This window comes from Mesorhizobium sp. AR02, assembly GCF_024746835.1.
Lineage (GTDB): Bacteria > Pseudomonadota > Alphaproteobacteria > Rhizobiales > Rhizobiaceae > Mesorhizobium.
The window spans coordinates 219,848-276,370 of the sequence record NZ_CP080533.1 but is presented as its reverse complement, the minus strand read 5'-3'; the positions used below and the strand labels follow the sequence as shown (position 1 = coordinate 276,370).

54 protein-coding genes and 3 pseudogenes (1 of these 57 running past the window's edge) are annotated in these 56,523 nt (G+C 59.0%); 35 read left to right on the top strand and 22 right to left on the bottom strand.

All coding sequences use genetic code 11. The features are described from left to right. Positions 1-326: 326 nt before the first annotated feature. Complete coding sequence (locus DBIPINDM_RS42770) at positions 327-512, bottom strand: hypothetical protein (protein WP_258589640.1); 186 nt, start codon at positions 510-512, stop codon at positions 327-329. Positions 513-809: 297 nt separating this feature from the next. Further along, a complete protein-coding gene (locus DBIPINDM_RS42765) occupies positions 810-998 on the bottom strand; it encodes a DUF3606 domain-containing protein (RefSeq protein ID WP_258589639.1) in 189 nt (62 codons plus the stop codon). Positions 999-1,464: 466 nt separating this feature from the next. On the opposite strand from DBIPINDM_RS42765, the gene DBIPINDM_RS42760 reads away from it, so the two are divergent. From DBIPINDM_RS42760 to tnpB (DBIPINDM_RS42745), 4 genes are all read left to right on the top strand, one after another. Further along, on the top strand, positions 1,465-2,742 hold the full coding sequence (locus DBIPINDM_RS42760; protein ID WP_258589638.1) for an SAM-dependent methyltransferase: 1,278 nt from the start codon (positions 1,465-1,467) through the stop codon (positions 2,740-2,742). A 954-nt stretch (positions 2,743-3,696) separates the two neighbouring features. Then, positions 3,697-4,926 (top strand): OmpA family protein, encoded by a 1,230-nt coding sequence (locus DBIPINDM_RS42755; RefSeq protein WP_318036966.1) that lies wholly within the window; start codon positions 3,697-3,699, stop codon positions 4,924-4,926. 858 nt (positions 4,927-5,784) lie between these two features. Next, positions 5,785-6,204, top strand: a complete 420-nt coding sequence (tnpA, locus tag DBIPINDM_RS42750; protein ID WP_258589636.1) for an IS66-like element accessory protein TnpA — start codon at positions 5,785-5,787, stop codon at positions 6,202-6,204. Next, complete coding sequence (gene tnpB, locus DBIPINDM_RS42745) at positions 6,201-6,410, top strand: IS66 family insertion sequence element accessory protein TnpB (RefSeq protein WP_416361818.1); 210 nt, start codon at positions 6,201-6,203, stop codon at positions 6,408-6,410. The genes tnpA (DBIPINDM_RS42750) and tnpB (DBIPINDM_RS42745) overlap by 4 nt, the downstream gene beginning before the upstream one ends. Positions 6,411-6,416: 6 nt before the next feature. Here tnpB (DBIPINDM_RS42745) and DBIPINDM_RS42740 read toward each other — a convergent pair whose 3' ends face one another. The 3 genes from DBIPINDM_RS42740 to DBIPINDM_RS43825 form a co-directional block, all read right to left on the bottom strand. Beyond that, positions 6,417-8,534: a recombinase family protein gene (locus DBIPINDM_RS42740; protein WP_258580930.1), complete on the bottom strand. Its 2,118-nt coding sequence runs from the start codon at positions 8,532-8,534 to the stop codon at positions 6,417-6,419. A 304-nt stretch (positions 8,535-8,838) separates the two neighbouring features. Next, positions 8,839-9,261, bottom strand: coding sequence for a helix-turn-helix domain-containing protein (locus DBIPINDM_RS42735; RefSeq protein ID WP_258580931.1), 423 nt, complete (start codon positions 9,259-9,261; stop codon positions 8,839-8,841). Between the two features lie 160 nt (positions 9,262-9,421). Then, positions 9,422-9,754: a DUF5372 family protein gene (locus DBIPINDM_RS43825; protein WP_416361686.1), complete on the bottom strand. Its 333-nt coding sequence runs from the start codon at positions 9,752-9,754 to the stop codon at positions 9,422-9,424. Between the two features lie 20 nt (positions 9,755-9,774). Between DBIPINDM_RS43825 and tnpB (DBIPINDM_RS42730) the strand changes: the two genes are divergently transcribed. The 5 genes from tnpB (DBIPINDM_RS42730) to DBIPINDM_RS42710 all read left to right on the top strand — a co-directional run bounded on the left by tnpB (DBIPINDM_RS42730) (position 9,775) and on the right by DBIPINDM_RS42710 (position 13,290). After that, entirely contained in the window at positions 9,775-9,948 is a 174-nt protein-coding gene (gene tnpB / locus DBIPINDM_RS42730; protein WP_258589635.1) for a transposase, read from the top strand. A gap of 45 nt (positions 9,949-9,993) precedes the next feature. Next, the gene (gene tnpC / locus DBIPINDM_RS42725) at positions 9,994-11,631 is read left to right on the top strand and encodes an IS66 family transposase (RefSeq protein ID WP_416361817.1); all 1,638 of its coding nucleotides are present in this window, start codon (positions 9,994-9,996) and stop codon (positions 11,629-11,631) included. A 25-nt stretch (positions 11,632-11,656) separates the two neighbouring features. After that, entirely contained in the window at positions 11,657-11,932 is a 276-nt protein-coding gene (locus DBIPINDM_RS42720) for a hypothetical protein (RefSeq protein ID WP_258589634.1), read from the top strand. A 297-nt stretch (positions 11,933-12,229) separates the two neighbouring features. After that, entirely contained in the window at positions 12,230-12,706 is a 477-nt protein-coding gene (locus DBIPINDM_RS42715; RefSeq protein ID WP_258589633.1) for an Hsp20 family protein, read from the top strand. Positions 12,707-13,071: 365 nt separating this feature from the next. Continuing rightward, the gene (locus DBIPINDM_RS42710) at positions 13,072-13,290 is read left to right on the top strand and encodes a hypothetical protein (RefSeq protein WP_258589632.1); all 219 of its coding nucleotides are present in this window, start codon (positions 13,072-13,074) and stop codon (positions 13,288-13,290) included. Positions 13,291-13,765: 475 nt separating this feature from the next. Here the strand turns inward: DBIPINDM_RS42710 and DBIPINDM_RS42705 are convergent, their stop codons facing one another. The 3 genes and pseudogenes from DBIPINDM_RS42705 to DBIPINDM_RS42695 form a co-directional block, all read right to left on the bottom strand. After that, the gene (locus tag DBIPINDM_RS42705; protein WP_258589631.1) at positions 13,766-14,404 is read right to left on the bottom strand and encodes an outer membrane lipoprotein carrier protein LolA; all 639 of its coding nucleotides are present in this window, start codon (positions 14,402-14,404) and stop codon (positions 13,766-13,768) included. Between the two features lie 57 nt (positions 14,405-14,461). Then, the gene (locus tag DBIPINDM_RS42700) at positions 14,462-14,725 is read right to left on the bottom strand and encodes a YMGG-like glycine zipper-containing protein (RefSeq protein WP_258589630.1); all 264 of its coding nucleotides are present in this window, start codon (positions 14,723-14,725) and stop codon (positions 14,462-14,464) included. 176 nt (positions 14,726-14,901) lie between these two features. After that, positions 14,902-15,123: pseudogene (locus DBIPINDM_RS42695) on the bottom strand (GlsB/YeaQ/YmgE family stress response membrane protein); the annotation flags it as partial. 338 nt (positions 15,124-15,461) lie between these two features. On the opposite strand from DBIPINDM_RS42695, the gene DBIPINDM_RS42690 reads away from it, so the two are divergent. Continuing rightward, on the top strand, positions 15,462-16,331 hold the full coding sequence (locus tag DBIPINDM_RS42690; protein WP_258589629.1) for a PRC-barrel domain-containing protein: 870 nt from the start codon (positions 15,462-15,464) through the stop codon (positions 16,329-16,331). 517 nt (positions 16,332-16,848) lie between these two features. Here DBIPINDM_RS42690 and DBIPINDM_RS42685 read toward each other — a convergent pair. Continuing rightward, positions 16,849-18,642, bottom strand: a complete 1,794-nt coding sequence (locus DBIPINDM_RS42685) for a PAS domain S-box protein (RefSeq protein ID WP_258589628.1) — start codon at positions 18,640-18,642, stop codon at positions 16,849-16,851. 197 nt (positions 18,643-18,839) lie between these two features. Between DBIPINDM_RS42685 and DBIPINDM_RS42680 the strand changes: the two genes are divergently transcribed. Then, on the top strand, positions 18,840-19,184 hold the full coding sequence (locus tag DBIPINDM_RS42680) for a hypothetical protein (protein ID WP_258589627.1): 345 nt from the start codon (positions 18,840-18,842) through the stop codon (positions 19,182-19,184). 145 nt (positions 19,185-19,329) lie between these two features. Here the strand turns inward: DBIPINDM_RS42680 and DBIPINDM_RS43820 are convergent, their stop codons facing one another. From DBIPINDM_RS43820 to DBIPINDM_RS42665, 3 genes are all read right to left on the bottom strand, one after another. Beyond that, a complete protein-coding gene (locus tag DBIPINDM_RS43820) occupies positions 19,330-19,521 on the bottom strand; it encodes a hypothetical protein (protein WP_416361816.1) in 192 nt (63 codons plus the stop codon). 324 nt (positions 19,522-19,845) lie between these two features. Next, a complete protein-coding gene (locus tag DBIPINDM_RS43815; RefSeq protein WP_416361815.1) occupies positions 19,846-20,253 on the bottom strand; it encodes a PRC-barrel domain-containing protein in 408 nt (135 codons plus the stop codon). A gap of 471 nt (positions 20,254-20,724) precedes the next feature. After that, positions 20,725-21,696, bottom strand: coding sequence for a magnesium transporter CorA family protein (locus DBIPINDM_RS42665; protein ID WP_258589626.1), 972 nt, complete (start codon positions 21,694-21,696; stop codon positions 20,725-20,727). A gap of 310 nt (positions 21,697-22,006) precedes the next feature. Here DBIPINDM_RS42665 and DBIPINDM_RS42660 point away from each other — a divergent pair, with 310 nt between their 5' ends. Beyond that, positions 22,007-22,291, top strand: a complete 285-nt coding sequence (locus tag DBIPINDM_RS42660; protein ID WP_258589890.1) for a hypothetical protein — start codon at positions 22,007-22,009, stop codon at positions 22,289-22,291. Positions 22,292-22,642: 351 nt separating this feature from the next. Here the strand turns inward: DBIPINDM_RS42660 and DBIPINDM_RS42655 are convergent, their stop codons facing one another. Continuing rightward, entirely contained in the window at positions 22,643-23,254 is a 612-nt protein-coding gene (locus DBIPINDM_RS42655; protein ID WP_258589625.1) for a DUF2062 domain-containing protein, read from the bottom strand. A 177-nt stretch (positions 23,255-23,431) separates the two neighbouring features. On the opposite strand from DBIPINDM_RS42655, the gene DBIPINDM_RS42650 reads away from it, so the two are divergent. The 3 genes from DBIPINDM_RS42650 (at position 23,432) to DBIPINDM_RS42640 (ending at position 27,127) form a co-directional block, all read left to right on the top strand. After that, positions 23,432-23,998 carry an ABC-type transport auxiliary lipoprotein family protein gene (locus DBIPINDM_RS42650; protein WP_258589624.1) on the top strand — a complete coding sequence of 189 codons (567 nt, stop codon included), beginning with the start codon at positions 23,432-23,434 and terminating at the stop codon, positions 23,996-23,998. A gap of 845 nt (positions 23,999-24,843) precedes the next feature. Further along, the gene (locus DBIPINDM_RS42645; RefSeq protein WP_258589623.1) at positions 24,844-25,902 is read left to right on the top strand and encodes a YihY/virulence factor BrkB family protein; all 1,059 of its coding nucleotides are present in this window, start codon (positions 24,844-24,846) and stop codon (positions 25,900-25,902) included. Positions 25,903-26,887: 985 nt separating this feature from the next. Then, a complete protein-coding gene (locus DBIPINDM_RS42640; protein WP_416361814.1) occupies positions 26,888-27,127 on the top strand; it encodes a hypothetical protein in 240 nt (79 codons plus the stop codon). Between the two features lie 900 nt (positions 27,128-28,027). Here DBIPINDM_RS42640 and DBIPINDM_RS42630 read toward each other — a convergent pair. Then, a complete protein-coding gene (locus tag DBIPINDM_RS42630) occupies positions 28,028-28,348 on the bottom strand; it encodes a hypothetical protein (RefSeq protein ID WP_258589622.1) in 321 nt (106 codons plus the stop codon). 135 nt (positions 28,349-28,483) lie between these two features. Further along, positions 28,484-28,693 (bottom strand): hypothetical protein, encoded by a 210-nt coding sequence (locus DBIPINDM_RS42625; RefSeq protein ID WP_258589621.1) that lies wholly within the window; start codon positions 28,691-28,693, stop codon positions 28,484-28,486. An 85-nt stretch (positions 28,694-28,778) separates the two neighbouring features. Here DBIPINDM_RS42625 and DBIPINDM_RS42620 point away from each other — a divergent pair, with 85 nt between their 5' ends. From DBIPINDM_RS42620 to DBIPINDM_RS42610, 3 genes and pseudogenes are all read left to right on the top strand, one after another. Then, on the top strand, positions 28,779-29,306 hold the full coding sequence (locus DBIPINDM_RS42620; RefSeq protein WP_258589620.1) for an inorganic diphosphatase: 528 nt from the start codon (positions 28,779-28,781) through the stop codon (positions 29,304-29,306). A 505-nt stretch (positions 29,307-29,811) separates the two neighbouring features. After that, positions 29,812-30,096 carry a hypothetical protein gene (locus DBIPINDM_RS42615; RefSeq protein ID WP_258589619.1) on the top strand — a complete coding sequence of 95 codons (285 nt, stop codon included), beginning with the start codon at positions 29,812-29,814 and terminating at the stop codon, positions 30,094-30,096. Positions 30,097-30,466: 370 nt separating this feature from the next. Next, positions 30,467-31,500 (top strand): annotated as a pseudogene (locus tag DBIPINDM_RS42610) (PAS domain-containing protein). 43 nt (positions 31,501-31,543) lie between these two features. Here DBIPINDM_RS42610 and DBIPINDM_RS42605 read toward each other — a convergent pair. Both DBIPINDM_RS42605 and DBIPINDM_RS42600 read right to left on the bottom strand, forming a co-directional pair. Next, the gene (locus tag DBIPINDM_RS42605; protein ID WP_258589618.1) at positions 31,544-33,568 is read right to left on the bottom strand and encodes a sensor histidine kinase; all 2,025 of its coding nucleotides are present in this window, start codon (positions 33,566-33,568) and stop codon (positions 31,544-31,546) included. Positions 33,569-33,888: 320 nt separating this feature from the next. Next, positions 33,889-34,710 carry a phospholipase D-like domain-containing protein gene (locus DBIPINDM_RS42600; RefSeq protein WP_258589617.1) on the bottom strand — a complete coding sequence of 274 codons (822 nt, stop codon included), beginning with the start codon at positions 34,708-34,710 and terminating at the stop codon, positions 33,889-33,891. A 330-nt stretch (positions 34,711-35,040) separates the two neighbouring features. Between DBIPINDM_RS42600 and DBIPINDM_RS42595 the strand changes: the two genes are divergently transcribed. The 3 genes from DBIPINDM_RS42595 (at position 35,041) to DBIPINDM_RS42585 (ending at position 37,018) form a co-directional block, all read left to right on the top strand. Further along, the gene (locus DBIPINDM_RS42595) at positions 35,041-35,340 is read left to right on the top strand and encodes a DUF1236 domain-containing protein (protein ID WP_258589616.1); all 300 of its coding nucleotides are present in this window, start codon (positions 35,041-35,043) and stop codon (positions 35,338-35,340) included. A 240-nt stretch (positions 35,341-35,580) separates the two neighbouring features. Then, positions 35,581-35,844 carry a YMGG-like glycine zipper-containing protein gene (locus DBIPINDM_RS42590; RefSeq protein WP_258589615.1) on the top strand — a complete coding sequence of 88 codons (264 nt, stop codon included), beginning with the start codon at positions 35,581-35,583 and terminating at the stop codon, positions 35,842-35,844. A gap of 925 nt (positions 35,845-36,769) precedes the next feature. After that, positions 36,770-37,018, top strand: a complete 249-nt coding sequence (locus tag DBIPINDM_RS42585) for a hypothetical protein (RefSeq protein ID WP_258589614.1) — start codon at positions 36,770-36,772, stop codon at positions 37,016-37,018. A 361-nt stretch (positions 37,019-37,379) separates the two neighbouring features. Here DBIPINDM_RS42585 and DBIPINDM_RS42580 read toward each other — a convergent pair whose 3' ends face one another. Beyond that, positions 37,380-37,748 carry a hypothetical protein gene (locus DBIPINDM_RS42580; protein ID WP_258589613.1) on the bottom strand — a complete coding sequence of 123 codons (369 nt, stop codon included), beginning with the start codon at positions 37,746-37,748 and terminating at the stop codon, positions 37,380-37,382. A gap of 41 nt (positions 37,749-37,789) precedes the next feature. Here DBIPINDM_RS42580 and DBIPINDM_RS42575 point away from each other — a divergent pair, with 41 nt between their 5' ends. After that, the gene (locus tag DBIPINDM_RS42575; protein ID WP_258589612.1) at positions 37,790-37,996 is read left to right on the top strand and encodes a DUF2188 domain-containing protein; all 207 of its coding nucleotides are present in this window, start codon (positions 37,790-37,792) and stop codon (positions 37,994-37,996) included. 244 nt (positions 37,997-38,240) lie between these two features. Beyond that, positions 38,241-38,675 carry a DUF982 domain-containing protein gene (locus DBIPINDM_RS42570; protein ID WP_258589611.1) on the top strand — a complete coding sequence of 145 codons (435 nt, stop codon included), beginning with the start codon at positions 38,241-38,243 and terminating at the stop codon, positions 38,673-38,675. Positions 38,676-39,008: 333 nt separating this feature from the next. On the opposite strand, the gene DBIPINDM_RS42565 is transcribed toward DBIPINDM_RS42570, so the two are convergent. Then, on the bottom strand, positions 39,009-39,317 hold the full coding sequence (locus tag DBIPINDM_RS42565) for a hypothetical protein (protein ID WP_258589610.1): 309 nt from the start codon (positions 39,315-39,317) through the stop codon (positions 39,009-39,011). A gap of 155 nt (positions 39,318-39,472) precedes the next feature. On the opposite strand from DBIPINDM_RS42565, the gene DBIPINDM_RS43810 reads away from it, so the two are divergent. The 5 genes from DBIPINDM_RS43810 (at position 39,473) to DBIPINDM_RS42545 (ending at position 49,987) form a co-directional block, all read left to right on the top strand. Then, a complete protein-coding gene (locus DBIPINDM_RS43810) occupies positions 39,473-39,799 on the top strand; it encodes a divalent metal cation transporter (protein WP_416361813.1) in 327 nt (108 codons plus the stop codon). Beyond that, positions 39,766-40,299: a divalent metal cation transporter gene (locus tag DBIPINDM_RS42560; protein WP_416361812.1), complete on the top strand. Its 534-nt coding sequence runs from the start codon at positions 39,766-39,768 to the stop codon at positions 40,297-40,299. Before DBIPINDM_RS43810 ends, DBIPINDM_RS42560 begins: the two co-directional genes overlap by 34 nt. Before the next feature lie 251 nt (positions 40,300-40,550). Further along, positions 40,551-46,262, top strand: a complete 5,712-nt coding sequence (locus DBIPINDM_RS42555; protein WP_258589888.1) for a HAMP domain-containing protein — start codon at positions 40,551-40,553, stop codon at positions 46,260-46,262. A gap of 10 nt (positions 46,263-46,272) precedes the next feature. Further along, complete coding sequence (locus DBIPINDM_RS42550; RefSeq protein WP_416361811.1) at positions 46,273-48,348, top strand: response regulator; 2,076 nt, start codon at positions 46,273-46,275, stop codon at positions 48,346-48,348. A 1,459-nt stretch (positions 48,349-49,807) separates the two neighbouring features. Next, complete coding sequence (locus tag DBIPINDM_RS42545; protein ID WP_258589608.1) at positions 49,808-49,987, top strand: hypothetical protein; 180 nt, start codon at positions 49,808-49,810, stop codon at positions 49,985-49,987. Positions 49,988-50,013: 26 nt separating this feature from the next. On the opposite strand, the gene DBIPINDM_RS42540 is transcribed toward DBIPINDM_RS42545, so the two are convergent. From DBIPINDM_RS42540 to DBIPINDM_RS42530, 3 genes and pseudogenes are all read right to left on the bottom strand, one after another. Next, positions 50,014-50,235, bottom strand: a complete 222-nt coding sequence (locus tag DBIPINDM_RS42540) for a hypothetical protein (RefSeq protein WP_258589607.1) — start codon at positions 50,233-50,235, stop codon at positions 50,014-50,016. 137 nt (positions 50,236-50,372) lie between these two features. Continuing rightward, positions 50,373-50,495 carry a hypothetical protein gene (locus DBIPINDM_RS42535; protein ID WP_258589606.1) on the bottom strand — a complete coding sequence of 41 codons (123 nt, stop codon included), beginning with the start codon at positions 50,493-50,495 and terminating at the stop codon, positions 50,373-50,375. A gap of 177 nt (positions 50,496-50,672) precedes the next feature. Beyond that, a pseudogene (locus tag DBIPINDM_RS42530) lies at positions 50,673-51,490 on the bottom strand (ATP-dependent DNA ligase). Between the two features lie 109 nt (positions 51,491-51,599). Here DBIPINDM_RS42530 and DBIPINDM_RS42525 point away from each other — a divergent pair. From DBIPINDM_RS42525 to DBIPINDM_RS42495, 7 genes are all read left to right on the top strand, one after another. Further along, positions 51,600-51,890 (top strand): DUF982 domain-containing protein, encoded by a 291-nt coding sequence (locus DBIPINDM_RS42525; RefSeq protein ID WP_258589605.1) that lies wholly within the window; start codon positions 51,600-51,602, stop codon positions 51,888-51,890. Further along, on the top strand, positions 51,887-52,099 hold the full coding sequence (locus DBIPINDM_RS42520; protein WP_258589604.1) for a hypothetical protein: 213 nt from the start codon (positions 51,887-51,889) through the stop codon (positions 52,097-52,099). Before DBIPINDM_RS42525 ends, DBIPINDM_RS42520 begins: the two co-directional genes overlap by 4 nt. An 89-nt stretch (positions 52,100-52,188) precedes the next feature. Then, on the top strand, positions 52,189-52,467 hold the full coding sequence (locus DBIPINDM_RS42515) for a hypothetical protein (RefSeq protein ID WP_258589603.1): 279 nt from the start codon (positions 52,189-52,191) through the stop codon (positions 52,465-52,467). 511 nt (positions 52,468-52,978) lie between these two features. Then, the gene (tnpA, locus tag DBIPINDM_RS42510; RefSeq protein ID WP_258589602.1) at positions 52,979-53,425 is read left to right on the top strand and encodes an IS66-like element accessory protein TnpA; all 447 of its coding nucleotides are present in this window, start codon (positions 52,979-52,981) and stop codon (positions 53,423-53,425) included. After that, on the top strand, positions 53,422-53,778 hold the full coding sequence (gene tnpB / locus DBIPINDM_RS42505; RefSeq protein WP_258589601.1) for an IS66 family insertion sequence element accessory protein TnpB: 357 nt from the start codon (positions 53,422-53,424) through the stop codon (positions 53,776-53,778). Before tnpA (DBIPINDM_RS42510) ends, tnpB (DBIPINDM_RS42505) begins: the two co-directional genes overlap by 4 nt. Positions 53,779-53,887: 109 nt before the next feature. Next, entirely contained in the window at positions 53,888-55,366 is a 1,479-nt protein-coding gene (tnpC, locus tag DBIPINDM_RS42500) for an IS66 family transposase (protein ID WP_258589887.1), read from the top strand. A gap of 1,070 nt (positions 55,367-56,436) precedes the next feature. Further along, a protein-coding gene (locus tag DBIPINDM_RS42495; protein ID WP_258589600.1) for a hypothetical protein crosses the window boundary here: on the top strand, positions 56,437-56,523 show its 5' portion. Its footprint extends 192 nt past the window's final position; only the first 87 of its 279 coding nucleotides appear in the window; its start codon is at positions 56,437-56,439; its stop codon lies off the right edge, out of view.

Sequence of the window (56,523 nt, the reverse complement as noted above, 5' to 3'; positions counted from 1 at the left end):
AGGACGCGAAACGACGTGATGGGGACTGGAGCATGCAAACCCGCATGGGATCAAATCCCACACGGAGCTCGAACAAAAAGCCAGTGCCGATATTTACCACCAACGCTACTTCGCCGGCAAGCGCCTCCCGCACAAGTAGCGAGGAAGCCGCCGCGAACTCGAAACGCACGGCCCCCGCAGGACGCGACGCGCTTGACAGGACCTCTAACGCTTTGCCACCGTTTCACGCAGCGGCTCGTTGCGGGTCGGCCGCCGATATCTTCTCACCAACTTGACCGTGCTAGTATCGACCGTGAGGCGCCCCAGCACCTGCACTGTGACCCTATTTAGACCTCGTCGACGTGCACAACTTCCCCTTCGAACCTTATCCTGTCGCCAGGCTTCGCTCCGGGATCGACGGTCGAATAGGGGTGCAGAGCCGTCGGAATATGCAGCGACACGCGATCCTCGATGCGCTCGCCAACCGTGGCGATAATCGCCACCTTGTCACCGATACTGATTTCCCGTGCCATGCACAGAATTCTGGAGCAGCGCAGCTGTTCGTCAAGGGATTGCTAATATATGAGGCGGCGATCTGACTAACGCCCGGCCTCGCTGGCTGCCGCCCTGCCGCCTTCAGCTTCTGGATCGTCGCGACAATCGCCGTCGAGCCAGACTGTGCCCTAGCGTCTCATGCAATATGACCTAGCGACGGTCGCGCATGTCTACCGACTTGCCACAGGTTCGGCAGTAGTAGAAATGCCTCCTCTCGTCGGCAAGGTCGCCGTGGTGCTTCCCTTCAATTGGAGGCCCGATATTTGGAACGTCATTCATCGGCTGCCGCGGGCCTTTGCCTCGCGCTCCACAGGCTCACGCTCATTGCCATGCTTTTCTTGGAGGTCCCGAACCTCGGGAATCGCGAGGCCAAATTTGCTGGCGAGGTAGCCCACCTCGTATTCCTCATCCCCCGGCACGCGGTCGCGGTCATGAATATCTCGTTTGGTCTTGTCGTCGCCCATCTCGTTCCTTCTTGCATCCGATGATGCCCAACGCGCATGCCACGCGTTTGTTGCACGCACTCTAACGGTGCGTATTGGCGCAGATAACGACCCTCGGTACCTGCTTCACGATTGGGTCCGCCAACTCGGTCGGAGCCCGCGCTCTCGGCCAGAGGCGCTGGCTTTTTCAGATTTGCGGTCGGGCGGCTGGTCGTCGTTTCCAGTACAGTTGAAAGGACACGCGGCGGAGGACTACCTTTGAATGACCGAGAAGGTTCCTTTTCTGGTCGATTTGGAAAATGCCGCCGCCATGCGGATCAGGGATTGGCGCGCCTTAAGTGCGGCTTAGCCGTTGCCATGGCACACGCGCGTTCCGTCGGGACTTGCTGAGTCTGGCTGAGACTCTAGATTATGGACTGCCTTTTGATGGACGTCACACTTTCGGAGGCATCGTGTTAGCATCGTAGCATTGCGACAGGACGAGGAAATGCCAAAGGACGCCGCCGACAGAGCCGCACGCATCGTCCGGACGGTGATTGAGACTCTGAAGCCGGGTTTTGCGGTCAGGCTATGGACCGGTGAGCGGATCGGTCCCGCCACCGGCCCCGTGCTCACCATCAACGATCAGGACATCGTCTGGCAGATGGTCCGCCAGCCCTCTTTCTCGACGCTGATTGAGATGTGGATTTCCAAGACCGTCGACGTCGAAGACGGGACCCTGTTCGATTTCTATGCCTTGCCGTCGCAAGGCAAGCTGCGGACGAAGCTCAAGTCATTGCCGAAACTGGCGATCCTGCGCGATCTGCCGGCCGTGCTGTTTTCGAGAAAACAGATGACGGCGCGGACCGATCTTTCCGGGCGCAATCCCTTCGTCAGCGGTTCGAGCCAGGAGGCGATCCAGCACCACTACGACATTTCGAACGCCTTCTACCGGCTCTTCCTCGACGAACGCATGGTCTACAGCTGCGGCTACTTCAAGGATTTCGCCAACAGCATCGACCAAGCGCAAGTCGACAAGCTCGATCACATCTGCCGCAAGCTCAGGCTGAAGCCCGGCGAAAGGTTGCTCGACATAGGTTGCGGCTGGGGCGCGATGCTCATCCATTCCGCGAAAAATTATGGCGTTGTCGGCCATGGCGTCTCGTTGTCGGAGGCGCAGACCAAACTCGCCCGCGAGCGCATTCGAGCCGAAGGACTGGAGGATCGCATCACCATCGAGATAAAATCCTATGCCGACGTCTCCGGCTCGTTCGACAAGATATCGTCGATCGGCATGTTCGAGCATCTCGGGCTTGCCAATCACGCCACCTATTTCTCGACCATTCATCGTCTGCTCAAGCCCGGCGGCATCTACCTGCACCATGCCATCACCCGGCGCAGCAAGGGAGATATGAAAAAGACCCTACGCAAGGGCCCGGAATTCAAAGCGCTGATCAAATACATCTTCCCTGGCGGCGAACTCGACACGATCGGGATGACGCTCGGCAATCTCGAGGCGCATGGCTTCCTCGTCTACGATGTCGAGAATTTGCGCGAGCACTATGCACGCACCTGCCGGCTTTGGGCCGAGCGTCTGGACGCACGGTTCAACGAAGCGATTGCCGAGGTTGGAGAGGCCAAGGCACGCCTCTGGCTGCTCTATCTCGCCGGCTGCTCGATTACTTTCGAGCGCGCCTCGGCACAGATTTTCCAGACCGTCGTCACCAAGCGCGCGCGGGGTCCAAGTGGCCTGCCGCCGACGCGGGCCGACATTTATGGACGGTGAGCCGGGCAGTCTCAGCGATCTTGATCACGACCAGGTAGCGACCAGCCTCAGAGCCGGTGGAGGCGCATTTGCGCACCACTTGCTTGCAGCCGCGCATGCCTTCGGATTCGAGATTGCTCGTTATTATGCCAAAGCGGGATTGCGCTAGAAGGGTTCAGGTGGGCTTACGCGGATGGCGGCCCGGCCGGTATCGCTAATCACCAGATAAAAATAGCAACAATTAGTGCCAATGAGAGGGAGTAGCGAATGATCCGCCTGTCGTGTCTGCTGACAAGCGCGCCATTCGATCTTGACGGGGAACCAATGTGGCAGTGCCCAGTTTGGATAGCGACGGGACACGACACGGAGAATCAAATGACACGCCGACCAAAGATTTTGGCCAGCACCGCACTCGGGTTGCTCATCGCCTCAGCGCCGTTGGGGGCCACGCTCAGCAGCGCAGCATTCGGCGCGGCACGGTTCGTCGCATCCGCACCGCCGATTCTTATCAAGTTGAAATGTAAGGAGGGCGAGTCCGCCGAAGCCTGCGCGCTAAGGCAACAGGCTCCGTCCGAAAACGCTGCTCCACTTCCAGCGACCGAACCACAGCCTACTCCTAAACCGCAGGCTCAGCCAAAAGAGGCAGCTCCGGCGTCTGAGGCAGCTCCCGTTCCAGAATCCACGCCACCGGCTGAACCGTCCACGAAGAAACAGCCCGCTCCAACGGCCGAGCCTGCGCCGGCGCCGCCAGCCGAGCCTGCGCCCAACAGGGCTCCCGATAAATCGGCTCCAGGTAAGCAAGTCCAGCCGCCCGCAGACAAGGCGCCTTTGCCCACCCCGGCTCCCCAGGCGCCCGCTCCGACCGATCAGCCTGCGCCTGCCCAGGGCGAACAGCCGGCGGAACCTACGAGCAAGTCAGAAAAGAAACCTGCCACCTCGCAGCCTGCCGCCGAGGCGCCTGCATCAAAGCAGCCCGTGACAAAAGCCCAACCTTCAACCGAGCAGCCCCCCGCCAGCGGAAAACCGGCCGTTGGTGAGCCGGCGGCGCCCGCCCAAGGCGAAAAGCCGGTCCAGGGCGAGGCACCGACTGATCCGAACGCCGCACCGATCCTTGACAGTCAGAAGGATGCGAAACGCCCTGGCAAGGACGGCAAACAGCCTGCCCAGCAAGGCGGCAGTGACCAGGGTGCCGCTCCCGCGCCCGCCGCAGTTGCCAAAGGGCCACCACCTGCCGACGACAAGGCAGCGCAGGAGGCGATCAAGCCGGAAAAGATCGTTCCGGTTACCGACGAAAAAGGCAAACGCCTTGACAAGGCGCCTGACGTCCAGGCTAAGGAGCGCCCGCAAGGTGCCGATGTAAAGACGGAAGGCGATCGCCTGATCATCCAGTTCAACAACCAAACTATTGTTGAAAGCAACGAAACTCCACGTTTGGACCGGGGCGCCAAGGATGTCTACTATGAGGAGTTGCCGCGCGGCCGTACGCGCGAAACCATCGTGCGCGACAACGGCAACCAGATCGTCACCATCCGCAACAGCAATGGCGACGTCATCCAACGTTCGCGCATCACGCCCGATGGTCGCGAATACGTGTTAAGCTATGTTGACGAGCACTACTATCAGGACGTGCACGACTGGCGCGATCCTGGAGATGACTTGCCGCCCATGCAGCTGACCATCCCCAGCGACCAATACATACTGGACTCAGAGTCGGTCCAGGATCAGGGAGACTATTATACCTTCCTCGAACAGCCGCCGGTGGAAAAGGTCCAACGGCTCTACTCGGTCGTCGAGGTCAAGCGTTCGGCCCGTGTTCGCGATATCGCACGTCGTGTCGATCTAGATACGTTGAATTTCGAATCCGGTTCGGCTTCGATCTCGGACAGCGAAGTCAAGAAACTGCAAGGGGTGGCGGACGCAATGAACAGGTTGCTGAAGAAGAACCCGGCAGAAACGTTCCTAATTGAAGGCCACACTGATGCTGTCGGTAGCGAGAACGCTAACCTGGCCTTGTCCGACAGGCGAGCCGAGGCAGTCGCCGAGGCCTTGACCAGCGCCTTCGGCATCCCGCCGGAGAACCTGACGACCCAGGGCTACGGCAAACGCTATCTCAAAGTGAACACGACGGGACCGGAACGGCAGAACCGCCGCGTCGCTATTCGCCGTATCACGCCGCTTGTGGCGCCCGTCGCCAGCGCCAACTGACCAAGACATCTCGCGATTCGGTAAAGCTCGCCGAATCGCGAGACACTTGCCAGCCAAGGGACCAATGGCCGGCCTGCTCCGATGACGGAAGATGCTTGTCTTTCAAACCCCGACGGGGCTTTTGAAGACTTCATTTACCGTGCAGCCGTTAGCATCTCGTTTGCGGCTAAAGTAGCAGTTCCGCATTTTCAGGCAACACCGCCCGTCGCTCTTAGTCCACCTAAGAGCGACGGGTACCTGCCTCAGGCACAAGCCGCCGGCTCTTATCAAAATGCCGGGCCTGGGTGGCCGCCCGCGCGCTGGTGGTTGAAGCGGCATTTGAACTTTCCCCCAGAATGTGCCCGCCTGGCTGCGTGGTGCGCGCGGAGCTTGGTCGTCCGGAGTTCATTAAGCATGGACACCGCCCGCAAAGCTGGCAAAGGGCAGAGTTGTTGACGAGAAAAGCAGCGTCATGTCCGTCTGAAAAACGGCAGGCCGCCCGAGCCGAAACGTCGCCGCGATCAGGCGGACCACCTGCGTTAAGTACCTATCGGCTGCGAGAACTGTAGAACTCGAGCGCTCATTGAAATGGCGCAGGTCCGGCCAGATTGGCCGGACCTGATACCATTACCTTCTGCAGATTCGAACTCGCTCGATGACTCGGTGGTGATGACGTGGCCTAGCCGGCAGGGGACGCCCGGCTTCAAGCGATCATTGTCACCAGGATCACCAGCCTATGTAGCGACAATCCGCGCGCGCACGCGGCGATTAGCCGGCAGCGTCGATAGCGCCGGTACAACCGGATCCCCACGGCGACGGCCGCCTTGCTGAGGTAGGCTGAAGGCTGCAAGTCCTAGTGCAAGCACCAGGACTAGCCCTATGACGAAACATCAGATTGAGGTGATCACGTCGGTCGAGCGGCGTCGGCGCTGGTCTCGCGAGGAGAAGGAGCGGCTGGTCGCGGCGACGTTTGAGTCTGGTGCCAGTGTTTCCGAGATCGCGCGGTCGGCCGGTATCTATGTGAGCCAGCTTTTCCGGTGGCGCAAGGAGCTCTGCCAGGTCCCCGGGCCGTCCATTCCGCAACTCGTTCCCGTGGAGGTCGCCGCGGCGCTACCCGCACCGCCGACGCCGGTGGAGCCGCCACCGACATCACAGTTAAAGCCGGTGTCCACTCTTCGTCGGCGCCGCAAGCCGAGCATGGTGACGATCGAGCTTGGCGGCGGCCGGCGCCTGCGGGTCGAGAGTGACGTCGACAGTGAGGCGCTCGGCCGGATCCTCGATGTTCTGGAGCGGCGATGATCCCGGTCCCGAGCGGTGTGAAGGTGTGGCTCGCTACTGGCTATACGGACATGCGCAAAGGCTTTCCGGGTCTTTCGCTGATGGTGCAGGAAGTATTGAAGCGCGATCCGCACAGCGGCCACTTGTTCTGTTTCCGCGGGCGGCAGGGTGGCCTGATCAAGGTGATCTGGCACGACGGCCAGGGTGCTTGCCTATTCACGAACTAACTGGCTTCATACTACAGCCCTTTCCTTGAGATCGGAGCATTTTGAGGAGTTGAGTTGGCGGATGGCCTCTGCCCGATGGGCAAGCTGGTTCCATCGGCTGCACTGTTTGGCTGGGACGTGCGGTCCGGGCAGTTCATAGAGGCCGATATAGCCGTTGTAGGCATGTCTTTTCACGATGCCGTATTTCGCCCATCTGACCAGGGTGCATTCGGTGATTCCAAGTTTTGCGCAGGCTTCTGCTTTTGTCAGCATTCCCCGCTCGCGCAGCCGGTCGTAGCGCGAGCGCAGACCATATTGCTTGACGAGATAGATGACGCGCAAGTCGCTGAACTGGGTGTCAGCCTTACCGCGCCGCGCTGAGCCGCCGGGACGGATTCCCCTTGCATTCAGGATGTCAGCGATTTCAGCGCAGATATGCTCGTCGAGAAGCTTGTCGACCAATTCGACCACCTCGGGCCGGGTCTTTACCTGCTGTGCGGAGGTTTTCGGGTTCTGAGTGATCAATGTTTCGGTCTTTCCGCCTCTGAAGCGGATGTGTATCCGTGTCTCTCCCTCGGCCTGGAACTTGAGCAATGTGATGTCTTCGACGAGATAGGCAAGGAGCCGCTTGCGTTCTCGGTTCGGCAAGGCGGGGTCGCGCCAGACCGTTTTGAAGTCGGCCGTCATGGCGATCAATCGATCGCGGATTGCATCGTCGAGTGTCGCTCGGTCTGCGCGCAGAGCACTCTCTCTTTCTTCTCGTAGATCAGACAGCATGCGCAGTTTGTCGTTCCATTCGCGTTCAAGGGTGTCGGCGACCAGGCGGTTGTTCGGATCGACCAGCATAAACCGCCGCTGTGCAAGATCGGCATCGATTTGGGCGCGTTCGACGGCACGGAGCCGGAGTTTGTCCGCTTCGTCATAGCGCGCTTCGATCTCTTTTCGGATCTCCAGAGCTAACTCCACGGCGGCGGGCGTCATTTCCGCAGCGATCAGTTCACCGATCGCCGCGTCGACGGGCCAGCCTGCGATCGACTGGCAGTGAGGCTCACCCCGAGAGACGTAGGCGCGGCTGCAGACGTACCAAGTGTCCACCTGACCGCGCCGGGTGACGTAACGGGCCCTCATGTGACAGCCACACCGCCCGCATATGACGCGCCCCTGCAACAAAGCCGCGCCTTCGCGCGGTGGCGAGATGCGCGCGGTCTGGTAGCCTTGGCCATTGGCCTCGAGCGCCTTGAGGTTGTGCTGGAACTGCTCCCAGCTGATATAGCCGGGATGTGCGTCCGGGATGCATGCGAGCCATTCATTGGGCTCACGTTTGCGGAACTGTTTCTTTCCGTCGACGGTTCTGCGGTAAAGACGCTGACCATAGGCATAGACGCCCGCGTAGCGAGGATTGTGCAGCGTGCGTAAGGCCGCCGATGTGGTCAGCGGTTGGAAGACCACCCGCTTGCTGTTGCGGAACCGGGATGGGAAGAGCAGACCTTCCCTGGCAAACGCCTTGACGGTCTGCGTGGCCGACCCGACCCGCGAGAACGTCTCGAAGAAGTGGGTGATCATCTCCCGGATCTGAGCGTCTGGATCAAGGACCACATCGCCAACCTCGTTGTAGATGAAGCCGGTCGGAAGGGGACAGCGATATTCGCCGCGGCGTGCTTTGTTGAGAATGCCACCGCGCAACCGGGCTTTGATAACGTGCAACTCGGCCTCGCTCATCGTGCCCTTGAGGCCCAGCAGAAGCCGGTCATTGAAGTTAGCCGGATCGTAGACGCCATCTTCGTCGAGAATGAGCGTGTCGGCCAAAGCGCAGATCTCCAGCAGCCGATGCCAGTCCGCGTTGTTTCTGGCGAGGCGAGAGACTTCCAGGCCCATGACGATCCCCGCGCGCCCCATGCCGACATCGGACACCAAGCGCTGGAAGCCTTCGCGCCACGACGCTGAAGCGCCGGATTCGCCCTGGTCGCTGTCGATGACGGTGATCTGGTCGTCGTGCCATCCAAGCCCGATCGCGCGACCACGAAGATCGTATTGACGCTTGGTGCTTTCGACATTCTCCATGACCTGGCGCATCGATGACTGTCGGATGTAGAGGTAAGCGCTCCGCTCGAGATGATGCGATTGGACCTTGAGCTTTTCGTTCATGCTGTTCTCCGTTCAGGGGCCGCCATCACGATGGCGGCGAGCAAGTGGATGATTGTGCGTCGCTCGGACGTTTCGTCCGCGATCGGCAGCCTGGCTACAGGCGGCGAAGCCGCGGGTGGGGACCAGCCCGGCGCACGCAAGATCGCGCTAACCCAGGCCCACATGCCGCGATGCAGAAGGATGCTAAGACCACTGCGTGCCTCCACAGGGAGCGCGGCACCAAGCGCGGCGGCGCGCAGTATTTCGTATCGCTCCGTGGCGCGGGACTGCATCGCGCAATGCAATTGCGCACCACCACTGATGGTTACGCCGTTTTTTTTACGCCGAGCGCACGCTCGATTGTTCTGGGGTGGACATCGAGGCCGAACTCTGTCCAGAGCCGGTTCGTCAGTTCGCGTGCCCGAATGGGCTCGCCTGGAACCACTTGGGCCCTGAGAAAGGCCAGCACTTCGCTCTGGATCTTGTGCGGGCCGTGCGGGCCGCGCTTCCTCGGTACTAGGCCGGCCAGACCCGCGTCCTCGAAGTCCGCTTTGGCCTGGTAGAAGGTCGGGCGGGAGACGCCATATTCGTCGGACACCTCCGTTACCGACATTTTGTCGACGGATACGCGCCGCAGCATCTCGTACTTCACCTGCACGATGTCGCGCGGATCGAAGAAGCCGTCCTCCCGGAACTTCTGATCGCCGATTTTTTCCGGGGCTGGATTGAGCGTGCCATCCTCGGCCAAAGCGCTGGCTTTCGATTGCCTGTGTTTGACGCTGTCCGACACCTGCGCTGCCCCCCGATGTCGACTCAATTATCGTAATTATAAATATGCCGCGTATGATTAAACTGTCAAGCGTGTATCTGCCAACCAATCGCATATAATCTCTACTAATACAGCACATTCAGCGAAGCCCCCATGGATTTTGCGGCGTTATTTTCCTTACAACATCGGCGAAATTTCCTTTACAATCTTGCGGCGTTGCGCATCTCCCTTGCGATATGAGGCGCTCTACGAGACTGCTGAGTTCCAGTAGGTCGGTGAGGCTGCACAGTGCGCGCCCGTTTCCCGCGACAACCTCAAGGCTGGGCACGGCTGCATCGGTCCATTGCGGCGGAACAGAGCAAATCCGGCCATCGTCAAAGCGCAGCAGCAACAGCTTGCCCGCTCGGTTACCGCGCTTCCCAACGCAGGCACCGTGCTGCCCGGAATACGGATGAAAGGGGTGAGTCACCATCACAAACTGCAACGGGGACGATGAACCGCCTGCATTTCCAAGTGAGTTACAAGAAGCTCGAGCGCGGCCGCTTCATCTGGCCATCGGCGGCCGACGGCACGGTGGTGATCACGCCTGCACAGCTCGGCTATTTGCTCGAAGGCATCGACTGGCGAATGCCGCAAAAAACCTGGCGTCCGAGCTCGGCGGGATGAGCAAAACCGCTGGCATGGCGGGAGCGAATATGATTCCCTCCCGCCATGACCGATGCGGCCGATCAGCTTCCCGGTGACCTTGCCAGTGCGCACGCGATGATCCTCGCCGAGCGTGCGGCCCGCCGCGAAGCGCAAGCGCTCGCCGCCCGCGCGCAGGCCTCCAACTCGCACTCGGACGCGCTGATCGCGCGACTGCGGCTGGAGATCGAGAAGCTGAAGCGCGAGATCTATGGCAGCCGCTCGGAGCGCAAAGCCCGGCTTCTCGAACCGATGGAGTTGCAGCTCGAGGAGCTGGAGGCCGACGCCAGCGAAGACGAACTGGCAGCGGAATTGGCGGCACGGTCGTCGACGGTCCGGGCCTTTGAGCGCAGGCGCCCGTCAAGAAAGCCGTTCCCTGAGCATCTGCCGCGCGAGCGCGTCGTCATCGCCGCACCGTCAAATTGCCCGTGCTGCGGTTCGGCCAAGCTTGCAAAACTTGGCGAGGATATCACCGAGACGCTGGAGGTGATCCCGCGCCAGTGGAAGGTGATCCAAACGGTGCGCGAGAAGTTCACCTGCCGCGAATGCGAGAAGATCGCGCAGCCGCCGGCACCCTTCCACGTGACGCCGCGCGGCTTTGCCGGCCCGAACCTGCTGGCGATGATCCTGTTCGAGAAGTTCGCCCAGCACCAGCCGCTAAACCGGCAGAGCGACCGCTACGCCCGTGAAGGCATCGATCTGAGCGTGTCGACGCTGGCCGACCAGGTCGGTGCTTGTGCCGCAGCGCTGAAGCCATTGCATGCGCTGATCGAGGCGCATGTGCTTGCCGCTGATCGCCTGCATGTCGATGACACCACCGTGCCGATCCTGGCCCGCGGCAAGACCGACACGGGCCGCATCTGGACCTACGTCAGGGATGACCGGCCGTTCGACGGGCAGTCGCCGCCGGCGGCACTCTATTATGCGTCGCGCGATCGGCGGCAGGAACATCCCGAGCGCCATCTCAAATCCTTCACCGGCATTCTGCAGGCCGACGCCTATGGCGGCTATAACCCGCTGTTCAAGGTGGACCGTGACCCCGGTCCGCTGACCCAGGCGCTGTGCTGGGCGCATGCGCGTCGTAAGTTCTTCGTGCTCGCCGACATCGCCGCCAATGCCAAGCGTGGCAAGAACGCCGCGCCGATCTCGCCGATCGCGTTCGAGGCGGTCAAACGCATCGACGCGCTGTTCGATATCGAGCGCGACATCAACGGACTCGTCCCCGACGAACGTCTGGAACGACGCCGGCAGGAGAGCCGTCTTCTCGTCGCCGAACTTGAGGCCTGGATGCGGACCGAGCGGGCCAAATTGTCCCGCAGCTCCCCGGTCGCCGAGCCTATCGACTATATGCTGAAGCGCTGGGACGGGTTCACGTCCTTCCTCGGCGATGGTCGGATTTGTCTCACCAACAACGCCGCCGAACGGGCGCTGCGTGGTTTTGCTCTCGGCAGGAAAGCTTGGTTGTTTGCAGGCTCCGATCGTGGCGCTGATCGGGCCGCCTTCATGGCAACGCTGATCACCACCGCAAAGCTCAACGACGTTGATCCGCAAGCCTGGCTTGCCGATGTTCTCTCCCGCATCGCCGACACGCCGGTCACACGGCTCGAGGACTTGCTTCCCTGGAATTGGAGCCCCTTGACGATCGCAGCAGATAAAGCTGCCTGATCTGGGCCAAAAAAGAGGCCATCAGATGGGATATCGCAACTCTGCGCTTTACACCTTCAAATATGTGGCCGAGATGCTCGAAGAGGACGAAGACTTTTTGCGCGATTGCTCGATCGAGATGTTCTCTGAAGACGGTTGCCTGAGCGCCTACGACGCCTATCCCGCGTCCGAATTAAGCGAACCTATCGTCGTTTTCACCGAAGACGGCATCGACAACCTTCGGCATATCGTCGACGAGCGCAGGGCTGCGGGTCACGCACCGCCGAAACCTACCGCAGAAAACCGTTGCCCGAAATCATAGCCACCGCGGCCCTCGCCGAATGGTTACGTACAACCGCCACCTCCAAGAACTGGAAATAGCATCCCGGTTGTGCCTACCACGTTGCAGACTGGTTGCTCCGGCAATCCCAAGCCGAGGTTTGATCGAGCTTTTGTTCGAAGTTAAGGTGTCGAAAAAGCCGAGTGAAAAAATCCATTCCGGCTCTTGAACGATTTCTGGGTCATTCCCAAATCGTTTGCCGTCGAGGCTTAGGCTCGACGAAACAGGCGTCGCAGTGACGCTGCTTGTAACCCATGTTGCTTTACGGAGGATATGGCTATGAGAAGCTTTGATTACGCCCCACTCTATCGCACTACGGTCGGCTTCGACCGTCTCTTCGACATGCTCGACAACAGCGTGCGCTCGGACTGGCCGCCTTACAACATCGAGAAGACCGGAGACCACGATTACCGGATAACAATGGCCATCGCCGGGTTCAGCCCCGACGAAGTTGAGTTGACCCAGCACGGGCCGGAACTGGTCGTGATCGGCCAGAAGCAGCCCGAAGAGAGCGATCGCCAGATCCTGCACCGCGGCATGGCGACCCGCGACTTCAAGCAAGTCTTCAAATTGGCGGACTATGTGAAAGTTGCGAAGGCCACGCTGGACAACGGTCTGCTTTCGGTGGACCTCGTTCGCGAGATCCCCGAGGAATTGAAGCCGCGTCGCATCGGTCTTGTTTCGTCGAGCGCCGCAGCCCCCACTCAGCAACAGCAGATCAGCCAGGATACGGAGCGACAGCGCCAAGTCGCCTAATTCCCCGAATTAACGCAAGACTGCGGTCCCGCCTCCCGGCCCAGCCGGGAGGCACAGATTGCGGAGAATGGAGATGACAACCGGATTCGAATTTTTGGCAAACCGGAAGTGCAGGACGGCTCAACAAGGGATTACACATCCTGACGACGTTGTCGGCCTTCCAGACCTGAGTGCTGCCGAGAAGCGGGCGATTTTGGCTTCCTGGGCGTCCGACGCCTGCTCGGTTCCCGGAATACCTCTGCTGCGTCAGCTGGAGGATGGAACGATAGCCATGATCGACGACATCCTGCGCGCTTTGAAGACCCTGGACGGCGTGTCGGATGACAACCGTCAAAATCGGAATCGCACGCTTTGGGGAGCGCCGTATGCTCGACGACGTCAGAATAAGGGGGCTTGGCCGCATCGTCGCCGGCGCGATGACGACGATGATCCTCCGCCCTGTCCGGCCTACCGTGCAATCGTCCCAAGAAGAGGCGGTGGCGGGGCGATGGCGTCCCCAGAGCCGGTACTTGTTTAACGGTATCGGCCATCTACGCGCCGCTCTACCCGATCGCGAGAGCTTTTGGAACATTAGCCGCCGCTAAGGGTTCGTACTGGGCAGCAGATAACGACCCCTCGGTATCTGCTGAAGATCGGGTCCGCACTCGATCGGAGCCCGCGCTCTCCGCCAGAGGCGCGGGCTTTTCCAGATTTGCAGTTTGGCTCAACGGCGTTTGAAGATGTTATACTATTTCCCCATAAAGGTCCGGCTTCAATGCAAATAGCCGGCCTCGGAAGGGGCCGAGACGGGCTGTTCGTCGTTTCCAGTCTGGGTGAACGAACACTCGACGGACGACTACCTTTGAATGATCGAGAAGGTTCCGTTCTTGATGATTTGCGAAGGAAGGGCGTGGTCATACCATTTGGCGTTTGCTTAACCCCTTGCTCTGTTGCAGCCCGCAGGCGGGCTTTCTCCCGACTAACTGGCGCTACGGTTCTGGGACGGAAAAGCAATGCGATTCGTGATTCGTCCGCTGTCTCTCCGGGGCGGAATTGCCCCAGTGAATTCGATCACCGACTTCACCGCGACTTGGAGGTGTTGTACTCGCGGTTTGCCGCGTAATCGATAGTGAAGGTTCCTTCGGCAAGTGGAACACCCAGTTTTACGTTGAAGATAGTCACCGTTGTGGTGAGTCCCTTCTCGTCGGTAAGGCTCCATTTTCGTAAATCAAGTGATTTCCTGTCAAACATCATCGAAATGTTCGAATGACCATAGGCTGACTTGTCACCCAGCTTAATAGTTATCAGATCGCCGTCTTCTTTGATGCTTTTGAGGTGGCTGCCCGAAAAGTCGACCTTGTTGTCAAGTAGCAGCTTGAGCGGCGTCTTCGAGAGCGAATAGAGCCGCGATGTCTTAAGTTTTTTATTATTGACGACCACCGATTTTCCGTCGGCTATTACGCTGACCCCTGATTGGCCGGCAAAATTGAATCGGATCTTGCCTGGGCGCTTGAGAAAAAACCTACCACTGGTCTTTTCTCCCTTCGGGCCCGACTGAACAAAGTCGCCGGACATGGATTTTACCGATGAGAAGTGATCGGCGATCGTCTGCGCTGCGATTGGTGCGGCCGAAAGCGCTGGCATAAGTTCGACGTTGATCGTGGCAGCGCTGAGAAGGACGAACCAGAGACCGAGCAGTGTTTTGACTTTAGAGGCCATCCAATTGTCCTACCTTGGTGAAGGCGCGTGATCGCAACAGATCACGCGCCTTAGGTATCAGTAGCCGTCCGGGCACCGGGCAATGTAAACCCGGCCATGACGATCGCGATATCGGCATTGGCCGGCCTCACTGGCGTGCCCGATCACCGCACCGGCGATCGCGCCGACTGCACCACCAACGACAGCACCTTGTACCGGATCGCCGGCCACCGCGGCACCGATCGCGGCACCTCCCAAGCCACCGACGGCAGCGCCTTGTTCGGTACGGGAACACGCTACGAGCGGGATTAGCAGGCTCAAAATGAGCAGTGTCTTTTTCATGGGTCCTCTCCTGAAGCCTTAATTGGCCGGAGAATAAATGCGCCAAGGGGTTTTTCGATCCATGGCCCTGTCGCCTTCATGGAACAGCTCGTCTTCGCTCCAAGGCGGACAGCATAGGCTGAGGGACACTGAGCCATTCGTCGGGCGAAGGCCTCAGATTGAGCGCGACCGCGCGTTTTTATCGCTCGCCCCACCGCGCTCAAGATACACGCGCCGATGAAGCCGGCGACCAAATAGCCCAGCCAGCCGGCCAGCGATATGCCAATCACGCTCAGGATGAGGTTGGCGACAATGGCACCCCACGATCCCCAAAATGATGTTCATGAGCACGCCCATGTTGCTCTTCATGACATCTCGGCGACCCTTCCCGCGATACCGCCGATGATGATCGCTGCCAGCCAGCCGAGCCACGATTCTGCATAGGTTTCCCTTTCCTAGAACCGCAAATTGCTTCGGCAGGGGAACGTTCAGGGGCCAACAAGTGCCCGCGATACAGGTGCCGTATACGCTCAGAAAAATGCGAGTCGCAGCAGGGAATCTTATGTGGTTCGGATGCCGACAACTCCGCTGCGGTTAACGCGAGCCCCCCAGCCATCTCAGGCCACTTCCGAATTCCAAAGGGAACTTCGCATCGTGCGGCCCGTTGTGCCGTCGCAAACTGTGCCGCGTTCAGCCTCCCTGCAATGGTTCGGCCGAACGCGGCGTGCATCAACACTAACGCACAAGGAAACGTACCATGATCGGCAAACTTTTGGCTACCACCGCAATAGCAACCCTGCTGTCGTCGTCTGGCCTGTGGGTATCAGGGGCCGCCGCTGAAGATGCCACCAAACCTGCCACCGCTACGACCACTGCGGCGACGGCGCCGGCGGCTATTGCAGACGGCAGCCTCGTCACCAAGATCATAGGCGCCGACGTCTATGATAGCGCCGCAGACAATGCCCAGAAGATCGGCGATGTCAAAGACATCGTCCTCACCAAGGACGGCAAAGCCAAGTACATTATCATCGGCGTAGGCGGATTCTTGGGCCTAGGGCAAAAGAACGTCGCCTACGATTTCAGCAAGGCCGAGTGGGTCGAGAAGAAGGGTGATCGCTGGTTGGTCGCGAAGACCACCAAGGAAGACCTTCAAGCGCAAAAGGATTTTGACCTGAAGGTCTACGACACGGCATCGGCGTCCAACAGCAACAATGTTGCCGCTACCGCGAAAAACCAGCCGGCCGCGGCGACGACAGACAAGACGACCACCGCGGCAATCGACAAGTCTTCGCTGACCGAGATGCCGATGGATAAAATCAGCACCAAGGACTTCATCGGCACGAACGTCTATGGCGCCGACGATGCAAAAGTCGGTGAGATCGGCGACGTGGTTATGACCGGCGACAAGAAGGTCGATGCCGTCATCGTCAACGTGGGCGGTTTCCTTGGCATGGGCGAAAAACAGGTGGCCATGGGCCTGGAGAAACTGAAGTTCATGTCGGACAAGGACGGCAACCGGTATCTCTACACCAACTTCACCAAGGCTCAGCTTGAGGCGCAGACCGCCTATGACAAGGGCACCTACGCGCAGAATCGCGACAAACAGCGGATCATTGTTGGGCAGTAGACCCCACCGTGGCCCGCGCTGTTTAGGCGCGGGCCACGTTTTTTTCGATCGAGTATGCTGCGCGATCTGACAATCCCGGGTAGGTGATCACAAGACGAGATCACCTCGATCTTCCGATCGGCTGAATAACGTAGCACGTTCAGGGTCTTTACCGGTTGCAAGCAGCGGCGCTCTCGAGAAGGTCGTCCTGTCCATTGGTCCTCAGAGCGATGTGTAGGTGCAGGCGCTGTGGGCTGTCGGCTGCGGCGACCTTGGTGGCTCGCTGAGCTGGACGGATGACCGCTACGGGCGAGTCTCAAGGATTTCGGCGACAGCCATCCTTAGGCGGTAAACGCGGGTTCAGCGTGAAATGGTAGCCGCAATCGAGATCGGCATTTCAAGCGTTTGCTGGCGCAGTAGTTCGGCCAATCAATGCCGAGGAGCCGAAGGCGCGTTCCTTCTGCTATCCACGACAGTGACACCGGCGCCGTGGTTACAGTTCGCCGAACTCGGCATTGTAGAACGCGGCCTGCGGTTTCTAAGCTCCATTGGCAACAGAGGCTTCCACGGCAGCCAGCGGCGCTTCCAAGCTCCAGGTGATGCCATGCGGGCCGCACTCGAGATTGCCCTGCCCGCTAACCGCTGCGGGCGCAACCCGCTTCAGCACCACGGTTCCGAAACCGCCATGTCCAATGGTCTGAACCATCGGCCCGTCGGTTTCGGCCCACGTCAGGTGAAAGGTCCTCGAAGCACGGGAGCCGGAGACGGACCATGTGACCGCAATCTGGCCTTTATCCCCTGAGAGCACTCCGTACTTGGCGGAGTTGGTGGCGAGTTCGTGGAAGGCGATTCCGAGATACTGCACCGCATTGGGACTGAGGACCAACGATGGTCCCGACATGTCGATGACGTCACCCCGCGGGAAAGGCCTGGCCTGGGCCGCCAAGAGTTCATTGATGGTGGCTCCCTTCCAGTCGGCGGATACCAACAGGTCGTGGGATCGCGACAGCGCCATGATGCGCTCACGCACCTGGGATTCAAACTGGCTTGGTGTCTCCGATCGTTTGTTGGTCTCCCGGATCATCGACAGGATGACCGAGTACTGATTTTTCACGCGGTGGTTGACCTCGCGCATCAGCATGCGGATACGGTGCTCATTTTCCCTTGCCGACGTAATGTCCCGGGCAATCTTCGACGCGCCGATGATCCGCCCGGTGGCGTTACGCATAGGCGATACGGTAAGCGAGACCGGAACCAGGCTGCCATCCTTGCGCTGACGTATTGTTTCGTACGTTTCGACCCGCTCACCACGGCGAATGCGTCCGAGGATGCGAGGTTCCTCGTCCTGGAGATTGTCCGGGATCAACATGGTCACCGGCCTGCCTATCGCTTCGTCGGCGGTGTAGCCGAACAGCCGTTCGGCCCCGTGATTCCAGCTCTTGATGATGGCATTCAGATCCTTGCTGACAATTGCGTCGAACGAGGATTCCACAATCTCTGACAGATGCTGCCTGACCTCTTCGGCACGTTGGCGGTCGGTCAGGTCCAGCAGCATGTTCACGGCACCAATCAGATTGCCATGTTCATCCCGCAGCGGTGTGGGGTAGGGCAGGAACGGAAAAAAGGATCCGTCCGGACGGCGCGCTATGGCTTCCTGGTTGCGGACCGGCCGGTTTTCCTTAAGCGCGATGGCCATCGGGCACTCGTCATGCGGCAATTCCTTGCCGTCGGGAGTGAAAAGCTTGAACGTGACGCACCATTTGTCCTTGCCGACTTTTGGCTCCGTGCCCGCAAGGTCGGCGGCGGCGCGGTTGTAGTAGGTGATCGTCCCGTGCTGGTCGGTCGTATAGATGGCAACCGGAAGGGCGTCGAGAATTTGGTGATAGGTGCTGCCCTGCTGCCTTAACTCCATGCGTGTCCGCTCCAGGTCGGTAACATCGACCGTGAAGCACCTCGTGTTGATCAGCTCGCCATCCCGAAAATGACCGCTCGACGTGATTTCGACATGTTTGATCGATCCGTTACGGGCTCTCAATCGCGCCGGATATCGCGTGATCTTCTCGCCACGGGTCAGCCGTTCCAGAATGTCGTCGATCACGTCCCGATCGGGATAGAATTCGGCAATGTGGCGGCCGACATAATCTTCTGCACTAAACCCGAGAAGGTCAAGCTCAGCCTGATTTGCGTGAAGGATGACACCATCCGCGCTTACCAGATGGAGTGCGACGGCCCCGTTCTCGAAGAAATCCTGGTAGTCGAAGGCCCGACTATCCTCACCGGACAGTTCCGGACTCTTGAAGGCGACAACGTTCGCCTGCGTTACTTCCTTCATCCGAGTCCCCGATCGCTCCTTAACCGACCTAAATGTGGTTCGTGGCAATTCGTTCCACAACAGTCGTTCCGTCGATGGTTCGCAGCACTCCAGTGGCCGTCGTTCGTGGGGGTGGGAGGACTTTCCGTCATCCCAGCAAAAGCGATTAGTCGGGCCAGGTCTCTCGACGGTGGGGATTTTGACCTTGGCCTCTTTCCATGCGCGATTATCGAGGCGATGTCGACCGTGAGCAGACCGCCAACCTTCACGGTCACCTTGCCATCTTGGTCATCGACGCGGATGACATACCCGACGAGACTAACCTTGTCGCCGCACCTTTTCTTTTTGGGAGCATCGATCGCGAAGGGGAAGTTATAGGTCGGAATACTGACCCTGGCGCGGCCGCTTGGCAGCACCTTTATGATGGTGGCTGTCAACGTAATCTCATCACCGATCTCTATGTCCCACGTCATGAATATGACTCTGGAACGGTCGGGTCGGTCGTCAAGCGAAATTTTGATTTAAGACAACAACGAAACCACTGCGTCACGCGTCTACGGTGATGGCGCACTGTCTATATCGGCCGTATAGCGTCGCAGTGGGCCGACCGGCTGCCTTGATTGTGCAGATGCGGCTGGTCGGGAAGTTCCCGCGTTCGGGCAGCTTTGCCGGCGCCGGCAGCTGAGGCGAGGGCGTGGCTCTCGACTATCAGGTGATCATCGAAATCCGTTCATTCGAAGTGCGCGTCGACGGGGCGACCATGCCGAGGTCGAGCTGTTCGTACGCATCCTGAACGACCGCAATGGCGAGGTGTTTGCCTCGACCTGCTTCACCGCTTCCGCGCCTGTCTCGGGCGGCGGCAATCAGGCCTATGTCAGCGCGCTTGTGCCGGCCGTCCATTCGTTGGATCTGTGGAACGTTGAGCGCGTCGTATTGACCCGCCGGCTAAATGCAGACTTCGACTGGCCGTGCAAAATCCGACTGCGGCCGTCCTTTGGGACGATGGCTTCGAACCCCCGGGCCGGCGATCGGCGCCGCGTCTTCGACCAGAATGCAATCACTGTTTCGACGCTCACTGAACTTTAGTGGTGGGTTGCTGACCTGCCCGCGGGCCATATCGAACCGGGTCAGGGATCAACTTCTGGAAGATCGCATCGTTCTTCGCCCGCCATGCTTCATCGGCGAGCCACCGATATTCCTGGTCGGGCATCAACGGAACTGCTTTCACATCGGCACTGGAGATGCGCAGCTAAAAGCTGTTTCGACTTGCATATACCGAAGCGGGACGACGATGCTGTCTTTTCCGGCGATGAAAAAGCCGCCTGAGGCAATGACCACGTAGTCCCATCGGTCCTTGGTTCCGATCACAACGTTACGAACTTCGCCAACGATCTTGTCGTCCAAACTGCGAACCTCGGAGCCGACGATCTCGTCGACACGCAGACCGGGTCCAAGTTCGTCGATATTGATGAGAGGACGTGCGCCTGGAGAACCGCGATTGCCCTGAACTTCACCACCTTGATTCCGTTGTGGTTCTTCGGCGGCCACCTGTTCATCGGCAAGGTCCTCGTCGTTCCCCCCAAGCTTCGCCATTGATGGCGCGGCAATCAGTTGTCGGATATTGGCGAGCAAGCGTTCGCAGTCGTCCTGTAGGCCATACGACCACAGTAAGAACGCGGCATCCCTAAGGGTTCGTAGGTCACGAACGAGGTAGCGATTTTCGGATTGCGCAATTCCGGGCTCTTGAGGACAGCCTCTTCGAGCTGGCATCGGAAATGTTACAGACGGCGAACGCCGGTTGGAGGCCAAGCCCCAGCAACAACGCCATCGGCGCCGCGATCCAAACCAATCTCATTGGAATTCCCCATGGGGCGGCCGTTTCCTTCGACTTCGTGCGTCAAGCATGCCAATCGGGTGGAAATGTAGCGTAGGACAACTAGCCGGCCTCAACACTCCATTGGCCTTTTGTTTCCAGCTTACGACGATTGATGACCGGAAACTTGCTGCTGAACCGTGTCATGTGGGCCGCAGGCGAGATCCTCAACGAGAATCCATGTAGCCCTGCGGACCGAGCCATGAGCGCTTCCTCCGCACCAAGTCCCCCTAGAACCAACCCCGCCATTTGAACCACGCCAGCGGAATAATTGCGCTGAGAGCGATCATCCCCAAACCATAGGGATAGCCGAAAGCCCAGTCGTATTCGGGCATACTCTTGAAATTCATGCCGTAGATGCTCGCCATCAAGGTTGGAGGAATGCCGACGATCGAGACGATGGTGAGGATTTTGAAGATGTCGTTTTGTGCAATGCCGATTAATCCAACCATAGCGTCGAGCAGGAACTGCACCTTGTCGGAGAGATGCACCTCGTAATTGTCGAGCGACGCCACGTCGAGCTTGAGGCCGTCCATACGTGACGCGAGTTCTCCATCGCCCCAGCCTGCCGTCATCCCGCACGCAAAATCGATGGCGCGTCCAAGGGCAAGTAACGCATCACGCTTTTCCGAGAGAGCGTCACCCAACCTGCCAACATGGCGGAGCTGGGCGCGAATGACATTGTTCGAGCGAATGGCCTTACGCCCCTGGCTGTCCGGGACGTGAAAAGCGGTTGCAGAGAGGGTCCGTAGGTCCGTCGCCGCCTGTTCAAGGGCGTCGGCAAGGCGGCCGATAAGCTCCTCGCAAAGATCGATGAACACCTCAAGGCTTGACGTCGGTGGCTCGCCGGGATCGGCGAAGCGACCAGCAACTGCGTCAACGGCCGGCAAAGTCGAGAAGCGAACGGTGATCAAGCGCTCTCGCGAGAGCACAAAGCCGAGGGGAGCGATCAGCGGCGGGCCGCCTTCGACATGGGTGACGATCGGAACGCTCATGGTAAGCACGCCGTCCCGGGCTTTTAGTCGGCTTGAGCTTTCGATCTCGCTGAGATTTTCCCGGCTTGGGAGGGCCACGAGGGCCAGCCCCTCGACCTCTTTCACCTCGGCCGTATCGGGGTCGATAAGATCCAGCCAGAGCGCCCTTTTGGTCGCTTTCGGGGAGTTGCTCTGCGGATAGATGCTCAACATTTCTGGAAGTGCCATGAAAGGCCGGCTTGCGTGGACGGACTTGGGGCCAGTGAGCCAGATCGAACTGAGGGTCGGTGTACCAAGGCAGGCTTCTGGCCATTCCTAAGCCATCCAGGGTGCTGGACGATCCTAACCGTTGAGCCCTCCTATTTTGAACGACCGGTTGAGGGTTATGTTCCAGACCTCTCAGCTCGGAAGTTGTAAGTGCGGCATAAATCGTCAGTGGAACGCGTTTGCCTGACCTTTTTTATGTCCGGCCGACCGACCCACTAATTTGCGCGAGTAATCGCCGCCTCTTGTCGATGGCCGTCAAGATCAAGGAAATCTGGATGACCGAAACAACGAGCCGAGCGAGCTTCAGACGATCAATACCGAATGGCAAATCGCCATCCAGGAAATCCTGCGAATGGTCGTGCGGGATATTTACAGGACGGGCGACGAAACGGTGTTCAAGTCGCATATCAAGCGCATAGAAGAGGCTGCGGTAGACAGCATCTACACTGGCCTGATGCTCCGAGGCACCGACGAATGGACTGAGCTGCTCGTCAAGGAAAAGGCCAGCAATTTCGTCACTACGCTTCTGACATCCTTCACCTTCGATAGGTTTTAAGACCAAAGCCAGTCTTCGCGACCTCGCGCGAGGCGTCGCCAGCTTTTCCTCGCCTTGAGGAATTTTCCACTGACGCGCAACCTGGCTGATCCCTCTGCTTGGCCTTCGGCACCGTGGCGCATGGCTTGCCTGCACTCGCTCGCATCGCCGTTTGCGCATGTCGCCTTTCAACGTACTGTGCGCGCGAATGGCCTTCGGTTCGCCGCCAGCGCCTGACTGAACTGGATATGGCTGCCCTTCTCCCCAATGTTATGCCGCCGAGCGGCCTGGTCATATCGCAGAAATCGTCATGCGCCTTAGCAAGGGTCTCGACGCGGCTTTCCTGCATCAAGCCGGCGCGGGCCTCTTCCATCATAGCCTTTCAGGCGGCCTAGGGAGAGTGGGCAGTATTGGGTTGTCTTCTTGCTGAAGAAGCCGACTCGCCTTTTCGGACAGCCGTTTGCGCCTCTGTTCGCGGAAAGCAGTCATGCACCAGCGCGTGATGCCATAGAACAACAGGCCAAAGATCAGCCCAAGCGGCACCGCGCCGATCAGCATCGGCTTGAGCACCGGTCCCCACAATTGCGAAAACGAAAGGTTATGCAACATCTCGCTCAGATGCGCAGGCGGGCCGTGACTTGGCAGACGGTCGTGCAACATGATCTTGCCGGTCTCCCAGGAGGCACCCCACAACAGGGGAAACGTCAACGGATTGCCGAACACAACTGCGCCAAGTGCGGCCGCCGCCAGGTTTCCTGCGATCAGCCAGCACAGGAGGGCGGCAATTGCGAAATGGAAACCCACCGGGAAGAATGAGGCGAAGACCCCCGCCGCGACCCCAGCCGCCACGGCGTGTGGAGTGGCGTTCAGCCGCAGGATGCGCTTTGAAAAGTACTGGAGCGAGCGCGAGAAGGAACTGCGCGGCCACATATAAGTGCGTAAGCGCTCGAAGAAACCATCAGGGTTCCGGCGTCGAAAGAGCACTCTCGTTCCTAACTCCGCCAACGCTGCGGGACTTGTCCGTCGGAATGTAATCGCAGTAGGCAGAAAAAACGCGGGCTGTGTTGCTTTGTTCCGGTTTGTCAGGTTTAGAAGTATTGGGAATAAGGGTAATTGCGTGTGAAATCGCTTGGGGTCAAATCGGACGCCCTGAGAGCTAGTTTGGCGTTGCTTGCGCTTGGGCTCGCCGGTTGCGCGGCGTTGGGAGGCAAACCCGCGCCGCTGGATACGTTCGAGCTGTCCGCCCCCTCGATCGATGCGCATGGCCCCAGCCGCCGCCAGATCCTGATCGCCCAGCCTTCCGCGCTCAAGGCGCTGGACAGCCAGAACATCGTCATCAAGCCGTCTGATCGCTCGATCCAGTATCTCAAGGGCGCGCAATGGGCCGACCGGCTGCCGCTGATCGTGCAGGCGCGACTGGCCGAGACTTTTCAGCGCTCCGGCAGCTTTACCGGCGTCGGCAAGCCGGGCGAGGGGCTGGCGATCGATTATCAGGTGATCGTCGAAATCCGCTCCTTCGAAGTCCGCGTCAATGGCGGCGAGCATGCCGAGGTCAATTTGTCCGTACGCATTCTGAACGACCGCAACGGCGAGGTGCGCGCCTCGAAGAGTTTTACCGCTTGGGCACATGTCTCGGGCAGTGGCAATCCGGCCTATGTCAACGCGCTGGACAGCGCCTTCGGCGACGCGGTGAAGGATGTCGTGCGCTGGACGGATACGGTGATCTGATCCGGATAAGCCAAGGTTGCGGCTGCGTCCGAAGCAAATATGCGTCGTATGAGCGGATGGGGCATCTGGATTGGTAATTGAGACTCGCCAGAGCGTCAGGTGCTGCTGCGCCAAGGTAAGGATCCAATAATCCGAAGACGCCAGCGACTTTGAAAGCACAAAGCTGGTTTCCCTCCCCAAAGGCGACGTTGCCAGGAGGTGCAAGTCAAGTGCAGCGTGACCGCTGCCGCGGACGGCGTATCCTGCAGGGTTATCGCAGTCCTAGGAAGCCTAAGATAAAAAGGACAATTACGATAGCGCCAACAACCCAAATAATCCGATTCATCATCTCTCCCTTTCTGCTCCAAGGACCCCGCCCCGATGGCACGGCGGGCCAATGGATTCCTTTGCCCCGCTTCCTACGCCAAGAAGCGGCATCCGAAGAACTACCTCAACAGTCCAAAACCACTAATGTTCCAAAGCTCGTCGCACTCCACACCATCCGAGTCAGAGAAGTCGTAAGCCCGGGATAACGCGGCGACCGATTTCGGATTTTCTTGCTGAGGCTACCAGCACCGCGACACTCCATGCGTTCGACCAGTTAGGTTATCGTCCGCCTTGGCGGCACATCTATCAAGGTACAGCCACATCATTGGGCGCCGAGCTCAAAACCCGAGCCGGAAAGTTCTGGATCGAACCCCACGTCTCATTCCTGGAACTTCGGTGGATTTTGACGCGTTACATCGTAGTGGAAATTATTCAGGACACCCTAGCAGCCTCCCATTCGGTCACCGCGCCATCTGCGCTAAGGCCGGTGCAATGTCGAAGATTAAACTCCGATTAATGGACGATGCGAACTGTTCGAAATGCCAGCAAAACCACCTGGGCACACAGAAGGCAAATCTCTTATTGACAGGGAGGCGGAACGCCACGCGGCAAATTCGTCCAAGGCTCGCTTAACGACTGCAGGTGAGGTCGGGCAAGAGCGAGGCAGGGAGGCTGAATGGCCATCCCAGATTCCTGCTCTGGGTTGGAAGGATATCGCTTGGCGCGTGTGGGAGGAATTCAACAAGGATCGCATGCTGCTCGTGGCGGCTGGTGCCACTTTCTACCTGCTGCTTGCTCTGTTTCCGGCTTTAGCGGCCTTTATGTCTTTATACGGGTTTGTAGCCGATCCAGTAACCGTAGCCGATCACGTTTCCTATCTCGCCGGCTTGCTTCCTTCGACCGGACTCGATCTCATTCGTCAGCAACTGCAAGCGTTGGCACATCAGAACACCAGCGCTCTTGGCGTAGGGTTTTTCGTCGGCCTGTCTATTGCATTGTGGAGCGCCAACAGCGGTATCAAAGCGCTTTTCGACGCCATGAACATCGCCTACGCGGAGACTGAAAAACGCAGCTTTCTCAGACTAAACATCATGTCGATCGGCTTCACCATGGGTGCCTTGATGATCGGCATCGTTTTGCTCCTGGCCGTCGGGGTGGTTCCCGTCGTCTTGTCGTACCTGTATCTCGACAAATGGGCAGAAGTGCTCTTCGTTTTAGGGCGGTGGCCGATTCTCATGCTGGCCGTACTCACCGGGATATCGCTCATTTATCGGTTCGGCCCGAGCCGGGCGAAAGCCAAATGGCGCTGGCTGAGTTGGGGTGCCGTGATGGCAACGCTGGTCTGGTTGGTCGCGTCGTGGCTGTTCTCTTTCTATCTGCAGCATTTCGCCAATTACAACGTAACATACGGGTCATTAGGCGCCGTGGTCGGCTTAATGATGTGGACCTGGATTTCGGTCGTCATTCTCATTGTCGGCGCCGCGGTCAACGCTGAAATGGAACATCAGACATCGCGCGATTCAACCACCGGGCCGCCATTGCCGATGGGCCAGCGAGGGGCGGTGGTTGCCGATAGTCTTGGCAAGGTCGCTGAGTGACGCCAAATCCCGCTCGTCGCGGCAGGTTCGGGTGGTCTCAATGTGTCGTACTTGACCCAGATCGGATTGCCAATGCAGCCTGCTCGTGCCGCCTCACGTTGAAACCGGCCCGGCAAATAGAATTCGTGAACTGTGCTGATCAGGGATCGTCCAGAACAGAAATTGCCGACCGCCAACACACCCGTTTGCTAAGCCGCAAACTAAGCGTCAGCGCTCCTGACAGCTGGATCACACCCTTGGCTCGCGCCTTCGAAACCTCGCACAAATCCGTTCTTGCCGGCTCCCTGTCCCGCTCGGTTTCGGCAGACCGGCTCCCGTCACACAGCATTGCAAACCGGTTAGATGGCCGCCGACGCCCTGTGTCATAGAACCGAACCCGAACCAGTCGCATACGTTTCCATCATGGCGTGTTCACAGGTATTCGGTGATTTCCTTGAACTCACCGGCAGGCTGTTGCTTGCCCGTAGGCGGCTCCCCCTTGCTCTCTCAAGCTTTGGCGAAAAAACCTAATAGCAGGGTGGAACCTGTAGCCATCAGCGCGATTGATTCTGATGGGCACGCGCCGCACTGCTAGATTTCCTGGTCTCGGGAGGTCGCGAGAGGACAGGCTTGTGACTGGCACCCCTCTTGTGCTTGACGTGCTCAAACGCAGACTGATCTTTCAAATCCGCAGCGTCTACGACGATGACTTTTTCCCCATCCACTTGCTCCTGTTCGTCTATACGCTCCTTGTGCTGGGAGCGACTGCGTTCGTATTCTTCCTATGGTGAGCTTTCTTGACCCAGCGCCGATTTGACAAGGAAAGGCTGGAGCGAGCCGATCGCGAGTACCGCGCGATCGTCGAGGCAGAGCGCACCGAGCGCGAAGCGAAATCAACAAGGTTACGTGAGCAGCGCCTTTATTCGAACCCTCACCGACCCCGCTCTGCGCTGTGGGTAGCCTCGGGCTAAGAAAAAGACGCGTAAAGTAATTGAGGTTGACTTGGTTGGAACTGAAAGCGGGGTGCGAGCTTATGGGGTGTGAGCACGCGCGGCTCGACTTCCTCCACCAATGGCTGGGCAACGACGTCCCTGAGACGGCGGCGGCCGATGTCGTCTCGATCGACGAAGTCACGCACAAGCGTTTCGCCGACGCAAAATCGGTCGGCATCAAATGGGAAGAGATCGACGAGGAAGTCACCGGCAACATCGTGTCTTTTGGCTTCTTCGGCATCACGCACTCCTAAAGATGTCGCTCGCCTTCGGCGCGGCGCCGTGGCTAGCCGTCGGTGAAGTCGCAGCACCGCTGACTGCGAGCAAGAGAATTGCGACCTTGAAGAGCAACACGACGCGGAGGCGCGTTCGGACGACTACGGCGAAACGGTAGTCTGGTCCCAATGACCCGAACGTGCCGCAGGAGGGCCAGCGCTGGCACGGCCATTTCTGAGCGTTCGCCACGTTGGCGAACCCAAGCCCGCTGCCTCTCATGCACAGATCGAGAGCGATTTTCGGAACCCGTGCAGAGCGCTGGCGTGACGCGGCTTGGCCGACATCGGTTTGGGTAACAGTGGGCTCATTTCAGGACATACGCATCAGGCCTTCCACGGTTAGGTGCGGCCTCTCCGCTCCCGTCACCACAAACGGCCCGTCTTCAACGGGCCGTTTAATTACAGCAGACTCGACTAGTTGGCAGGCGCGGCCGGTGCAGGGGCCGTCTTTGCAGGGCTAGGCGCAGGGGCGAGAGCGGGTGCTGGCTCGGCGGGCTTTGCTGGGGTGACAGACGCCGGAGCGGGTGTGCTCGCTGCCGGCGTCTCGGCGACCGGGACTGCATGATCGCGGGTTCTGCTGAAGGAGTAATAGGCGACGATAGCGAGAACAATAATAATCAATACAGCAAGCCATCCAGCGCCGCCGCTTCTTGACCTGACACGTGTTGTCCGGTTAACGCCCGAACTCGTGTCCAGGGGTGGAATTGGGCTGAATGGTTCATTTGGAGTGGGTGTGTTTGCCATGATGTTTCCTCCGGGCTGACATTTAAGATCTAACGCCCGACCTTGGACCTAGTTGCAGGTGCCTCATCTCAAATGGTGAAACTCGTCCAAATGTCATTCCTTTCAGGGAGTCGCAGGCATTCGACCTGATCCCTGTCACTGAAATTCGACTGCAGCCGCTGCAAGCCACAGGTGAAAATTACGCTGCTGGACGTTCACCTGGAACACGCCAAAGCACCCAATGATCGACAAGCACATCAAGCTGGACGGCAAAAATCGTCTGGCACCCTGAGAAGAGGTCACGGATAAGCGGCGGCCGGCGATGACAAATGAAACAACCGTTTGTCTAAGACACGCTCGGCAAACGCGGCCGATTGGATCGGGGCTTTCGGTCTGCTGCATGACCTGCCGCGCCATACGCGACTGGACGTCCAGATGCTGGTTGATCGCACAGGTTAAGAGAACGGTTGCATGCATTGAAATCTGATTAACGTGCTTTACTGCAAGCCATGCCGGGAAGCCGGGCGAGGCGACAGAAACCTTCCTTTACCAGCCATCCGAAGACACCAGGGTGTCGTCAAACGGGCGCTGACGCCAGCACGCCTGTGCCGCCTATTTCCCTTCCCGACGCTTTTCGATTTCATACGTGACCCATCGACATAACATGCCAGCAATGGATGCTACGGCGCCGACGAGTAGGCAGCCCATCAGCAACGGGCTTTCTGAAGCGCTTTTCCAACTGACGATGGCAAGCAGGATAACGCTGACCGTGGAGATCAAATAGCCCACGCCCTTGAGCATATGTAGAGGAGCTTTTGTCATGCCTCAAACCTCCTTAGCGCAGGACTTCGGAACATTATCAACGACCCGAAGTTCCAAAGCCGGTTCACATTTGCGAGGCCTTTTAATGCGCGACTTTCTAAAGCTGCCAACGACAACGGGTGGCCTGATCAGGGTGGTGGTTGAAACCCCTCGTGGTGCTGAGGCCAAATTAGCCTATGATCCAGCGTCCCGGGTCTTTAGCTATGTCCGGCCCCTGCCGGTTGGAATGAGTTACCCCTACGACTGGGGGTTTATCCCTTCGACGCTGGGCGAGGATGGTGACCCCCTCGATGGCCTCGTTATTCATCAGGCTGCTACCGCCCCAGGTGTGGTTATCAAATGCCAGTTGCTTGGTGCGCTGCGTGTCAAGCAGAAGGACCAGGACGGCCAGGCCCTGCGCAATGATCGTTTTATTTTCTGCCCTCATAAAGAGGATGCAGAGGACGAGACTGCTGACCAAGTGCCCGAGCACCTCAGGCGGGAAATCGAGCAGTTCTTTCTCTCCTCGGTGCTTGGCACCGGCAAAACCATCAAGTTCAAGGGCTGGCAGGGGGCGGCGAACGCTCTAAAAGCGATCAGGAAGGGCATGAAAGCCTTTGCCCGTACCAACTGACGGGGCAGATCTCACGGAACATTAGACGGCTCTAAAAGTTTGTCCTTGCGGCGAAGATCGGTCCTCGGATCGGACCCGTACACGGCTTTCCTGTTTTTTGCACGAGATCACGCATGTCCCAATCCGTTGAACCCCCGATACTTCCCGAAGAAAGCCCAGATCGCCAGGTTAACTGCGAAGTCGCGCTGGAAGCGGCATTCGCTGCCTTGGTGGCTGCGTCAGAGGCTCAGGGATGGACGGCCCAGGAAACGGCTGTAGCTCTGCTTAAGATCGCAGAAGAGCACGCGAGGCAAGTCGAGGCCGCTGCCGGCGCTGATGGCTGAGTGGTGGACCTTCATAGGTGAACGGCCGACCGGAATTGGCCTTCCATACGGGGAGGGAGCTTGGCGGCAGGGCCGGATCGAAGATTGGCAGAAGACGGTGCAGCGCAGGGGAACACAGTTCAGAAGCGGACGTTCTCCTCTAGGTCACTCGTGTTGAATGACCCTACAAGGAGGATATTCAAATGAACATCAAGATGCTCACGATGGGCGCAATGGCTTTGGCAATGATGACTGGCTCGGCGTTCGCGGCTGCCAATGGCACCTCCGCGTTGGACGATCCGGCGAAGATGTCGCCGTTCTTCACCGATGCCGGCATGAAAACATTGAGGTCGGAAGCGGATTTCAAGACCGCATGGAAGGCCATGAAACCCGACGAACAGAAGGCTGTGTTGAAGGACTGCGGCGATACCACGATTAACAAGTCGCATGCGGATTTCTGTGCCATGGCCAAGAAGATGGGTGGTTGAAAAGATCCTCACCTGGACGAGGACGAAGGCTAAACGTCTCCTGGCCAGCCGGTAGTTCGACCCACTTACCGGCGTGCCCTAAGATTGGACCCGTCCCATGAGGACGGGCCTTTTTCGGGGCACGCGCTAGCTGCCCTTCGGCTTGGACGTTGCAAGATTGATATCAACGGCTGGGCAAAACGCGTGTCAATACTGAGTGCGAGACAGGGCGACTGACTCCTCAACGGCGTGGATACACAAATGGCCTGCGACGGCCTCCTGGTGGCGCGCTGTTCACATCGTGCATGACTTCGCCTTTGAGCGTGCGGCGCAAAAACCAGGCTCAGGCAGCGCTTCCTTGAAGTCCGACAGAACGCCAGGCATGACCTTAATGGACGAAAAAGATACATCCCACATTCATGGTGACCCACCGGCTGCGGTCACGGCCGACGTGATCCAGGACTGGAAAGAATTGGCCGCAACGGCTTTTCAGCGGACCAGAATGCCTATGGTGGTCACGGACGCCACGCGTGACGATTATCCGATCGTGTTGGCCAATTCCGCTTTTCTAAATCTGACCGGCTATGAAGCCGACGAAGTTCTAGGGCGAAATTGCCGTTTTCTTCAGGGCCCATCAACATCGGCGGCCGCTGTGGCGGAAATCCGTGCCGGATTGATCGAAAGGCGCAACGTAAGCGTGGAGCTGCTGAACTACCGCAAGGATGGATCAACGTTCTGGAACCGGCTTCACCTGAGCCCTGTTCTTGATGACGATGGTCGTCTCGCCTATCATTTCGGGTCCCAAATCGACCGTACGGACTATCGCAAGGTTGAATCCCTTGAAGCTTCAGAGCACAGGCTTTTGCTGGAGGTCGACCACCGCGCGAACAATGTGCTGGCACTGGTCGACAGCATCGTTCGGTTGACCAGATCCGACAACGCCGCCCTTTATGCCTCCTCCGTCCAGGAGCGAATTCAGGCCTTGGCCCGCGCGCACGCACTGCTGGCGCGGCGCCGTTGGCACGAGATTCCGCTGCGCGAGGCGATAGAAACTCAAATCGAGCCCTACGGAGCCACGCGAACTGTTCTCGATGGGCCCGATATCATGCTTGTGTCACATGCCGTCCAGCCGCTCGCTTTGTTCATTCACGAGTTAGCCGTGAACGCGGCATCTCACGGCTCGCTCTCTGGAAGAAGCGGCCAAGTGTCGATCCATTGGACAGACACTCCGCAGAACAAAGGGCTCGCCCTCGTATGGGAGGAAACAGGTGGACCGCCACCACGACCATCCGAAGATCGGGTTTTGGCACCGTGATCGCGGAAGCCACGATCCGGCGCCAGCTCCGAGGATCTGCAGAACGTGAGTGGTCCGACCGGGGTGTGAAGGTGATGGTTGAAGTTCCAAACGTCACAGCCGCGCGATAACGTGGCGGCTCTGCCCTACCCTTCAGGATGGAATGACCTGCAGTCACACGACACCCTCATCCCGGCGAGACAAGGTCACGCGCATGTCGCAAACCAGCCCCGACGTCTCGAACTTCAATGTGACGCGGTCCGAAGGGCCGGAATCGAACACCCGATTAAGGAGCTGTGTGCCAAAACCCTTCCTTCCGGCAGTCCCAACCGGCGGACCTCCCTGCTCACGCCATTCCAGCTCAAGCCGGCGATGCTGTTTTTGGCAGACAACCTTCCAGCAGACCGAAACCATCCCGATCGCATTCGACAATGAACCGTATTTGATCGCATTGGTCGTAAGCTCGTGGAACGCCAAAGCCACTGAAAGGGCAATGTTGGCCGGAAGCCATGCCGGCTCGCCGCTGAGTTGAAACCGCTCGATTGGCGCATGTGGCTTGACGGACGCCGTAATCAGGTCGTTCAGATCGGCCCCGCTCCAATTCTGCTGTGTCAGCAGGTCATGCGCCTTTGCCAGCGAGACGAGCCGGCTTGAAAGCGTGCGTCCGGCCTCGGGCAAGGTCGTGGCGTTGCGGATGGTCTGGCTTGCGATGGATTGGACGACCGCAAGCGTATTCTTGACACGGTGGTTTAGTTCGTTTGTCAGCAATCTGCGGTGCTCTTCGCCGCGTTTACGCTCAGTGATATCCAGGCTGATTTGGACGGCACCAACAATTGCGCCACCCGGATTTCGGATCGGGCGCGCGCTTGAGAGCAAGAAGCGTTCGCCCCCTGATGGAAGCGTGTAGGTAAACTCTTCGTGGTCAACAAACTCTCCGCGCATTGCGCGGCTGAGCGGTCGGTCCTCGCGGCTGACGATTTGCCCATTCTTGACGGCTATGGTGTCGATCACACGGTCCGGCTTGCCAAAGGATTGCGAACCGTCGGTCGGCAACCCCATCAGCTCCGCCGCGAAGCGGTTGCGGATTACCTGTAGCGCTTTGGGATCATAGGTGAACCACACCGCCGCCGGCACCGTGTCCAAAACCGCTTCCAGCTCGGTCCGGCGTTCGGCTATGGCCCGATCCGCCTCAACCATCGCAGTCGAGACAGCGGCAAATTCGGCAACGGAGGTAGTTAGGGGTTCGACCCTGCGTCCAAGCCCAAGCGCCTCGGCGCGAGCGACAAGAGCTGCAGTGGCGCGGGTAAAATGCCTACCCAATGTGTATCCGAGCGCGATCGAGACCAGAAGTGAGAGGACGCCGATGCCGCAAATGGCGGCCAGCGATCGCCACAGCGGGGCTTGCGCTACCGAGAGCGGTAGGTTGGCTGTATAGAACCAGTCTGAGTTGGACGATCTGTAGTATCCGGCTAGCAGCCTCGCGCCTTCGATGTTGCGGGATGTAAAGCTACCGGAGCGGCCGACGACTTTCTCGACATATTCTGGCAGTCCGGGCTTCCCGCTCATCTCCTCGTGCTTCTTTGAACGTGCCACGAAGTGTCCTTGACGATCTCCCACGCCGACTGTCCAGCCCTCCGGTACGGCCGGCATCATCACATCGCGGATGTGTGTCGTCGGGACAGAAATTGAAAGAAGCAAATCCTTGCCCCTGGGAGCTGGTACCAGCATGACGATTTGAACGCGGTAAGTGCTCGAACGCGTGTCGGCAAAGACATCGCTGACGTATATGCCGGCAGTCTTGATTTCTTCGCGATCGTGATCGGTTATCGGCTCGCTGGCCGGCATGTCTGCGCCGTAGCGGGCCTCCGTGCTCATTAACTGTCTACCCGCGAGATCCCGCAAGACGATGACGCGGTCCGTTCCCTGAACAAGGTCGAGCGCCTCGCTGTTGAAGGTTTGCATATCGCCATTGGCAAGAGCGGCCGATTTCGACAAGCCATCGAGAACCGTCCGCAGATTGAGGAGTTCGCCTTCGACAACGAGGGAAACCTGCTTGGCCGTTTGCACGGCATCCTGCTCGAAACGGGATCGCTCGTGTAAGGCGAATTGAACCAGCAAATAGCCGGCAAACAGCCATACAGGGATGATCGCTGCGGCGATCAGGCCAAGCAGATGCGATCGAACGGATCGACGTTGCAAGCCTCTGCCCTCTTACGCCTCACGATTTGCCAACCATAATCACCGGGTTCCGAACAGCAAGCTTTAGTTCGAGCAAATGTACCTGGCGGTCAGTTGAGATTCAGGTGGGAACCTTGCGAACGGGTCTTCTCCCGTTTTTGATGGTTCATCCGTTCCCAGACAGCGCCGCAATCCTTTAACTCGCAAGCCGCTTTAGCCTTGCAAGGCATCTCGGTCAGCACAGCCTGAAGCCTCTGGCATCATTAAGATGCGGGAATAAAACGGCGGGCGATTTCGCATCGGGAGGGCCCGAAAACGTGCCAAGGCGGAAGATGGCGCGGTCAAAGCTGCGGTCTCAGCCAACTGGCAAGCCACTCGGTGGTCTTTTCGCGCACGGGACGCGCTCGCCATTCTTCCAGGGTAACCTGCCTGGATCGTTGGAGGTCTTTGTCGAAAATGTCGATTTGCGTTTTCGCAAAATCGCTGCCGTAAACATTCAACGTAGCTTCGTCGTTCAGCCTCAGGGAACGCTCGTCCAGATTGGCTGAACCAAAGCTCGCCAAGACATCGTCAACAATGAGGAGCTTGGGATGGTACATGCTTGGCTGAAACTCGAAGATTCGAACGCCGGCTTCAAGCAATGCGCCCCAGAAGTAGCGTGAAGCCTTTCGAGTGAGTGGCACGTCTGTCAGCGAATTAGGCACGATCACGGCAACCGCCACGCCTCGCCTCCTAGCGTCGAGGATCTGCTGGAGGGCGATGTCATCCGGCACGAAATATGCCATTCCAATGCGCAGGTGGTCTTGAGACGCAGCTATTGCTGCCAACAACATCAACTCCATGTCCTCGGAGCCGTTCGGCTGCGAGGAAAGGATCAGTTGGGCGTCAAGCGCGCCTGCCGGCTCGGGTGGAGGATAGAACTTGTCGCCCTGCAATGTTTCCCCAGTGGTCTCCAGCCAATTTTCCGCGAAGGCGGCCTGAAAAGCTGAGACCGCCGGCCCCTCGACGCGGTAGTGCGTGTCGCGCCATTCATCAGGGTTGCGCGCGTTTCCGCGCCAGTTGTCGGCAATGCCGACCCCGCCGGTAAAGGCGACGTGCCCATCCACGACCAGAAGCTTGCGATGGGTGCGATTGTTGACGCGGTCATGCGCAGGATGGGACATGGCTGCGCTGATCGACTGGAAATGGTGGGGCGCCGGCGTCAGCCAAGGCAAAGGCCGATCGTCAGGAAGGCGACCGCAACCGCAAAAGCCGGCGCGAGCAACCACCGCGCTTGGCTACACTTCTATCCATCGTTTCCTCCTGCAAATCTGCCGCAGATAACTACCGCAAGCGGGCGCTGTTCCCACCAATGGCATGGCTGGGGGTCAGACTTTGGTCCGATACCTGGCCCGACCGAAGTCCCCCCGTGGGAACGATCGGGTTTGGCTGAAGTTCGACTGTTCTGACGCCGGATCCCCTGGCGTCCTTCGCAAAACTCACAAGGAGACATCATGAAAGCGTATCTTACCGGCGCCGCTGCGGCGTTTCTGCTGCTCGCAGGTATTGGCGCAGCTGCTGCCGAAGACGTCATCATCCAGCCGGAGCAGGACACGGTCATCCGCGAATATGTGAAGAAGCAGCCCCTGGCTTCGGTCAAGGTGCCGGGCGTGGAACTCAACATCGGGACTGCACTGCCTGACACGGTCGAGCTTCGCGAAGTTCCCAACGTCAAGTACCGCTACGTCGTGATCGACAACCGCACGGTCCTGGTGGATCCGAGCACCCACAAGATCGTGAAGGTCTACGACTGACCATTCTCACCACGGAGGCCCGTCGCGTTTCGGCGACGGGCTTCCTATCAGACTGAGTGCTCACCAAGGCGTCGAAGCCTTTAGGTCCAACGTCCCAAGGAGCGGGTTTCCGGGGGTGAGCGTTGCCGCAGCCTGCTGCGGGTTGGCTGGTAAACAGTTGTACTCAATCGCCGGATCAATGGATCGAAAACACCGGTGAGACATTTAAGCACGGCTAATGATGGCCACAGGAGAGTATCGATGAAAAAGACATTGCTTGTTTTGTGCCTGCTTCTTCCGCTAGGCGCTTGCTCGCGCACCGAACAAGGCGCTGCTGTCGGTGGCTTGGGTGGTGCGGCCGTTGGGGCTGCCGTCGCCGGCGACCCGGTCCAGGGGGCGGTGGTTGGCGGTGCTGTCGGAGCACTGGCCGGGGCGGTTATCGGACACGCCAGTGAGGCTGGTCAGTGTCGATACCGCGATCGGCATGGCCGCGTTTACGTTGCGCGATGCCCGGACGGCTACTGATTTTGGAGGCGCGTGGGCCTTCGACCACGCCTTAGTCGGCACTAGGATACCGAATGGGCCTTGCAATCAAAAAGCACCTTGTTTTCTGTTGCGCTGCTTTTGTTTGTACGGCTGCGACCCTGGGCTTACGACAAAGATCTCCGCGGCGCCTGTCGAAGCGCAAGCCATCGCCGATTACTTTTCATCTGTGAAGTCGATGTTTGGGAACTTCGTCCAATCCGGTCCTAAGGGGAGAGGACAAGTGGCAGGTTTTTTCTCCAGAGGCCGGGCAAAAACAGATTCAACTATGCCGGCCAGTCAGGCATCAACGTCATCGCAGACGGCGAATCGTGGTCGTCTATAATAAGAAGCTTAAGACGTCCGGCTTCACGCGCTCTCGAAGACGCCAACTCAAGCTACCCTCGACAACAATGTTGACTTCTCTGGGCGCCGTCTGAAGAATATCAAATATGATGGCGCCAACGTCATCATCAAGCTCGCTGATAGGTCATCCTTCCGCAATTCCAATATCACTACGGTTTTTGGCAGAAAATCGCTCGATTTACGCGGGCGGATCCTGACTGAAGAGAAGGGCCTTACACAACGGTCACCATATCCAATGTGAAGGAGGCGTTCAGGTTGCAGCAGGAACCTTCACCATCGATTATACGGCAAACCGTGAACTCAACACCAAAAATAAGTAGCTCCTGAACAGCGCCTGGCGCCGCATCTGGTCGCGGCAGCTCGAGCTAACCGCGATCCAAACCTGGCTGAACTCAATCCCGGGTAATGGGCCTCCAGCACTCCGAAACGAACCTCGACCGCCAAGTCTCCGAGCTATCACACGGCTGCGGATGGGCAAGGGCCAACGCGCGGCGGTGAGCGCGAGAGTTCGAACGGGATTGTTTGCTTCGTGGCGAAAACGCGATGTGGGGCGAAATCTGACGTGCCAGGATCGAAGGAGGCGGACCTTGTTGACAAGTTTCCAGGCGGTGAATTCCTGCGATTTACTGCGATTACCCTGCAATCCGACACGGCGGCCAACAAAAAGCTTCGCGGAAAGCCCGACATTGATCCAACCGACTACGACGCTGTCGACGATCCGAGCAAACTGCCCAACGTGTTCCCTATCCCTCAGCCGGCCCAGGCGGTGATGACGCTTCCCAATGACCGGGCAAGCCCTTCCTGGACGTGAGCGATTGCCGTCGACAAAACGCTAGACGGGCTGTCGGCAAGCGGCAGGTGGAGCTCGCCCAGTTGACGGAGATGGCGCTTTCGGCTGTCGTCTAGCCTGAAGATCCGGCCCCACGAGGAACCTCCCTTGCCGGTCGAAGTTGGCTTTAGCGAGCGAGAAAGGGACATGGCAAAATATCATATCGATGAAATGCAAGGCGAAAACGCAGTCGCCTCGCACATCTTGACTGCAAGCACCCCGCTGGAGGCTCTAGGGAAGGTCGTGCCGGGTCCGTTTATAGTTCGCACCTCGGAGCCGAACTGGTTCAGGGTTGTCGACGAGAGCCAACGGCACGTATTCAAATACGCGCCGGCCGGCGGCGTCAGTCGACCTCGATGATCCGTCTTGCGGCCCGCTTTGGCGGCACAGCCTCCGTAGGCATTGATCGAGGTTGTTTTTGATCAACCTGCAAGGCCAAGCGCTGCTCTCTCAACCGAGCGGTCTTTGCTTCTCTCGCCAGCCTTTCCTCGTTAAGAAAATTCCTGGCTTCGCGATCGGCCCTTTCAAATTTCTCTTTGTCCACTCTGCGACCGGTCAAGGAAACCTCCCTTGTTTTTCCGGCCAAGAAAGCGTGGACGCGCCAGAAAGTTCCAAACAAATAAACCTCCTTTTCGCCCTCAAATGATGTTGCGGCGATGCCCCCGCTCGGCCCACGCCCTAGCCTATGCCATCTCGCTTTTTCGATCGTCATAGCTACAATCGGAGTGGGCAACGGCAGAGGAAGCGCCAGCCATGGCGAGCGCGAAATATTATGTCTCGAAAGAGACGGATCGGTGGAACGTCAGATACGATGGGAAAGACTATTCCTACGACACAAGCACAAGCGCTTTGATGGCCGCGATCAAGGCCGCCAACACCGCCGTGTCGCAAGGGTATGCGGCCGAGGTGATGGTCCAAGGCGTTGATGGCAAGTGGCGGACGGAATGGGCGGAGGGCTAATGGTAGAATCTCCGCGATACGACACCGGCCGTCCCGCTGCTGCAAATTCCCCAACACGACGCCAACTCTAAAATACGTTGCTGGCGATACCAGAAATGCCGTCGATTGGCGTGATCGAAGACAAGTCAAGAGTTCGATTGAACCGGGACGAATCATAGCCGCCACGAAACGGCTTGCGGGAAGGGTATCTCCCCTCTCGTTACCCACATCTTGCAAGGCGAGATGGCCGCCTGGGGACGGATGCATGCTCCATCAACCTCCTGTGCTTATCCCTGAAGAACTGAACAGGCGCGCTTTGCTGTCCAAGCCTCTTGAAATCTCTCGATCTCTGCCACAGATTTTCTCGGTTCCACAAACCAAGCCGGGGTACCGGCCAAGAGCCAAGGAGGTCAATATGCTTGCAAAGCCTTTTGAAAAGCCAGTCCGTGTATGGGTGGGTCTTGGCTTTCCAAGACAGCTCAACACGGTCGTCGATGCTTACCAGTTTGTCTGCGAATGGTGTGGCAACAGCCCAGAACAGAGAGCGGCAATAAAGGCCTGCAGGGCAGCGCTCGCTGGCGACGTTGATGCGGAAACCGCCCGCGGCATCCTGATTGCTTTCGCGCGTAAGAAAGACCTTCTTGTCGAGGACGAGCCAATGCCGCCTTCGATCACGACGACACACGCCAACCACGTTTGATTCACACTCGGCAGGCGCGGGGGTTTTCCGTATTGGATCAAATCCCTCCGCGCCTATTTGGCACACTGGGTACCCGATGAGATTCGCTGTTGTAATTGAGCCGGCAGGAACGTGCCCCGTTTTGGATAAAGTGTTCGGGTTGCCTGCCGAGATCGCGGGTCGCTCTCTCGTTGGGTTCACTCGCCAAGAGGCTTCCGCCTGGCGTGCCTTGCAGCCGAGCGTGCCTTGCGGATGGAGAAACGAGCGAGAACTGGCGAACAGGGGCGGGGATAAAAAGGGGAAATTCTTGCGTGCCGGTGGTCTCATGCCTCTGTCACGGCGTATGCCTGAGTTTCAGGATGTCCCGTGCCGCTCCCAAGCCCGTTCGAGCAATGCGGCTTCATCGCGAAGACCTGACTGGAACATTTCAATCAACGAAGCCCCCAGTCGTTCGGCATCGCGCGAACGCGTCTGGACGTCCGCATCCACAAAGCCGATCAAACACGCTTTGCAAAAAGCAGACTTCTTCTGGCTGAATCGCTGTGTGATCGATCCGTGAATGCATTTCGGCCTCCGCCTGACCGGCAATTCCAAGCAGCGGGCGGCAAACACATATCCGCTGCCGACGCCGATGAATTGGATGTGAACGCCAGGCCGGGTCAATAACATTTGCTAAGAGGCCGACAAAGCCGTCGCGAAAGAAACCGTGACGGGCTTGAACGCTGACGGATCATGGTCGGGGCGGAGTGCCCGCGGTCCTAAACACGAACACGGGCCGACCAAGCAGCCCACGTGGCCAGCATGTTACCAGGGAAGGGATGCTGCGTGGCGGTCAACTTCGGCCTCACTATTTCGGCACGGTGATGTTTGTTCACGTGCCGTGGACCGAGGTCGCGAACGGCCTGTTCATCCCGAGATTCACGCTCGATGCACCGTTCTGGACGGCTGTGGTCGCGATTTTCGGCACAACGATCAGCCCGTATCTGTTTTTCTGGCAGGCTTCACAGGAGGTTGAGGACCAGAAGGCAAAACCTCTGCGAGAGCCGCTGAAAGAGGCGCCGCAACAAGCCGAGAATGCGATTAACGTATCCGTCTGGATACCTATATTGGCATGGCGTTTTCCAACATTGTCGCGCTCGCGATGATCACGGCTGGTGCTACCCTTCACGCCAAGGGTATTACTGATATCGAGTCCACCAGCCAGGCGGCCGAAGCGCTTCGTCCGGTCGCCGGCGTGCTCGCGTTTGCCATTTTCGCACTTGGAGTCATTGGCACAGGGCTGCTGGCAATCCCGGTCCTCGCCGGTTCGGCCGGGTACGCGTTGGGTGAAGCTCGTAAGTGGCCGGTTGGGCTCGAGCGCGAGCCGTTGCAGGCCAAGGCATTCTACGCCACGATCGCGATCGCTACGCTTATCGGCGCGTGCCTCAATTTCACGCCCATTAACCCCATCAAGGCGCTTTACTGGAGCGCCGTAGTCCACGGGGTCGTCGCGGTGCCTGTCATGGCGGTGATGATGCTGATGACCGCGCGGAGAGACGTTATGGGTCAGGCGACTGTACCGCTGGTCATGCGCTGGGTCGGCTGGCTCGCAACCGCCGTGATGGCGGCGGCGGCGACGGTGTTGATCGTCCAGCTCTTCGTGTAATTTTCGCGTTGGCCATCAAAAGCTTTTGGGCATGTTTCTCAACTCTGGATGATCCCTACGATATCAGGGTGGCATGTGTCGCAAGCGCGCTCGAATTGGGTGATGGGTAGAGCTTCGCACTGTCGTGCTACCGCCGTATCTCGAAGCCATGGAACAAACGGGAAAGTGCGGCGTTTGGGGTTGCGGCGGGATGTACCATTTGGCCGCAGGGGACAATCTAATCCATTCAGGCTGGGAGTGGCGCAGTGACTGTGCAGGCATCCAAAAAGCAGTTGGACCGTCGAAGCATTCTGAATTCTCTAAAAGCCTTTCGGCGCGGTGATTTTTCCGTGCGCATCGACAACGTTTACGAAGGTCTCGATTCCGAGATCGCAGAAACCTTCAATGAGATCGTCGATCTGAACGATCAGGTGACGCATGAATTCGAGCGGCTCAGCAGGGTCGTCGGCAAGGATGGGCGGATAGGCGAACGTGGCCGCGTTCGAAATGCCACCGGCAGCTGGGAATCCAGCGTCCGATCCGTCAACGACTTGATCGAAGACATGGTTCAGCCGACAGCTGAGGTTGCCCGCGTCATCGGCGCCGTCGCCAAGGGCGACTTGTCTCAAACAATGATGGTCGAAATCGACGGCCGACCGCTGCGCGGCGAGTTCCTGCGCATCGGCAAGATCGTCAACACCATGGTCGGCCAGTTGGCCTCCTTCGCCTCTGAAGTCACGCGCGTGGCGCGCGAAGTCGGCACCGAAGGCAAGCTCGGCGGCCAGGCGCGCGTGAAAGGCGTGGCCGGCACGTGGAAAGATCTGACCGACAACGTCAACGCCATGGCGACGAACCTGACCGGGCAGGTGCGCAACATCGCAGAAGTAACGACGGCCGTCGCCTCGGGCGATCTGTCGAAGAAGATTACGGTCGATGTGAAGGGCGAAATTCTCGAACTGAAGAACACCATCAACACGATGGTCGACCAGCTCAACTCTTTCGCTTCGGAAGTGACGCGCGTCGCACGCGAAGTCGGCACCGAGGGCAAGCTCGGCGGCCAGGCGCGCGTCGAGGGTGTCGGTGGCACATGGAAGGATCTGACCGACAATGTGAATTCCATGGCCGAGAACTTGACCGGCCAGGTGCGCAACATCGCCGAGGTGACGACGGCCGTGGCACTGGGCGACCTGTCGAAGAAGATTACGGTCGATGTGAAGGGCGAAATCCTCGAGCTGAAATCGACAATCAACACGATGGTCGACCAGCTCAATTCATTCGCCGGCGAGGTGACGCGCGTGGCGCGCGAGGTTGGCACAGAAGGCAAGCTCGGCGGCCAGGCACAGGTGCGCGGCGTTGCCGGCACGTGGAAGGATCTCACCGACAATGTCAACTCGATGGCCGAGAATCTTACGGGCCAGGTGCGCAACATTGCCGAGGTGACGACGGCGGTCGCTTCGGGCGACCTGTCGAAGAAGATCACCGTCGCGGTGCAAGGTGAAATCCTGGAGCTGAAGGACACCATCAACACGATGGTCGATCAGTTGAACTCCTTTGCCTCGGAAGTGACGCGCGTGGCGCGTGAGGTCGGCACCGAAGGCAAGCTCGGCGGCCAAGCCGAGGTGAAGGGTGTCGGCGGCACTTGGAAGGATCTGACCGACAACGTCAATCTGATGGCCGCCAATCTGACCGGGCAGGTGCGCAACATCGCCGAGGTGACGACGGCCGTGGCACGCGGTGATTTGTCGAAGAAAATCACCGTCGATGTTAAAGGCGAAATCCTGGAGCTCAAGGATACCGTCAACACGATGGTCGATCAGTTGAATTCCTTCGCTTCGGAAGTCACGCGCGTCGCGCGCGAAGTCGGTTCGGAAGGCAAGCTCGGCGGACAGGCTCATGTCGAAGGCGTTGGCGGCACCTGGAAGGACCTGACCGACAACGTCAACGCCATGGCCGGCAATCTGACCGTGCAGTTGCGCGACGTGTCCAAGGTGGCGACCGCAATCGCCACCGGCGACCTGACGCAGAAGATCACGGTCGATGCGCAGGGCGAGATCTTGCAGATCAAGGACGTCATCAACACAATGGTGGATCAGCTCAATTCCTTCGCGTCGGAGGTGACGCGCGTCGCGCGAGAGGTCGGTTCCGACGGCAAGCTGGGCGGCCAGGCACAGGTGCGTGGCGTCGCCGGCACGTGGAAGGATTTGACAGATAACGTGAATGCTATGGCCGCCAATCTGACCGGTCAGGTGCGCAACATCGCGGAGGTGACCACTGCGGTGGCGCTTGGCGATCTTTCGAAGAAAATCACCGTCGATGTGAAGGGTGAAATTCTTGAGCTCAAATCCACCATCAACACGATGGTCGACCAGCTGAATTCATTCGCGGGCGAGGTGACGCGTGTCGCGCGCGAAGTCGGCACGGAGGGGAAGCTCGGGGGTCAGGCGCAGGTGCGCGGCGTTGCCGGCACGTGGAAGGACCTGACCGACAATGTGAACTCGATGGCCGAGAACCTGACCGGCCAGGTGCGCAACATTGCCGAAGTCACAACCGCCGTGGCGCGCGGCGACCTCTCAAAGAAGATCACGGTCGATGTAAAGGGTGAAATCCTCGAGCTTAAGTCGACCATCAACACCATGGTGGACCAGCTCAACTCCTTTGCCGGCGAAGTGACACGTGTGGCGCGCGAGGTCGGCACCGAGGGCAAGCTTGGCGGCCAGGCGCGTGTCGAAGGCGTCGCCGGGACCTGGAAAGACCTGACCGACAACGTCAACCTGATGGCGACGAACCTGACCAATCAGGTGCGTGGCATTGCCGACGTTGTGACGGCGGTCGCGCAAGGCAATCTCAAGCGCAAACTGACGGTCGATGCGAAGGGCGAGATCGCTTCGCTGGCCGATACCATCAACGGTATGATCGAGACGCTGGCCACCTTTGCCGACCAGGTGACCAACGTCGCGCGTGAAGTGGGCATCGAGGGCAAGCTTGGCGGTCAGGCGCGTGTGCCGGGTGCAGCCGGCCTCTGGCGCGACCTCACCGACAATGTTAATCAGCTCGCCGCCAACCTGACCACTCAGGTGCGCGCCATTGCCGAGGTTTCGACTGCGGTGACCAAGGGCGATCTGACCCGCTCGATCAGCGTCGAGGCCTCCGGAGAAGTCGCCGCGCTAAAAGACAACATCAACGAAATGATCCGCAATCTGAAGGATCAGACGCTGAAGAATGCCGAGCAGGATTGGTTGAAGACCAATCTCGCGCGATTTTCGCGGATGCTGCAGGGCGAACGCGACCTTGCCACCGTCTCGCGGCTGATTATGTCCGAACTCGCCCCGCTGGTGAACGCCCAATATGGCGTCTTCTACGTCACCAATCGCGACGAGGAGGAATCCTATCTTGAGCTGGCGGCGTCCTATGGCGCCGAAAGCAAGGCCGCCATCAAACAGCGTCTCGATCTGCGCGAAGGACTCGTCGGGCAAAGCGCTGCCGACAAGCGTGCCATTATGCTGGACAATGTGCCGCCGGAATTCCTGCGCGTCACGTCAGGTCTCGGCAGCGCCTCGCCGGCCAACGTCATCATCCTTCCCGCCTTGTTCGAGGATGAGGTCAAAGCCGTCATCGAACTTGCCTCGTTCGGCGAATTCCGTGACACGCACCAGTCGTTTCTCAATCAGCTGATGGAGTCCGTCGGCATCGTTCTCAACACCATTGCCGCAACGATGCGCACCGAGGGCCTGCTCAAGCAGTCACAGTTGCTGACCTCGGAATTGCAGGCGCGTCAGACCGAGCTGACCAAGAAGCAGGAAGAGTTGCATGCGACGAACGAGGAGTTGCAGGAAAAGGCGCAGCTGCTCGAAAACGAAAAGAAGCAGGTGGAAAACAAGAATCTAGAAATCGAGATGGCACGGCGTGCTCTGGAGGAGAAAGCCGAGCAGCTGGCGCTTACCTCGAAGTACAAGTCCGAATTCCTGGCCAATATGAGCCACGAACTACGCACACCGCTCAACTCGCTGCTCATTCTCTCAAACCTGCTTGCGACCAACCAGCAGGGCAATCTCAATGAAAGGCAGGTCGAGTTCGCGCGTACCATCAACTCTGCCGGAACCGACCTTCTCAGTCTCATCAACGATATCCTCGACCTGTCGAAGATCGAGTCCGGTACCGTCTCCATCGATATTAACGATATGCCGGTGACCCATCTGCGTCAGCATATGGAACGCACGTTCCGCCAGTTGGCGGCCGACAAGGGCCTGGGCTTTACCATCAAGGTCGACCCAGCCCTTCCCGAAACGGTCCGCACCGACGAGAAGAGACTGCAGCAAATTGTCCTTAACCTGCTTTCGAACGCATTTAAGTTTACTTCACAGGGCGAGGTCAGTTTGAATTTCCGGGTCGAGAAGGCCAGCCGCCGCAACGGCTCGGGGCAAGCGGTGAAGGCCTTGGCAATCGCTGTGACCGACACGGGCATCGGCATTCCAGAGGACAAGCAGAAACTGATCTTCGAGGCCTTCCAACAGGCCGATGGCACCACTAGCCGCAAATATGGCGGCACCGGGCTTGGGCTCTCGATCAGCCGGGAGATTGCGCGCTTGCTTGGCGGCGAGTTGCGGGTCGAAAGCACACCGGGCAAGGGCTCGACATTTACGCTGGTCATCCCGTTCGCTGGTCCCCGTGTGGCGGCCGCGCAGTCGGCCTTGCCTGCGCCGACTGAGGTTGTCGCTGCGCCAGCATCGCTCGGCAGTCCGCCCTCGGCGGAGCTGATCGATGATCGCGATACCATCGCCCCGACCGATCGGGTCGTGCTGATCGTCGAGGACGACCCGACCTTTGGCGGGTTGCTGCTTGGTCTCGCACGCTCGGCGGGCCTGAAAGGCGTCCTGTCTAATGCAGGGTCCGGCACCCTGGCCCTTGCACGCAAACTGGTTCCCGACGCCATTACGCTTGATCTCGGTCTTTCGGATATCGACGGCTGGGTGCTTTTCGATCTCCTGCGCCATGATCAGAAGACGAGGGGAATTCCTGTGCACGTTATCTCGGGTGCCGAAGACATCGACAGTCTCGCCCACAAGGGGGCGTCCAGCATTTCCACTAAGCCTGTTTCCTCTGACGAACTGATGAAGGTGTTTCAAGATATCCATTCCAGGAAGCTGCGCATCCAGCGCCGCGTTCTGGTCGCCGACCCCGATCCGGAGCGCCGGCTATCGCTCGTCGAAGCGATCCGCGACGGCGTGACTTCGGTTACTGCGGTCGGTCGTTTCGCGGCAAATGCGGACGATATCGGCATGGCTTCATATGATGCCGTGGTGCTCGGCTTCGGACGGTCCGCCAAGGAGAACGCACAAGCGCTGGACGAGCTGACTGGCCAGTTCGGTGAAGCCTTGCCGCAGCTGTTGTTCTTTGCCCCACATCCGGATGCACTTGAACAGGTGCTGGCCTTGAACCCGTCGCTTGCTAATGCGCCGCGGGCGGAGAATTTTGCTCAGTTGGCTCTTCATATCTCGGCGACACTACCGGGAGAAGGGCGCGAAGACGACGGACCGGAGACCGAACAGACCGGCAAGTCGGATCTGGCGGGTGCAAAGGTTCTCATCGTCGACGACGATATCCGCAACATCTATTCGCTCACCAGTGTCCTTGAGACCTACGATATACAAGTTCTGCATGCTGAACGCGGCCGCGACGGCGTCGCGCTGCTGGAACAGACCCCGGACGTCGATGCAGCTTTGATCGATATCATGATGCCGGAGATGGACGGCTACGAGACGATGCGGCGCATTCGCGGCACGCAAGCGATTGCCCACATCCCGCTGATTTCGGTGACTGCCAAAGCGATGAAGGGCGATCGACAGAAATGTCTGGACGCCGGCGCTTCCGATTACATCGCCAAGCCGGTCGATCTTGATCTGCTGATGGCATTGCTTCGTGTCTGGATAGGTCGTTCCCGGTCGCGCGTGGAGACCCCGGAAAAAATTCTCGTGGCAGTGAACTGACGGCCGGTCCATGCAAAGGCATCTGAGAAACAGAGTAAGAAGTCATGAGGTCGTGCAATTGGCCGAAGGACCGGCAAGGGCACGGATCCTCGCCGTGGACGACGATGAGCGCAACCTGCTGGCGATCAGCGAAGTGCTTGCCTCGACCGGCGACGTCATCTGCGCCCAATCGGGCGAAGAGGCGCTGCGCTTTCTGCTGAAGGAGGACTTTGCCGTCATCCTTCTGGATGTCCTCATGCCGGGAATAGACGGTTATGAGACGGCCGCGCTTATCCGCCGGCGCGAGCAATCCAAGCGCACGCCGATCATCTTCCTTACCGCCATCAACAAGGAGGAGGCCCACATGTTGCGCGGCTATGATGCCGGCGCGGTCGACTATGTGTTCAAGCCATTCGATCCGATCATGCTCCGGTCGAAAGTCGCGGTTTTCGTCGAACTCCACGAAAAGACGCTGGAAATCCAGCGAAAGGCAGCGACCGAGCAGGGACTGCTGGCGCAGGCGCTGCAGGCACAGAAGGACAAGCTTCAGGCGGAGCGGGCCCTGCGCAGCGCAGAGGAACGGCAAGATGCCATCCTGAGTTCGCTGCCGGTTTGCTTCCATGCGAGAGCAGCCGAGCCACCCTTCGCGGCGCGCTTTGTGACCAAGGGTGTCGAGCGGCTGACCGGTTTTTCGCCTGAAGATTTGACCTCGAATCCGGCCTTCGGCCTCAGCCGAGTGCACCCCGAGGACCTACCAAGATTAGAAAGAGCACTGCTGGAGGCGAAAACCACTGGCTCCTATACCTGTGAATTTCGCTGGCTATGCGCGAATGGCGAGTATCGCATCTTTCTTGATCAGGGAGTGATATCTAGCGGTACTGACGGCCATGAACCGGAGATACTGGGTACGTTGCTTGATGTTACCGAGCGGCGAGGCCTCGAAGATCAGCTACTGCAATCACAGCGTCTTGACGCAATCGGCAAGCTGACAGGTGGCTTGGCTCATGATTTCAACAATCTGCTCGCCGCTATTCTTAGCGGATTGGGATTGCTTGAACGCCGCGGGATACTGGATGATCAGGCGCGCCAGGTTGTCGACCTGCTGCGGCGCTCTGCCAAACAAGGCGCCGATCTCGTCACGCGAATGCTCGCCTTTTCGCGCCGTCAAACTCTGAAACCAGAACCGGTGCGGCTTGCTGCCCTTGGCGACACCATGAACGGGTTGGTCGCTCCCGTTTTAGGAGGGCTGATCCGCTTCGATTGGCAAATCGACGACAAGGTATGGCCGGTGCACGTCGACGCCGGCCAGCTTGAGCTTGCCTTGATGAATCTGGTCTTCAATGCGCGCGACGCCATGCCTTCTGGAGGTACAATAACGGTTCATGCACAAAACCGTTCAGTTGCAAACCGATCGGAAGATGTGCCAGAGGGTGACTATGTCGTTGTGACAGTCAGAGACACGGGCTCGGGCATCGCGCCTGATATTCTCGCGAAGGTCATCGAACCTTTCTTCACCACAAAGCCCGTCGGCAAGGGAACGGGGCTCGGTCTCAGCACCGTCTATGGCTTTATGAAGCAGTCTGGCGGTACGCTACGCATCGACAGCGTCGTTGATCGTGGAACAGCCATGCAACTGTGGCTACCACGCTCGGTCGAAGAACCAACCACTCCGTCGGTGGACGTCGACATTGGGCAGATGTTTCTAGACACCCGCACGGACCATCCGTCGATCCTTTTGATCGATGACAGTAACGTCTTGCGGCACCTGACGGCCGAGTCGCTACGTCAACGTGGTTTCGAGGTGACTTGCGCGGGGGGAGGTGCGGAGGCGCTGGCCATGATCGAACGCGCTCCCGACGATTTCGACGTCATCGTTACCGACTTCGCCATGCCACTCGTATCCGGAGTGGACGTCATCCGCTTCGCACGTAATCTGCGCTCCGATTGGCCGGCGGTTATCATTACGGGCTATGCCGATGCGGAAGAGATCGCCGATCGACCAGCGGACGTGCCGCTGCTCGGCAAGCCGTTCCGCGACAAGGATTTGCTCGAAAGCATTTTCCTCGCGATTGCCAATGCAGAGCCCCAAAAGATCAAGATAGGCTAGCGGGATGGGGGTGCTGCTTGGCAACGAACGGCGCGGATTTCTTAGCTGCTGAAATTCAACTTTCCGATAGCAAGCTCAGCGCTGCTTCTTCGATGGCCGCGCGGTCACAGCCTCCGGTCAATCAGATCTTGAGCCTGTTTGCGGGTTACTCCCGTCCACGTCGCGCTTTGCCACGCGGCAGGCTATCTTCCCGAATCCGAGGAAGCTCGCGACATAGCCCATGAGTTGATAGGCATTTCCAGGCCGGGACGACAGACGCCCATCTTAACTGACTACAGTGCTTTTACGATTTGCCGTCCGCCGGCGCCGGCAAGAGCAAGCCTGTCAGTGACGAAATGGAAGCTGAGATCGATGAAGCCGCGGTGCGGGAGTGACCGGCAACACAGGCTTACTCTTGGGCGTGCCGGCTTTCGCCGGAGTGCATTTGCCGAGGTGCAAGCCAGCGCGTTGTCCCTCGGCAATGATCGGGCGTAATCTTCTACCTCGAAAGTTCCGACACTGGCTTTGCCGTGTCGGAAAACGCGGACGAACCACTCACCCATATTCTCGACGACTTCAACGTAGTCGACGAGCCCATCGGATTCCTCATTTTGAATGTCTGACAAGCGCTCTTACCCCGCCGCACCCTAGACATAGCTGAGTCTTTGCCTAACGTCAGGTGGCGACCGGTTTTCGCCTGGCGATCGTGTAAGCGAATACTCGGCCGCCATTTTCGTCGGTCACGCGGACCCAATCTTTCTCCCATTTTTGCGAGATTAAACTCCGCGAATTCATCATCAATGCAGCCGCTTCTGGACTACTCGCTACGACTGCTTTCGACCTAACAATACGATCCAAGCGCATCTCCGCGACATGATAAATTGGCATTGTACTCCCCCCAACAACCCGCACATTCCCCGAGAGGTAGTATTACCCAGTAAAGAAACGACCGCAAGTGGTGAAGTTAAAGCGGCGAACGTGCAATATTATGCTTGCCGTGGTGGGCAGCCATTAAGGAGAGATCGCGATGGGCTGGGTTTTTGGCGTAGCGTTTGCGCTGGTTTTGTTGTTCGCCGTTCTGCTGGCCGTTACAACACATCGGGATCTTCAGAGTTCTCCCATTTTTCATCGCCTGGGAGTCGGCGAACCGACGCCGGACCTGACGAATAGTTGTGCTGGGGCGACCTTCTCTCTCCCGATTGCCGACTACGTCAGAGTGGGGCCGCCCGTTCGCAAGCCGGGGCACATAGCCCTGATGCTCCCGCTCGACGCGCAGCCCAGTTCCGCTCGCCGGCATTCGCCCCTCTCTGCCGCGCGCTCAAGCTCTCCTAGAAGGCATCAGAGGGGCATGTCTTCGGCATGTAACGACCATGACGACCAATGAAACGAGTGCAATGACCGCAACGGCCAGCGAGGGCGGCACAGACGCGCCGGACGGGTCGGTTGGAAGCTGACATCAGTGCATTGTTGGTGGCGCCACATGGCGTTGCACCATGATGTCAACGAGACCTCGACGGACATCATCCCAGCTTTCGACTATTTCGTCTTCACTGATGCCGGCGGCCTCTGCATCAAAGAACAGACGAACTGCGAGATCAACGATTGCAGCGTGGTCGTCAACGAACCGGAAGCTAAGAACATCGTTTCGTTCCAACCATAGATGCAAGAACTCGACAGCTCGCTGGCTCATTCGGGTATGCCCGGATCATAGTGTACGATGGCATCGAGGATTGTCCGGTAGAGGCTATCGACTTCCTCATCGATCTCAATTCGCTTGATCCCGACCGCCTTTGTATCTGCGATAAGCTTATGGGTAAGTTCGTCAACGGAGATGACGTCGGCCTTAGCCGTCTCCGGAACGTTGTTCCTGATCCACTGGTCGAGAAAGGTGATGCCGCGTGTGCTCATCGGAGCCATAAGCTCGGTCGCTGGCTTAGGTTCCGGCGTTCCGGTCTACCGCAGATTCATCGACCTCGGCTTCCATCTAGTCGCTGACCGGCGTGACTTGCCCGCTCCGGCCATCGCCTCGCCGTCAAGCCCTGCAACTAGGCTTCGGCCTGCTCTTGCCAATAGTCCGGCACGGCGCGCTCTTTGCCATCCTTACGTGCCTGCGCACCGTACATCCAGGCGTAGCCGGCGCGCTCCTGATTCTTTTTAGCGACGGCCATGGTTAGCGCCCCAACGGCTGTTTCGAAGCGAGGCGAGTTCGTCCTTGTCGACCACACCAGTTTGCGATAATGCGGGATGCGACCGCGTCGCGCTCGTCGGGCGATTGACCATCCAACTTGAGCTTGTCGGAGACCCGTCCGAGCAGCGCCAGTTCAGTCGCGTCGAATATGCCGACCTCAGTCGCCCTTCTCTGTATTGGCATGCACTTCCTCCCGAAAGTCTTGGAGGGAAGCATGCCGCAAATCTTCCTCGCCACGCAAGTGCTTCCCCCGGCCGATGATCCCCGGCTTCACCCACTGCGTCGCCGGCCGCTTCATGCCCTTCGGCGCTGGACCGGGATGCTCCTGGACGCGCTGTCAAAGTCGTTCGCGGATCGCGCGGCTGGAATTGATGAAGGCTGACCCGACATACTTCCCAGTCTTGCGATCGGACATCAGCGCAAGGCGGGCTTGCCCATTTCGCGCTCAAAGCCAAGCAACTCCTATTCGTTGATCGCGTAGCTCCTGATCTTCAGCCAGCTTGTCGATCGGCCGCTGCGGTACTTGCTGTCGCGCCGCTTCGAGACCATGCCTTCGATGCCGGCCTGTCGATCAGGTGGACGATGGCGCTTGCCTCGCCCGGCATCGCTTGGCTGAACTGGATACGGCTGTCCGGCGGGATGATGCCTTCAAGGATCTCGCGCCGGTCCTCCAGGACCATGTAGCGCAGATCGTGGCCGTTAAGATGGAGAAGCTCGAAGGCCCACGAAGTACAGATCGTGTTGCCGGCGAGTGATCGCCTTGCATAGCGCGGCGAAGTCCGACAGTCCGGCGTCGTTGAGCACCACGATCTCGCCGTCGAAAACCGCGCTGTCGAGCCCGAGGCGCTTGGCGGCGTGGTCGATGATGATCTGGCTGCGGTACCCTTCGAATTTGATCTCATGAATCCATTCATCGCCTTCGGGAGGCTTTCCGACCAGGGTCGGTAATAACGGCTCGACGATTTTCAAACGCATGAACTCACCACAACCCCGCGATTAGATTAAGCTAAAATGGTTCCCATATTAGGAAACCAAAATGCCCTAGGCACGTTATGGCGCTCTCAACGATCAGGAGGGTCGTGCCGTGGGCAACTTTTTACCGCTTCCGGTCAAGCTGGTAGACGGCAGAACCATGAAGGTTTCGTCCATCTGCGAAGCCGAGATAGCTCTTAAAGGACAATGGCGAAACAAAGAGGCAGCAGCGTACAAAGACGCTTCTCGCCTGATCGCTGCGGCGAAGGATGGCATCTGCCGTCCGACTATCGCCTTCGCGGCGTTCAAAGCCGTCGCTATCGACCAGGGCCTGTTGCAGCCCACAGGCAAGAGTGCCGCGCTTAAATTGCTGGATGACGTAAGTAAGGACATCCAGATATGACAAAGCTGTCAGATCTAGGTCCGCGCATTCCCGGCAAGTTGCCCGCAAAGGGAAATGGCCACGACAATTTCTACTCGTGCGCAACTTGCGGCCAGAAAGTGGATATGTGCGATTTCCGCCAGGTGATGTGGCACGAAAGGCCAAGTCATGAACCCCTGGAGCCGGAAGACAGTGCCCAGATAATCAACTTCCCGAAGCGTCAGAAATGACGCTGCCATGTGCGCAGCAACGACCAACTCGGCCGCCACCCAAAAGCCGGCGGCCATGAAAAGCAGGACCACCAACGTTAGAGCTGCCAATGGCGTACCTGGCTGGATCACTGCTGCGTGCGCTCGGGAATCGCAAAAGCTTGCAGGTTCTTGGCTTTGCCGATCTCCTGGTCGGCATTCGCGATAATCGAGTAGAAAGCCGCTCAGGCGATGTCTTTCCTTGTGGCTTTTGGGTGCGCTTTCTTCGCCGCTTTCAAAGCTGCTTAGGAGACATATCAGGCGTCACCACCCTCATAAGGGTGTCGACAATCGCAATCATTTCACTCGCGTCCATGATCGAGTTCCTTATTGGCCACGAAGCACTGTGAACCAGCAACGAAAGTTCACCACCATGCAGTTTCTTCGTAATCCATTGATTTATATATACGAAATGGAAATCGAGTGGGGTCACGGTCGGCGCCTATGATGACACCCGCCGGGTTGCGAATTTTCTGCAAATTTATGCACTTGATGCTTTTGGGCCGGGGTCAACCTTCGGTGCTGATTCACAGACGCCGCTCTCTGCACCCATCGCCTCGGTTGTCTTAAAAGCAACGCTCTGCAATAATTGCTGCGCGTAAGCTTCTTTGGGTCTCTACCGCCCCGAAAGCTACCGAAAGCCAGGGACGACACGACGAAATATCCTGGGCGTAATCGCCTCGGATCGTGGCTCACCTCCACGTGGGTTCCCAACGTCCGGCTTTCGCAGCGCATTGCTGTCCTCGCCGCACGCAACCTGCGGGAGGCTGTGTTGTGCCTAAAATGTAAGCGCTGTCCTGTCGCCACCTTTCGCGCGTGGTCGTGAGCAGCGATGTTCGGAGCCTTTGAGGGCTTCGACACATGACGATTTCAGAGCTTACGCTTAAGTCCAGCGATCCTGAGCCGGCGCGACGTTTCGAAGTGTTCACGGGTTCCGGCCGACGGCGCGAATGGTTGCCGGAGGAGAAAGCGCGGATTGTGGCGGAAAGCTACGATGAGGGCGAGACCGTGAGCGCTGTGGCTCGGCGACATGCATTGTCCCCGCAGCAGCTGTTCGCCTGGCGCCGGTCCGCGCGGGTGCCGTTGGCGAATGCGCCGGCACCGGAGCCGTTGTTTGTTCCCGCAGTTGTCGCGGCACAGGAACCCGAACCGGCGGGGAAGCGCGCGAGATCGACACGGAAGCGGAAGGCCGCGCGAGAAGCCGGCGTGATCGAGCTGGAGATTGACGGTGTCGCCATGCGGGTCGGTCGTGGCGCCGACGCCAGGACGGTGGCGGCGGTGATCCGTGCGCTGAAGGCGCCGTCGTGATCGGGCCGACGGGTGTGGTCAAGGTGATGGTCGCGACGAAGCCGGTGGACTTCCGCAAGGGGGCCGAGGGCCTGGCGGCGCTGGTGCGCGAGACGATGGGCGCCGATCCGTTCTCTGGCGCGGTCTACGTCTTCAGGGCCAAGCGCGCCGACCGGGTCAAGCTGGTGTACTTCGACGGCACCGGCGTGTGCCTGCTGGCGAAGCGTCTGGAGGACGGGAAGTTCTGCTGGCCTGCCATCACCGATGGCGTAGTGAGGTTGTCGGCGGCGCAATTGCAGGCGCTCCTGGAAGGGTTGAATTGGCGGCGCGTGCATGACGCCCGCGAGACGCGCGTGCCGGTCGCGGCAAGTTGATTCCATGGGCGGCCAGAGACGCTGGCAAAGCATTGGAATGCATGATTGAATCGGCCTTGTGAGCAACCCGGCCGAGCCTCAGACCAACGATCCGATCGCCCTTCAGGCGATGCTGGCGGCGGAGCGCGCCGAGAACGAGCGGCTGCGTCAGATCATCAAGGAGCTGCAACGTCACCGCTTCGGCCGCAGGGCAGAGAGCCTGCCCGTTGACCAGCTGCTGCTGGGCCTTGAAGAGGCCGAGCAGGTCGAGGCCGAGGGCTTCGCGGCGCAGGACGCCGCCGATCCTGCCAAGCGGGAGGCTCGCGCCAGGAAGCGCCGCGCCAACCGCGGTTCACTGCCCGCGCACCTGCCGCGTATCGAGCAGGTCATCGACATCCCCGACAATATCTGCCCGTGCTGCAAGGGGATACTGCACGTCATGGGCGAGGATCGTTCCGAGCGCCTCGACATCGTGCCGGCGCAGTTCCGCGTGATCGTCACGCGCCGGCCGAAGTATGCCTGTCGGAGCTGCGAGGAGATTGTAGTGCAGGCGCCGGCTCCGTCGCGGCTCGTCGAGGGCGGCATCCCAACCGAAGCGACTGTCGCTCATGTGCTGGTGGCCAAGTACGCCGACCATCTTCCCCTGTATCGCCAGTCCCAGATCTACGCGCGCCAGGGCATCAATCTTGATCGGTCCACGCTCGCCGACTGGGTTGGCAAGGCGGCCTTCCTGCTCCGGCCGATCCACGAGCGGCTGTTTGAGCGGCTGAAGGCGTCCGGCAAGCTCTTCGCCGACGAGACCACGGCGCCGGTGCTCGATCCTGGGCGCGGCCGCACCAAGACGGGCCAGCTGTTCGCTTATGCTCGCGACGATCGCCCCTGGGGCGGGATCGATCCGCCCGGCGTCGCCTATCTCTATGCGCCGGACCGAAAGGCCGAGCAGCCACTGCGGCATCTGCGCGACTTCGTCGGAATCCTCCAAGTCGACGGCTACGCCGGATACCGGGCGCTGGCCGAGCGTAATGCCGTCAGTCTGGCCTTCTGCTGGGCCCATGTCCGTCGCCGCTTCTACGAACTGGCCCAGTCCGGACCCGCGCCGATCGCGACAGAGGCGCTCCAGCGCATCGCCGAGCTCTACAAGATCGAGAGCGAGATACGAGGCCGCTCGCCCGAAGAGCGGCGCACCGCGCGCCAGGAGAGAAGCCGACCCATCATCGACGCCCTCGAGCCGTGGCTGCGCGGGAAACTCGCGCTGGTCAGCCAGAAGAGCAAGCTCGCCGAAGCAATCCGCTACCCGCTCTCGCGCTGGGCCGGACTTGGTCGCTTCCTCGACGATGGCCGGGTCGAGATCGACTCCAACGTGGTCGAACGTTCGATAAGGCCAATCGCCCTCAATCGAAAGAATGCGCTCTTCGCCGGTTCCGACGGCGGTGGCGAGCACTGGGCGACCATCGCCTCGCTCATAGAAACCGCGAAGCTCAACGGCGTCGACCCGTACGCTTACCTCGCTGACGTCATCGCCCGCATCGTTGCCGGCCATCCACAAAGCCAGCTCGACGACCTGCTGCCCTGGGCCTACACCCCTGCGCCACTCAAGGCCGTGGCCTAAAAACAGCGGTTACCCTAAAATCGGACCAGGAAAGTCGCCCACCGGCGGTCCACCCAGCAACGATTTGTCACTTTGGGACCTGACCGATCCAGACGCTGCCGTGCGCGCGGCTGTCGCACTTTATGGATCAAGCGCGGCTACGGCCGCGGCGCATTGCGCACTGACAGCGCATTTCGATGGCCGACACACGCGATTATCGCTTTTGGTGCACGGTCTTTCATGAACAAAGCTTCGGCAATTCACCCACGGGCAAGGGATTGTTCGACACGTAAGCCGCGACAATGTCGGCCGCTATCGAAGCGGTTTCCAGATGGCCGTCCTGTTCGGGGGTCGTGGTCATATAGTCTGCCTCATACTGTATCTGATGGAATTGATGGATCTGATCTGCGCACCCGCTGCCGAGACACATAGTGCATTTCTCCAGACAATCCACATTTCTTTGGATCGTTACAGAAGACAGCCTGGCTTCATTATCTGGTCGACCACCGATCTAGGATACGGCGGGACGCGAGGCATTTCTCCCAGTTTCTTCGTGTGTGTGTGTGTGTGTGCGGAGTGGACGGCTCGCGAGCGGTCCCTGCAGCGACATACCAGCAACCGATACCAGAAGCGCACACACCTGCCTTGCACAGCAGAGGTCCTTGTCGGTTTCGCATTAAAGGCAGCGATTGAGACGCGGCGTCAGTCTTCTGGCTTCAGCGTTTCGGCCTCATCTTTCAGCCTGGGCCAGTCGGCTCCGTGCTTTGAAGGAGCGCACGTGCTTGCTTGGGTGTAATCGAAGCTATCTCGGTCAGGTGTTCGACCTCGAGCTCCTGACCCATACGACGCGGCTCGAATGATCTGGCTTCTTCACGGTCATGGACGTTCCCCTTACATTAGCTGAGCAGCAACGAGCGTTGATCGGGGCGGTTCCCAAAAAGATTCAGGACCGGGCGCTCTCCGGGTTTGACGTACAGTAGCTTTTGTAACAGGCAATGGCCCAACGCGCCTGAGCCGCTACATGAGCCGACGGCCGTTGTTGAGACCATGCAATTCGTGGCAACGCTGCGTCAGTGTTCTGAAGGGTGCTCATGACCATCGCCTACGCAATCGGATTGTGCCTAGGCGCCCTGTTTTCAGCGTTTGCCATCAGCCGCGGACTGCTCTTCCTGTCTCGC

Bases quoted from the DNA above. Each gene is read 5' to 3' on its own strand.
- DBIPINDM_RS42770 (WP_258589640.1), bottom strand. From the start codon at position 512: ATGGCACGGGAAATCAGTATCGGTGACAAGGTGGCGATTATCGCCACG.
- DBIPINDM_RS42765 (WP_258589639.1), bottom strand. From the start codon at position 998: ATGGGCGACGACAAGACCAAACGAGATATTCATGACCGCGACCGCGTG.
- DBIPINDM_RS42760 (WP_258589638.1), top strand. From the start codon at position 1,465: ATGCCAAAGGACGCCGCCGACAGAGCCGCACGCATCGTCCGGACGGTG.
- tnpA (WP_258589636.1), top strand. From the start codon at position 5,785: ATGACGAAACATCAGATTGAGGTGATCACGTCGGTCGAGCGGCGTCGG.
- tnpB (WP_416361818.1), top strand. From the start codon at position 6,201: ATGATCCCGGTCCCGAGCGGTGTGAAGGTGTGGCTCGCTACTGGCTAT.
- DBIPINDM_RS42740 (WP_258580930.1), bottom strand. From the start codon at position 8,534: ATGAACGAAAAGCTCAAGGTCCAATCGCATCATCTCGAGCGGAGCGCT.
- DBIPINDM_RS43825 (WP_416361686.1), bottom strand. From the start codon at position 9,754: ATGGTGACTCACCCCTTTCATCCGTATTCCGGGCAGCACGGTGCCTGC.
- tnpB (WP_258589635.1), top strand. From the start codon at position 9,775: ATGAACCGCCTGCATTTCCAAGTGAGTTACAAGAAGCTCGAGCGCGGC.
- tnpC (WP_416361817.1), top strand. From the start codon at position 9,994: ATGACCGATGCGGCCGATCAGCTTCCCGGTGACCTTGCCAGTGCGCAC.
- DBIPINDM_RS42720 (WP_258589634.1), top strand. From the start codon at position 11,657: ATGGGATATCGCAACTCTGCGCTTTACACCTTCAAATATGTGGCCGAG.
- DBIPINDM_RS42715 (WP_258589633.1), top strand. From the start codon at position 12,230: ATGAGAAGCTTTGATTACGCCCCACTCTATCGCACTACGGTCGGCTTC.
- DBIPINDM_RS42710 (WP_258589632.1), top strand. From the start codon at position 13,072: ATGCTCGACGACGTCAGAATAAGGGGGCTTGGCCGCATCGTCGCCGGC.
- DBIPINDM_RS42705 (WP_258589631.1), bottom strand. From the start codon at position 14,404: ATGGCCTCTAAAGTCAAAACACTGCTCGGTCTCTGGTTCGTCCTTCTC.
- DBIPINDM_RS42700 (WP_258589630.1), bottom strand. From the start codon at position 14,725: ATGAAAAAGACACTGCTCATTTTGAGCCTGCTAATCCCGCTCGTAGCG.
- DBIPINDM_RS42690 (WP_258589629.1), top strand. From the start codon at position 15,462: ATGATCGGCAAACTTTTGGCTACCACCGCAATAGCAACCCTGCTGTCG.
- DBIPINDM_RS42685 (WP_258589628.1), bottom strand. From the start codon at position 18,642: ATGAAGGAAGTAACGCAGGCGAACGTTGTCGCCTTCAAGAGTCCGGAA.
- DBIPINDM_RS42680 (WP_258589627.1), top strand. From the start codon at position 18,840: ATGCGCGATTATCGAGGCGATGTCGACCGTGAGCAGACCGCCAACCTT.
- DBIPINDM_RS43820 (WP_416361816.1), bottom strand. From the start codon at position 19,521: ATGGACGGCCGGCACAAGCGCGCTGACATAGGCCTGATTGCCGCCGCC.
- DBIPINDM_RS42665 (WP_258589626.1), bottom strand. From the start codon at position 21,696: ATGGCACTTCCAGAAATGTTGAGCATCTATCCGCAGAGCAACTCCCCG.
- DBIPINDM_RS42645 (WP_258589623.1), top strand. From the start codon at position 24,844: ATGCCAGCAAAACCACCTGGGCACACAGAAGGCAAATCTCTTATTGAC.
- DBIPINDM_RS42630 (WP_258589622.1), bottom strand. From the start codon at position 28,348: ATGCATGCAACCGTTCTCTTAACCTGTGCGATCAACCAGCATCTGGAC.
- DBIPINDM_RS42625 (WP_258589621.1), bottom strand. From the start codon at position 28,693: ATGACAAAAGCTCCTCTACATATGCTCAAGGGCGTGGGCTATTTGATC.
- DBIPINDM_RS42620 (WP_258589620.1), top strand. From the start codon at position 28,779: ATGCGCGACTTTCTAAAGCTGCCAACGACAACGGGTGGCCTGATCAGG.
- DBIPINDM_RS42615 (WP_258589619.1), top strand. From the start codon at position 29,812: ATGAACATCAAGATGCTCACGATGGGCGCAATGGCTTTGGCAATGATG.
- DBIPINDM_RS42600 (WP_258589617.1), bottom strand. From the start codon at position 34,710: ATGTCCCATCCTGCGCATGACCGCGTCAACAATCGCACCCATCGCAAG.
- DBIPINDM_RS42595 (WP_258589616.1), top strand. From the start codon at position 35,041: ATGAAAGCGTATCTTACCGGCGCCGCTGCGGCGTTTCTGCTGCTCGCA.
- DBIPINDM_RS42590 (WP_258589615.1), top strand. From the start codon at position 35,581: ATGAAAAAGACATTGCTTGTTTTGTGCCTGCTTCTTCCGCTAGGCGCT.
- DBIPINDM_RS42580 (WP_258589613.1), bottom strand. From the start codon at position 37,748: ATGACGATCGAAAAAGCGAGATGGCATAGGCTAGGGCGTGGGCCGAGC.
- DBIPINDM_RS42575 (WP_258589612.1), top strand. From the start codon at position 37,790: ATGGCGAGCGCGAAATATTATGTCTCGAAAGAGACGGATCGGTGGAAC.
- DBIPINDM_RS42570 (WP_258589611.1), top strand. From the start codon at position 38,241: ATGCTCCATCAACCTCCTGTGCTTATCCCTGAAGAACTGAACAGGCGC.
- DBIPINDM_RS43810 (WP_416361813.1), top strand. From the start codon at position 39,473: ATGCTGCGTGGCGGTCAACTTCGGCCTCACTATTTCGGCACGGTGATG.
- DBIPINDM_RS42560 (WP_416361812.1), top strand. From the start codon at position 39,766: ATGGCGTTTTCCAACATTGTCGCGCTCGCGATGATCACGGCTGGTGCT.
- DBIPINDM_RS42550 (WP_416361811.1), top strand. From the start codon at position 46,273: ATGCAAAGGCATCTGAGAAACAGAGTAAGAAGTCATGAGGTCGTGCAA.
- DBIPINDM_RS42545 (WP_258589608.1), top strand. From the start codon at position 49,808: ATGGCGTTGCACCATGATGTCAACGAGACCTCGACGGACATCATCCCA.
- DBIPINDM_RS42540 (WP_258589607.1), bottom strand. From the start codon at position 50,235: ATGAGCACACGCGGCATCACCTTTCTCGACCAGTGGATCAGGAACAAC.
- DBIPINDM_RS42535 (WP_258589606.1), bottom strand. From the start codon at position 50,495: ATGGCCGTCGCTAAAAAGAATCAGGAGCGCGCCGGCTACGCCTGGATG.
- DBIPINDM_RS42520 (WP_258589604.1), top strand. From the start codon at position 51,887: ATGACAAAGCTGTCAGATCTAGGTCCGCGCATTCCCGGCAAGTTGCCC.
- DBIPINDM_RS42515 (WP_258589603.1), top strand. From the start codon at position 52,189: ATGGCGTACCTGGCTGGATCACTGCTGCGTGCGCTCGGGAATCGCAAA.
- tnpA (WP_258589602.1), top strand. From the start codon at position 52,979: ATGACGATTTCAGAGCTTACGCTTAAGTCCAGCGATCCTGAGCCGGCG.
- tnpC (WP_258589887.1), top strand. From the start codon at position 53,888: ATGCTGGCGGCGGAGCGCGCCGAGAACGAGCGGCTGCGTCAGATCATC.